Genomic DNA, 51,038 nt, shown 5'->3' on the forward strand with positions numbered 1-51,038 from the left:
GCGGCGCTGATGTCATTCAACTCGGGCACGAACTCCGCCGGGTTGGGCATCCGGGAGATGGAAGTGTTCGTCATGGCTGCTCTCCTTCGCTTCGGCCTGATCGGCGTCTTCACAGCTCTGACCCGCCGGCGCCCGCACATGTGACAGGAATCCGGAAAACTTCTCCAACGCACTCCGGACCGGGCGCCAAGTCGGTCGCTTCGGGGCGCTGCCGGGAGAGGGTCTGCGAAACCATCCGCTTGACCGGTCACCGGATTCAGTCGCGTCGAACTGGCTGTGTCGCCTTTCGCGGATGTCGTTTCGACGTGAGTTCGGGAGTGACCGACCGATGACTCTCATGATCAATCTCAGTGAGAACTGATGTCACTTGGGCTGACGGCAGCACGTTGGGCTGCTCCCAGCGGTGGGTGCGACGGCCCGGGTCTCTGGCGGAGCCCTTGATGTGGGCGGGCAGAGTCCAGTACTCCAGCTGCAGATCGTGATCTTGCTGGTAGTCGGGCAGCCGCACTTTGAGATCTTCGGCTCTGTGACTTCTCGTGCCTGACAGCCCAGCAGCGGATCTGCGGGGGCTACTGGGTGCTCGGAACGCGCAGGCCATCGAGAATGACGACTAGCGGCCGGTCGTTGGCAGCGTACCGGCAGGCTTGAGAGGCGCCGGCGAGCAGCGCGATGACCTCCCTGACTCCGATGTCCATGCGTACCGCCGCTGCCCGCTGCGCCTGCTGCAGTAGGGCGGCCACGGCTTCGGTCAGCTCTTCGGCGACCGGCGCGACGACCTCGTTCGGGTGAATGCCCAATTCGGCCAGTGCGTCCACGAGTTCGAGTTTGGTGGCCGAGCCACGGACGACGGCGGTGAAGAAGTCGAAGAAGGCCGCCCCTGCATCCGACGATGCGGCGTGTTCGCGGGCGTCGGCGGCGACCCGTGCAAGGCGCTCCGCGACAAGTGCCTGCAGCAACGCCTCCTTGCTCGGGAAATGCCGGAAGACGGTACCGACACCGACGCCGGCCGCGCGGGCGACCTCCTCGGTGGAGGCGGCCGTACCTCGGTCCGCGAAGACCCGCTCTGCCGCGGCCAGTACCCGTGCGCGGTTGCGCCGCGCGTCGGCGCGCAGGGGCCGGACGGTGGTCATCGGCCACTCCTTGCAACCGGAGTGATCAGTCCGTATCCTCTAATCGGAGTCACAAGTCCGATTCTAGGGTCAACACATTCCACGGCAACGGGATGGAGACTGGCATGTGGCAGGCGGTACTGCTCGCGTTCCTGGCCGGCATGCTGGCTGCCAACGCGTATCCTCACTTCGCCAAGGGCATCGCGGCGGAACGGTTCCCGACCGTGTTCGGCTCCTCCCCGGTGGTCAACGTGCTCGCTGGCTGGTCGGGCCTGGCGCTTGCCGGGCTAAGTCTTTGGGGCGCGCATCCAGGCCGGCATCCCGGCTGGGCGCTGCTCGGCATAGCCATCGGTGCATTGCCGATGGGCCTGTTCCACGCCACCGGCCATACGATTGGCGCTCGCGACTGAACTCACCCCACCCACCAGGTCGGAACGAACTCTTCGACGAAACCGTTGCCGGGTAAGTGATCGGGCGACGTGTCGCGGCCGAGCATGGGGCGGCCACCGGCTGTCAGGTGCAGAGACGGGTACGGCCGCCGTTGATCATCGTGAGTTTTGTGGACGAACGACAAGACGGTGGTCGCAGGTCACAGCATAGATCCCGGCCGCTGGCGGGAAGCGTTCCTGGGTGGCCATGGGCCGGATCGCGGGACGGTTTGTGCGGGTCGAACCCCGGCTGCGGGCAGGGCGGTTGGTGCTGGGCCTGCTGTCCGACCTCCCGCGCAAAGACTGCTGGACGATCGCGGAGTGGGCCGGGGAAGCGACTCCGCACGGCATGCAGCACCCTCTGTGTCGGGCTCCTGGGACGCCGACGCGGTCCGCGACGATGTGCGCGAGACATCGTCGAACACCTCCACGACGAGGCCGCGGTGCTGGTTGTCGACGAGACCGGCGACCTGAAGAAGGGCACCCACACCGTCGGAGCCCAGCGCCAGTACACCGGCACGGCCGGGCGGATCGAGAACTCCCAGGTCGCCGTCTATCTCATTTACGCGGGGGCCGCACGGACACGCGGCGGTCGACCGGGAGCCGTACATCCCGCGCTCCTGGACATGTGACCCGGCCCGCTGCCAAGCCGCGGGACTCGGCGAGGACACCGCCTTCGCAACCAAGCCGGAACTGGCCCGCAGGATGATCGAACGGTTCCTGGACGCCGGACACCACGTGGGCTGGGTCGCCGGGGACGAGGCCTGCGGTGGCAACCCGAAGCTGCGAGCCGCCTTGGAGGAACGTGGCCTGGGTCATGTGCTCGCGGTGGCCTACTCAGCCGAAGTGACCACCAGCGCCGGCACGTTCCGCGTCGATGCCGTGGCGAAGAAGGTGCCCAAGCGGGCCTGGCAGAAGCTCTCAGCCGGACGTGGCGCGAAGGGACAGCGGTTCTACGACTGGGCAGTCATCGACCTGGCCGAGGCGGCGCCGGGCCACCACCACGTGCTGATCCGCCGCAACCGCACCACCGGTGAACTCGCCTACTACCGCTGCTACTCACCCGAACCGGTTTCTAGCGCTGGTAGTACCAATTCTCCAACAGGGCTGCTCTCGGTGTCAGTCCTTGGCAGTAGCGTTCGCACGGCATCTGTCACCCACTCAATTCCGCACCGGAGATGCTATGGCTGACGCCTACTCGCCCATTCCCGAACTGAACCTGCTCAAGGAGTTCTCCGACGGACCTGGAGAGAGCTACTTCTCGGAGGGATTCGAGTTCTACGAGTACGACCGACCCGACGCCGGCTTGGTGGAGTGGCTGTGCCTTGAGGGGCGGGAAGAGGAGGTACGAGGCCACCTCGACCGACTCACCCCCTTCGCGCAGGCCACCGGTTCGGGTTCGTTCTACGCCCTGTGGCACTGCGACAACCGCACCGACTTCGCCACACTTCCTGTCATCCGCTTCGGCGACGAAGGTGATCTCGACATCATCGAGGGCCTGCAGAACCTGTTCCGGCTGCTCGCCATCGACGACGAGTCGTTCATCTCCTGGGACGAGGAGCGCGAGGCGGACCCCGACGAGGAGCACACCCCTGGGCACGAGGCGTACGTGGCTTGGATGAAGGAGACGTTCGGCCTGACCCTGCCCACCGAAGCAGACGAGATCCTGAGGTCGGGCGGCAAGAAGTACGGCGTCCGGTTCATCGACTGGCTGGAGGAGTTCGGGTCCCAGGAACTCGACTTCGGCTCGTGGCGCAAAGAACTCAGCGGCTCCTGACCGTCAATATGCCATGCCGGGCGCGCCTGCGCCCGGCACCCTGCCAGTTCGCGGGGCTCCGGCGCCTTCCAGGGCTCTACGCGCTGCAGCCTCATCGCTTTGACTCCGATGGAGCGTCATGACGTCCTCCCCGTTTCCGGAACCCGATCCCCAGCCCCCGCTCTCCCGCTCCGCGCCGGGCCGGGCCGCAGCGCAGCTCAGACGCCAGGTACGTTTCCCCAGCAGCAGAACCACCCCCAATTCTTATCTTTCAGGGGCAATCTGGTGCGGTCACCAGCGCCTCTGGCTATGTGGGTGAGCAGCGACAGCGCCTGTTGGTCGGCGGGGACAGCACCCTGTGAAACTTCACCGCCACCTCGCACGGATTCGCCGGAACATGTGCGCTTTGGAGACGGATTCGTTGGAGGCGATCGCGACGCTGTTGCGTTCTTCGCGCTCGGTCAGGACCTGGAAGAGGTCAAATCAAGCCGGGGAGGCTGGCTTGTCGGTGCTCGGACCTAGTATGCGGAGCATGACGCGATATGTGGACGAGGATCTGCACGGTGCGGAGTTCCGCGAGTGCGATCTGACTGGGGCACGCCTGATCGGCGTCGTCATGCAGGATGCTGTGATCGACGGGCTCATCACCAACCTTGTGGTGAACGGTGTCGAGGTCACCGAGTACGTCGAGGCAGAGCTCGACCGGCGGCATCCGGTGCGGGTGCTGATCCGCTCCGAGGACCCTGCCGATCTGCGCGAGGCATCGCGTCAGCTCCATGCCGGCTGGACCGCCACGATCGAGCGAATCCGCCGTACACCCGGCATCGAGCGCCGCAGCGTGAACGACGAGTGGTCGGCGGTGCAGACGATGCGCCACCTGGTCTTCGTCCACGACTCGTGGTTCCGCCGCTGCTGCCTGGGCTCGACGGAGCTGTTCACGCCGACGGGCATCGGGACGACCGTCGAGCCCTACCGTGGAGCGCACGGGCTTGACCTCTCGCTCGATCCGGCCCTCGAAGAGATCGTGAGCGTGCGTGACGCACAGGCCGCCGAGCTCGAGGCCTGGCTCGACAAGGTCACCGCTGTGCAACTCGCAGCTCGAGCACCGGTGCCCGACGACGATGTCTGGCCGCCGTACGCCCGGGGCCGCTTGGTGCGGCAGTGCCTCGGCACGGTGCTCAACGAGACCTTCGAGCACCACAGCTTCTGCGTCCGCGACCTCGACCTGATCGAGGCACAGGACGCTGAGTAGGGCCGGCGACCGACTCAGCATCTTGCGGATGCGGGCATCGCTGACCGTCTGCGCGGTGCCGAGCTGCTGAGCCCAGAGCTGGACGCGGTACTTCTCGAGCACTCGGCGGGCCTGACCTAGGTGCCGGCCGGGCGGGCGTCGGGAAAGCGGCGAGCTGGTGGAGGTGCGCCGCCTGGAGGTCGGCGATCGCTGACGCCACAAGGCTGACCGCCGCGTACTGCGCCACTCTCGGGCCGCATCGGCCGCGCGGGACCGGGCATGACCCGGGACGGGCCACCGATCTCGCGGTGATGCTCGCCGACGGCGGTGAGGCGATCGCGAATCCGGCCGTGCTGCGGGACCAGGGTGAGGTGTTCGACCCGGCCGCCTCCACGCCCACGGCGTGGCGGTTGCTCGCTGACACCGATGAGGCGGCAATTGCCTCACTGCGAGCGGGCCGCGCCTGCGAGCCGTGCGAGGCGCGACGCCCTCAGGTCTGCGCACCGAACGGGTTACCGCCGGGCCGCGCGGCGACGTACGAGCAAGACCGTACCCGCACCGGCGGCTACCACCGCGGCCGCAGCGCCCGCGAGGGGCAGCGCAGGACCGGAACCGGTGGCGGCGAGGTGCCCGCCATTGGTGGAGGCGCTCCCCGAGGATCCGGTGGCCGAGGAGTTGCCGGTGGTCGCGGATCCCCCCGTCGTCCCGCCTCCGCCGGTGGAACCCGAACCTCCCGCCGACCCGCCCCCGCCCGCCGAACCACTGCCATCGACGTCGAGCAGGATGTCGGCCTTGTCGTTCGCCTTGTTCACGTCGTACGGGCGGGATTCGGCAGTGAGGGCCGCCGAGCCCTTGGCCCCCGCCACCGCCTTGCCGATCTTCAACTTGAAGGAGTAGGTGTTCACCTGGCCCTCCTCCACCCAGCCCTGTGCGATGTAGCAGTCGTAGGTTCCGGCTGCCGACTTCTTGCAGTTTGGTGCCTTGACCGCGGTCGTACCCGAGGGAATCTTGATCAGGATTCGGGTCGGTACCGGAGGGCCCGGTTCCACCAGCACCCAGGCGGGGCCGGCGTTGGTGAACTTCACTTGCAGGTCGATCGTGTCTCCGACCCGGCCCTTCAGCCGCGCTCCCGACACCTGGAAGTCGGCCGTGTTCGCCGCGTTCACCCGCACCCGGGTCTCGGCATAGTCGGGGCTCCCCGAGCTATTGCCGGTGAGAACGGAGCCGGGCCGCTCCACCAGCTTCGCCGCGGGAGCGGTTCCGCGCACGGGCCGGTGGGCGCCTTCGTCGGGGCCGAAATCATAGTCCCCGACGGCGACTTCGAGATCGTCGTACAGCGCCCGGTCGAGAGCCTTGAGGGTCAGCTTCTCGGGCGCGTAGACGACACCCGGCTCTACGGCCTGGTCGAACTCGCAGGTCATCTGGGATCTGGCCGGCAACTCGTCGTAGGAGTTGATGTCCCACCGCACGCAGTTCGAGGGCACGTCGGCGTAATCCAACCCCTTGGTGACGGTGTACCGCAGCCAGACCTTCTCCAGCGCCTGGGTGCCCTTATTGCCGAAGGTGACCGGCGCCTCGAAGGTGCTCCCCGGCTGCACTCCGCTGATCGGCGCGATGGTCCCCAGCACCAGCCCGGCCCCGGAACCATCGGCCACGGCGCAGGGAGCGGTGCTCAACGTGATCAGTGCGCCGGCGCCGATAGCTCCGACGGCCCTGCGAAGTGTACGGAAGCTGTGATCGGAGCGGAGCATGTAATACCTCTGGGTGAAGTGACGAAGAGGATGGTGAGCCGGGGAAGGCAAGTTCCGTCCATCAGACACACGACGACGTCGAACAGTTGTACCGGCGTCCGTCGCGATCGGCCGCAGGGTTGCCGAGTTGCCGACGTCGCCGGCGACTCCAGCCGCGCACACGACGACGTACAGGAACGGCTTCTTGGCCTGCTGGTCGGGCTGGTCGCTCACGCGGGGACCCCCAGTTGACGGCTGAAGTGATGCAGTGCGGGCTGCGTACGGCGACGGTCGCGGGCGGCCATGTCCGCGAGCAGTTCCCGGACAGCGGGGCGGCGGATGTCCTGGGCCGCGCAGCTCTCAGCGATGCGCAGTGCCTGGTAGCCGTCGGCGAGGCGGCCCTGCTGGTTGCAGGCGCGGGCGGCCTCGCCCCCACAGGGCGGCGCGGCGCTGGGGGACGGGGATGTGGCGGCGCATGAGGGGGCGGGCGGTCTTCAGGGCAATGCCGGCGTCCCCGAAGGAGACCGCCGCGCTGACCTGATGGAGGGCAACGTTGGTGGGGCTGAAGCTCACCAGCCGGACACGGATCGCTCTCACACAAGTGCTGTCGGCCGTGGCCGACCTGGTCCAGGGTGCAGCGCACGTGGCTTCTCGTCATCTCACGCTTCCCTCGCGCGATAGCGTCCCCCGTGAGGTCAACGGAGAGGAAGCACGCAGCATGCCGCAGCCCACGGACAGCACCCGCTCTCAAGCCCCGCGCGGGCTCATCCTGGACTTTGCCGGGGTACTGACCGCCGACCCTCGTTCCGTGCACCGGACGTGGTGCGAGTCGGAGGGGCTCCAGCCCGAGGCATGGCGAGCCACGCTCAACGACAACCCGGAGGGCCGACGGCTGTACGCGGCCCTGGAGGTAGGGCAGATCAGCCAAGCCGTATGGAACGAGGGCACCGCTGCTCTGCTCGGTGCGCACGTGGACCCGGAGAACTTGATGGGGCGCGCTTGGTCCGGGGTGCCCACTGCGCAGCGTATGACTGCGCTCGCGCGGGCAGCCAGGGATGCGGGATACCGGCTGGCGCTCCTGTCGAACAGCTTTGGCCTGGACCCGTTCAATCCGTACGAGCACGCGGGCATCTGGGACTTGTTCGACGTGCACGTCATTTCAGAGGTCGTCGGGGTAGCGAAGCCGGACCCGGCGATCTACCAGCTGGCGCTGGATCGCCTCGGCCTTCTCGGGCAGGAATGTGTTTTCGTCGACGACCATCCGGTGAACCTTCCACCTGCCGAGGCCCTGGGTATTTCCACTGTCCTCGCGACTCAAGAGGCAGACACCGTTGCCGAGTTGGAGCGTCTTCTCGGGGTGAGCGCGGTCCTGGCCGCGTAAGGGGCTAATTTCAGCCATTCGGACAACTCCCTGCGTGTCGGGGAGTGTTGGCGGCCGTTGTCCGGTGGGTACCGTCCGGGTCTGGCCGGTTCGGGGTTTGGGGAGGGGCTGTCATGCAATGGTCGGAGTACACCACCGCGGAGCGGCTCAAGACTCTCCGTAGTGGCATGACCCAGGAGCAGTTGGCCGAAGCCGCCGCCGTGTCTGTCGGCGTCGTCCGGAAGCTGGAACGCGGCGGCACCGCGTCCCTGCCTTCCTTGCTGTCGATCGCCTCGGCTCTTGGAACCGACATCGCCGTACTCCTGGGCCAGCAGGCACCTCGGCGCTCCATGGACCGCGACGAGCGTGGCGCCCTGCGTACCCTGTCCGCCGCCACCCACGATGCAGCCATCGGCATCCCGACCGACACCGAGCCCGGCACCGTCGAAGAGCTCCGCCACGTCGTCCGCCACGCCGACACCGCCTACTGGGAAGGCCGGTACACCGAACTCGGCGCGCTTCTCGGAGCCTTGCTGCCCGAGGCCCGCGCCCGTCACGACGCTGCCGGCGCCGGCGAGAAGGAGGCCGCAGCCGGCGTCCTGGCCGATGTCTTCCAGACCGCCGGCATGGCCGCGAACGTCTGGGGGTCGCGCGACCTCGCCTACGCCGCGCTCACCTACGGCCGTCAGATCGCCGTTCAGGCCGGGGACGACCTGCGTGATGCCCACCTCGCTGCAACCACCGCGTGGGTCAACCTCCGTGACGGGCGGACCGCGCAGGGGTTCAAGCTCGCCGCTGCCCAGGCCGACCGGATCGAACCGAAGATGTCGGAGCACGATCCCGACCGACTCTCGGTGTTCGGACAGTTGGTCATCAACGCCGCCGTGGCCGCCTCACGCGGCGGCGCCTCCGCCGACACCGCGCGCGAATACCTCTCCCAGGCCCATGCGGTCGGCGCCCGCCTCGGTGCCGAACACGCCCGCGGCCGGCATGCCCAGCCCTACGGGCCTCTCTACGCCGCCACACAGGCCATGAGCATCGCCGTCGCCCTCGGCGACACCGGAGGAGCGCTGCGCCTCATGGACACCATCCGGCTGGACGACACCGTTCCCCGCGCCACCAGAGCCCGCTACGGCCTCGACGTCGCCCTGACCCACGTGGAGTGCCGCCGGTGGGAGCAGGCCGCCGACACCATCGAAGCCGTCTGCGCCATGGCGCCGGGATGGGTGCAGCACCAGATGCTGCCCGGAGTGATCATCTCCCGCCTGGCCGGCGTTTCCGTCAGCCGTCTGCGCGGACTCGCCCACGCCGCGGGTGTCCCGCTCGGCCTGCGCTGACTGCCACGAGCCGTAGCAGTCGGACGGCCGCCACCCGCATGGCTACCACGCTCCGTGGCGCTACTCACCGGTCCCAGCAGACGGCCCAGCACGGGGCGTGGCAGCACCCGGCACCACGAACTCGCACCATCGCCACGGGCCGTGCCTGTCCCACACGGGCCCCCGACAGCAGGCTTGGGTCATGCCGAACACTCCGCCCGGCGGCCTCGGACACGTCCCGGTCGCCGTCTACGCCTGCGCCACCGGAACGTCAGCCGTCTGCGCGGCCGAACTACGCGCACGCCACTACGCTGACGCCCGCCATTGGCACGTGGCCGGAGCATGGACCGACGACGACCCGGCCGCGGCCCTGGACACCCGACCGGGCTGGTCGGCCATAACAAGTGCTCTGTCCACCGGCCTGATCCGCGGCATCGTCGTCGCGGGCGCCTCCCATGTCGCCGCCGACGCCGCCCACTTCGCCGCCCTCGGCGTTCTCATCCGCGATCGAGGAGGCTTCTTCCTCACGGAAGCGGCGCCCGGGCCCCGGCACCGCACCCCAGGCCAGCACGAACGTCGCCGTGCCCTCCTCGACGCGGCTGTCGGTTGGTCGCCGCGGGACCACTTCGCACCAGGGATCGCCCCGTGAACGGCCGCCACAGGACTCCTGAGACGCTCGGTGACCCGGTCGGACGCTTACTGGCTGGGGTCTGGCTCGTTGGCCACGTAACGGCCGTATTCACCCTCGGAGCCTTGATCACTGACAACCCGGCCCATGCCACGGCTAAGAAGCCGACAGCGGCTCAGCCTGACCTCGATCTGCAGCAGGAAGAGCACGACCTGTAGACCACGCCGCCTCGTGGGCCCACGAGGCCGCGTCTTTCCCCATGGCCGACCACATCGCCGGGTCGTCGGCCCCGCGCGGCAGCCTCACTGCGGCCAGACCTAGCGGTCGTCGACCGGGTCCCCTCGTCCCTCATCACCGGCGGCCTCCCCGTACCGCCCCGCGGCTAAGCACCTCTGGACACGTCGAGCAGCCGCGGGGCCCACCACTCTACGACCGGAAGGCGGACCCGCCGTGTACGCGTTCGGCCTCTGCATCGACCGGCACTACCTCACCCCCGGCCTCGCCATGATCACTGGCCTGGCGGACAGCCTCACCCCCAACGCCCGCAGGACTGCTGCGCTGCGCGTCCTCACTCTCGACCTCGCTCCGGACCACGCGCTGCTCCTCTCCGATCTCGCCAAGCGGGCCGGCTTCGGCTCCTTCGACCTCGCCCACCGCGCCCCGTTGCGCGTCTCGCGGATGGCCGACGCCTCGTACATCACCGTCACCACCTACCTGCGGTTCGAGTTCACGGCGGCGTTCGTCCGACGCCCGTATCTGATCTACGTGGACGCCGACACCCTCGTTCGCGGCGACCTGACCACGCCGCTCAACGCCCTCAACCCCGGTGAACTCAGCGCTGTACCCGACGAGTTCAACCCGGCCGTCGGTGAATGCCCGGCCCTGCCCGGCGCCGCGGAACGCTGGCCGCACCTCAAGGGGCGCCCCTACTACAACGCCGGTCTGCTGTGGGCCCACACCACCGACCTCCCCGCCATCCGGCGCGGCGTCGTACATGCCCTGATCCGGCAGCGTCGGCACATCCTCCACAACGACCAGGACGCCCTGAACCTGTGGCTCCTGCGCGCAGGCCGCGTCCGCCCGGTCGACGCCGGCTACAACCGATTCGAAGTCCACCGCTACCTCGAACGCGGCAACTGGGTGCGCCGCGTTGTCACCCGCCCCCTGCGCCCCGATCCGGCCGCAGCCCTCGTCCACTTCGTGGGCCCGGAGAAGCCGTGGCAGACGGCCTGCCCGCCCACGGACGACGTCCGGGAGTACCGCGCCCTCCTGCGGCGCGCCCTGCGACACACCCGCGCACTGGGCGCCGCCCACCCCGAACCCGTGGGGCTTCGATGAGCACGCCCCCTCCGATGGTCTCCCGCGCCTGCGCCACGCTTCTCGGCACGCCTGCCCGGACTGCAGAGCGCCTCAAGACAGGTTCCCGCACCGCCGTATACCGGGCCCGCCTTCGCGACGGCCGGAGCGTGATCGTGAAGCTGTACGCGCCCACCGCCCGCCGCAATGCGCTCACCGAAGCGACAGCGATCCGCGCGGCTGCGGCGGCCGTGCCCGTCCCGGAGATGCTCGGCAGTGGCACCGCCTCGGATGAAGACGCCACCGCGCTCATCCTCTCCGACCTCGGCTCCTGCACCCTGGGCACCGCCGTACGTGCCGGCCGTATCCCCCGCTCTCAGGCGCTCCAGGACCTTGGCGGGCTCCTCGGCCGCCTGCACCGGGCGCCCGTCATGCGGTCGGTGCCACGACGGCCGTTCATCGACGCCGTCTCCGCACTGACCGGCCGCTGCCCGTCCGAACTGCTCGATCGGATCGCCCCCGCGCTCGCTCTCATCGCCGACACGGCACCGACGGTGTGGTGCCACGGGGACCTCCACTTCGACAACGTCGTCCTTTCCGGCTCCCAGGACACGCGCCATCTGGTCGATTTCACCGACGCCGGCCCCGGTCGGCGGGAGTCGGACGTCGCCCATGCCCTCGTCATGACCGCCGCCCACACACCGTGCGACCGCGAAGCGCTCACCAGCCGATACTCCCTCGCCCTGGACAACGCCCGCCTGTCGGCATGGGTGGTCTTGATCACTGTCCGCTGCTGGGCCTATGCCGCCCCCGGTGAGGACCAAGCGCTGTGGTCGCGCCGCCTGGCCGACGTCACCCACCAGACACCCCACCTGTTCCGCACACAACGCACAGAGAGGACTTCCTGATGACCGGCCCAGGACTGGCAGTTGTCATCCCTGCCCACAACGAAGCCGCCTACCTGCCCCACTACCTTCCCACCGTTCTCGCCTCCCTCTCCCGATGGGAGGAGACGAGCGGTCAGCAGGGGGAGGTGATCGTGGTCGACAACGCCTCCACCGACGCCACCGCCGACATGGCTGCCTCCTTCGGCGCCCGCGTCATCAGCGAAAGCGTCCGCAGCATCGGCCGGGTCCGCAACAGCGGCGCAGCCGCTACCGGAAGTCAGCGGCTGTTCTTCACGGACGCCGACGTCGCCCTGCCCGTGGAAGCGGTCACCGCCGCGGCAGCGGCGATGGACGCAGGGGCGGTCGGCGGCGCCATCCCGCCCCTCTACACCCCTAAGAGGCTCGGGGCGCGACTGCTGTGCGCGTACTGGGACCACTACCGCACCGCCCACGGCGGCGCGCAGGGTGTCGCCCAGTTCGTCACCGCCGCGGCCTTCGAGGAGGTGGGCGGGTATCGCGACGACCTGTTCATGAGCGAGGACGTCGACTTCTTCACCCGCCTGACGGCCCATGGGCGTGCCACCGCCGCCCCAGTCGCGATCCTGGACGAGTTGCGCGTACGCCCCTCCACCCGCCGCTACGACCAGTGGTCCAGCCTCCGGATGCTGTGGTGGCAGAACCCCGTGACCGCCCGAATGCGGCTCGGCTCCGCGCGCATGTGGCGCCACTGGTACGAGAGCACCGTCCGATGAGCCAGGAGCCTCACATGACCGTGGCCCTGCCAGTGCCGGACGCGGAAGGGATCTACACCTTCCCCGACGACCTCCTCCGCGCCCACCAGGAGTGGACCGACCACCTCGTCGAACGCCACCGCTCCCACGACCATCACGTCATCGAGCTGATGGCCCCGCACGACGGCCGCCCCTACTTCATCGAGCGGCGCCACCCGTCCGGCCGCCCCGTCCTCGCCATCGAACCGCACCACGACGACTTCGCGCTGTCGGCCTCCGGAACCTTCCTCGCCCACCCCCGCCGGCTCACTGTGGCCACGGTGTTCACCCGCTCCACCAGCGTCCACCCGGCCTTGGAGGACGCCTACACCACCGAGGCCGCCGTGTCCGACCTGCGCAACCGGGAAGGCGCCGCCGCACTCGCTCCGCTCGGCGCCAATCGGGTCCTCCTCGGCCACAAGGACGCCGACCCGCCGTACCGGCCCTACAGCCCAGACCGTCTGGAACAGATCACCGACGAACTCCGCGAGGTCGTCGACGCCCATCCCGACGCCGAACTCCTCGCCCCGGCCGCCGTCACCCGGCACCCCGACCACCTCCTCGTGCACGAGGCCGCGGTCCGCCTCGGATGCCGGTGGTTCTGGGAAGACCTTGCGTTCTGGTCCACCTACGCGCTCGCCGGATGCGACCAGCACCTCTTCCGCGCCCGCACCGGCCCGACCATGGCCACCGAACTGGTCGACATCACCGACGTGATCCTCGACAAGACCACCGTCCTGCGGATGCACGGCTCCCAGATGCACCCCGCCCGGAAGATGTACCGGCCTATCCGGCACGCCTGGGCCACCGCCACCGGCCTCCCGGCCGGCACCGGAACCTACACGGAACGCTTCTACCGGACGGAGTCCCCGTGAAGATCATCGCCCTCGAAGGGCCCTCGTACGCGGGGAAGTCCACCGCGATACAGCACCTGCGCAACTGCGGCATCGAGGGACGGGCATACGTGTCCGGCTGCTACGTCAGGCACATCGCGCACCGCGACGACATCCCCCCGGCCCGCACCGACTCCGCAGCCGCACAACTCGCCGCATTCGAGAAGTTCATGGCCATCGAAAACGCCCGGGTCCGTGCGGCACTCGCCAGCGCCAAGCCCGCAGCAATCCTCGACCGCTCCGTCGACACCCTCCTTGCCCACGGCCACGCCCTCGACGCCCTGTTCGGTTACGACGTCCACCACCAGCTCCGCGACCGACTCCAGGAGCTCCCGTTCCTCCGCCCCCACCACACCCTCTACCTCGACGTACCCGCCGAAGTACTGACCCTGCGCCGCAAAACGGCCGGGCATACGGCAGCAGAGTCCGACTACTTCCTCCACGATCCAGAGTTCCTCGCCCATGCCCGGGACTACTTCGTCTCACGAGCGCAATCGCCGGTCTCGCGGGAGGTGACCGTCATCCCCGCCGACACCGGTCCGGCCGACGTCGCCCATGCGGTGGAGGCCCTCGTCACGTTCTGGACGAGGTGACCGGCCGATGCCCACAGCCCTCTTCGCGTGGCGGCGCACCCCACCCCCGCTCTTCATCGGCGGGGCCGAGGTCAGCCAGCAACTCCTCGCCGAGGAACTCGCCGCAGCCGGCTGGCAGACCGTCTATCTCGGCTCCCACCAAGCGCCCTGGGACCAAGCCACACAGCTGCCACAGCTACGGGCCTTCCTCGACGCCCACCACACCCACCATGCGGCGACGCAGGGCGAACTGCGCTACCGATGGAACGGGGTGGACTGCATCGCCGTACCGCAGCAACGGACTGCGTCCGCCCTCGACAGCTTGCTGTCGAAGCTGCGGCCCGACGTCGTATTCACGTCACAGGAGGGCGCGGCGGACCTTGCCGCCCAAGCCCGGCCCGCCGCACTCGTCGCGGGCATCTTGCACTCCGTATCAAAGACCGGGCTTGGAGTCCTCGCCGGCCAGCCGCACTACGGCCTGGCCGTCTCCGAATTCGTCCGCCGCCGGGCACCGCAGACCGACGGAACCCGTCTCGCCGTCCTCCACCCGCCCTTCGCACCACCCCCGCCGAGCCACCACGTGCCGCGCACCACGTCGGTGCTCATGGTCAACCCGATCCCCGCCAAGGGCTCTGACCTCCTGCACCAGCTCATCCGCGTCATGCCGGAACAGCATTTCACCCTGGTCGAAGGCTGGTGGAACACCGCCGACCAGTTCGCCGCATACCCCAACGTGACCTTCGTCCCGCGGGTCTATGACATGAACCCCTTCTACCGAAGTCACCGCCTTCTGCTGGTGCCGTCCACGGTGGAGGACGCGTTCCCCCGGGTCATCATCGAAGCCGCGCTGCACGGGACCGTGACCATTGGCACCGACCGGGGCGGCATACCCGAAGCCATCGGCAACGCCGGAATCGTCCTGCCTCACACGGCAGAGACCCAGGCGTGGGCGGACGCGATCCGCACCACCGACCACGAGACTCTCGGAGGGCAAGCACGACGGCAGGCGGCACGTCTTGCCTGGCCGCGTCTGCCGGACCTCCAGACCCTCGGGATCTACCCTGTGGTGAACGCGTCCTCAACCTGATCGAGCCGGTCGGTCCACCAGTGCAGCAGCGCCTCGTCAGCGGCGAACAGCTCATCGCAGGAGTAGTCACCGCGGTCGTAGTGGAATTCCAGCTGCCAGAAGTCCGTCATCCGCTTCCACCACAGCCTGCGGGCACCGTCCACGAGCGCGGTGACGTCCAACAGCATCACGGTCCGGTAGCCGCGGACGAACGCCGAGACACGGGCAAGGTCGAACACCCCGTCCACCCCGAACTGCACCTGCGCCGTCCGCACGACCTCTTCCGCGTACGGCCGCACACCGACCCGGTCCCAGTCCAGGACGGCGACCAGCTCCTCGCCCTCCCACAGCAAGTTCCGGTACTGGAAGTCACCGTGTGTCCACCCATGGGCACCCGCGGGGGTCCCGTGCTGCGGACGGAGATGAGCGTGCTTGGTGATCAGTGCCCGACGGTGATCGAGAGCAGCGGAAACCGCCGCGTCGAAGGCGCTGCCGATCCCTCTGGCGACTACAGCCTCGGACAGCCGGTGGGACTTCTCCACGGCCCTCTCCGGCAGCGTGACATCCGCCGAAACCGTATCGGGCACGGCAGGCAGCAGACCCCTATCGCAGACCCGGTCCAGGCTCAGGTGCAGGCGCCCCAGGTGGGCGCCCAGCGAGGCCGTCTCAGTCAGGCTGAGGTCGATGCCGCGGACGTGAGCACCTGCGGCCCACGGGAACAGACACCAGACGCTGCCCTCAACCTCAGCGACCAGGGAACCTGTGGTGGTCGTGACCGGAGCGCTGACCGGGATGCTGTCTTCACCGAGTGCGCCCAGGATGCCGAGGTTGCGGCTCAACCGGTCAAGGGAGACGTCGGTGACCCGCTTGAGGGCGAACGCCCCGGCCGGAGTGTCCACCTTCCAGTTCACGTTCATCAGCCCGTCGGCGAGGTGGCGGGGTTCCCGCACCTCTCCGACGCCGAAGGCGTCGGCCAACTCGGCGAGAACGCTGCCGGGGATGGCGGTCCGGTCGGCCACGGTCGCGTCAGTCACCCGGGGGACGATACGCGAGCGCGGCACACCCAGCCATGAGGATCACGCACATCATCCCAAGGTCTGCCACCGGGTGAAGTAGCCGCACCTCGCCGATCCCTGCCGTCGGCGACAGCTTCCGTTTCCGCGCGTCGTGGCCATTGCAGTCCGCGCGTCTCCAGCTCACCGGCCTGCCCGGCGACAGCGGCACTGGCGCACATGGCAGCGCGCACCCCCGACGTCGGCGCGCCGAGCTGCTTGGTGAAGGCGGCGTCCGGCGGGCCGACGACGCTGACGGCCAGACCAGCTCCGCGGTCGCGGCGTTCGCGGTCGTCGCCACCGTGGCGCCCAGGTGTTTGGCGAGTTGGATGACCGTCGACCCGAGGCCTCCGGCACGGGTACGGCAAGGACGGCGCCCGCGCCGCAGAGTACCCGAGCCCACCGTCGCAGACCGTGACGTCCTGGTCAGGGTGAGCGCCGCCAGCATCAACCCGCTGGACAAGATGGTCCGCAACGGGGAGTTCAAGCAACTCCTCAAGTACAAGCGCCCGTTCGTACTCGGTCACGACCTGGCCGGCGTCGTAACGCGGGTCGGCTCCGCCGTACGCGGCCTCGAAGTCGGCGACGAGGTCTACGGCCGCCCGCGCGACCTGCGGATCGGAGGCTTCGCCGAGTTCATCGCGATCGACCAGGACGATGTAGCGCCCAAGCCGTCCTCGCTCTCGCCGCAGGAGGCAGCCGCGGTGCCGCTGGTGGCCCTGGCCGCCTGGCAGATCCTTGTCGACCATGGCGCGTGAAGCCGGGCCACCTTCACGTCGGCCGACTCTCTGCGCGGTGGTCCGGTGGTCGGTGTGATTCTTGGGGCCTCGGCTTGCCCACCGGTTCCCGCTGGACACAGAATGTCCGGGACACCGCCATAGCGATGTCCCGGCCGGGCTCCGTGCTGCCCGACCCGTTCCGGGTCGGCCGCCTGGATGGACGGCAGCGTGGTGCTGCTGTCCCACACGCTGATCTGGACGGCGCCCTCAACGATCTCCAGGTCCAGCAGGCACGGGCCAGGCGCGTATTTCCGCGCGTTGGTGACCAGCTCGCTCACGACCAGCTGCGCCATGCCCATCGCCCGCTCCGACACCGGCAGCCTGTGCACGGCCTGCACCGTGGCGAGGAAGTCGCGGGCCACGGCACGGGCCTCGGCGAACTCCGCACTGCCCTGGACGCGGCACCGGCCCTGATCGACGGTCGGCAAGCGGGTCCTGGCCCTCATTTTGGGCAGCAGCATCCATGGAACCGCCTCACGTCCGAAGCGCCGAGCGGTGCCCACCCCGCATACCCCCGGAAAACCACAGCACGCGCCGGCACACGAGGTCACGGCGGCGCGTAAACCTACGGGCCGTGTCTCCGCGGCGTCGAAGTGGGCCGACCGCATCAGATGCCTGTGCAACGACGCCGGCCGTGCCCTTCTCAGTGGTGGCGCGGGCGAGGCAGCAAGGCGAACGCGCTCTCCGCGATCGAGGTCAGACGGTCGGGGCTGTGGCCGTACGCGCCTACGACATCGCTCCCGCGGATGACGGTCAGCAGAAGGAACGCAAGGTCGTCGGGATCCGCGTCGGGGTCGATGTCGCCGTTGCGCTGCGCCGCTCGCACACACTCGGCCACCGCCGTCCTGACCACGGAGAAGCAGTCGTTGGCCAGGCGTTTCACCTCGGCGTCGGAGGCGCCGACCTCCAGGGCCATCTTGGCGGCGAAGCAGGCCGCCGCCGCCCGGTCAGAGGCGGGGGGTACGTCGGGGGCGAGTGGCACTCCGTGGACGGCGCGGAGCAAGTATGCGTGCAGTCGTTCCAGGGCGCCCTCGTCCGGTCCGGCGAGCATCTTCGGCGGACCCTGCCCCAGCCGGGCGAAGTAGCCGGTCATCGCCTGCAGCAGCACGCCGTGCTTGCCGTCGAACGCGCCATAGAGGCTGCCGCGGCCCAGGCCGGTGGCGGCGCTGATGTCGTCGACGCTCGTGCCGTTGTAGCCCGAGGCGCGGAACTGCCGCTCGGCGGCATGGAGGACGTGGTCGCGGTCAAAGCTTCGTGGTCTCGCCATACACCGAAGGTAAAGCCGACCCACCCTTCTTGACAAGTCAGTACAGAACCGCCTAGGTTCCTGACTGTTCAGTACATAACTGTCCTGAGCTTGCCGGACAGGCTTGGTCCGGGCTTGCAGGACCGGTGCGGACCGTGTCGAGTCGAGCACAGGCGACCCCGCACTGGGCCCGACGAAGTCATGGCCACAACCGAAGGAACCACCATGCAGACAGCTTCCCCAGTGGCGCTCGTGACGGGCGCCTCCTCCGGGATCGGGCGGGCGGCGGCGCTCGCTCTCGTGGGCGCCGGCTTCGCGGTGGTCGGCACGAGCCGCAACGCGGCGAACGCCAGGCCGCTCGCCGGGGTGACGTTCCTCGATCTCGACGTGGCCTGCGACGAGTCGGTCCGCTCCCTGGTCGGGGAGGTGATCGATCGGTTCGGCCGGATCGACGTCCTGGTCAACAACGCAGGCGTGGGCGCGGTCGGCGCCGGCGAGGAGAGCTCGATCGACCAGGCCAAGAAGGTCTTCGACATCAACGTCTTCGGCCTGATGCGGATGACAAACGCAGTGCTGCCCCACATGCGCGCCCAGGGCAGTGGCCGCGTGGTCAACGTCGCCTCGATGCAAGGTCGGGTCCCAGGGCCCTTCATGGCCGTCTACGCCGCCACCAAGCATGCGGTCGAGGGCTACGCCGAGTCCGTCGACCACGAGCTTCGCGAGCACGGCGTGCGGATGCTGCTGGTCGAGCCGGCCTACACAAGCACGAGTTTCGAGGCGAGCAGCCTGGCACCCGACTCGCCCCTGCCGGTCTACGCCGCACAGCGGGAGATCGCCCGAGACGTGCTGGCCACGGCCCTGCGCACCGCCGACCACCCGGACGTTGTCGCGAAGGTGATCGTCGCGGCCGCCACCGATTCCAAGCCCAAGCTCCGGTACCCCGCCGGCCCGATGGCCAGACGCGTCAGCCTCCTGCGCCGGATCATGCCCTCGCGCGCCTTCGACAGTCAGATCCGCAAGCTCAACCGGCTGGCCGGCTGACCCCGCAGTACACCCGGCGCCTGAGGAGTCGCACATGTCCAAAACCAGAGACACCGAAGACGGCATCGGCATCTGTCGTCCGGCCGCTCTTGGAAAAGGCTGACACACATGGAGTTCGAACACGTCACCTTCGACCTGCCACACGGCACCTTTCACGCGCTGCAGGGTGGTGATCCCGATGGTCGACCGACGCTCGTCCTGCACGGCTTCCCGGACCATCCGCCGACCGCGGAGCCCTTCCTCGCCGAGCTGGGCCGCCGCGGCCGTCACGTCCTCGCACCCTGGCTTCGCGGTTACGCGCCGTCCCCGACCGCGGGGCCGTTCGACTTCGCATCCCTCACCGGCGACGTGCTCGCGCTGATCGACCGCTGGTCTCCCGGGCGAGCCGTGGAGTTGGTCGGCCACGACTGGGGCGCCCTGCTCACCTACAATGCCGTCGTCACCGCGCCGGAGCGGATCGAACGCGCGGTCACGCTCGCAGTCCCCCACCCAGTCACGATGCTGAGCCGGCCGCGCCTGGCTCAGCTACGCCGGATCTGGTACATGGGGCTCTTTCAACTGCCGGGAAGCGGCTGGCTGGCCTCCGCCCGCGATCTCGCCTTCATCGACCGCCTCTGGAGTCAGTGGTCGCCCAGCCTCTCGCTCGATCCAGCTCTGCAGGCGGAGCTGCACGAGCACCTGCGGGTGAGCATGCCCGCGCCTCTGAAGTACTACCGGGCGATGCTGAGACCCGCCATGATCGGGGCGACGCGCCGCCTGTCTCAGCCGATCACGGTGCCCCTGCTGCAGCTCTACGGTGCCGACGACGGCTGCTTCCTCCCCCCGCAGGTCGACGACCGGCATCGGTTCGCCGCCCCGCACGCGATGGAGGTCGTCCCCGACGTCGGTCACTTCCTGCACATCGAGGCCCCCGAGGCGATCGCGGAACGGATCGCGGCATGGGCCGAGTAGCGGATCACTCGACCCTCGCGGCGAGACCACCGGGATGGGCGGCGCGGGGCCGACCGGCAGGCCGAGGTCGACCGGCTGCCGGCCCTCGGCGCGCGGACATCGGCCAGAAAGAGCAGTCCTGGACCACCCTGGTGGACCCGGAGGGCAACGAGTTCTGCGTGCTCGACTCGCGGCGGAGCTGACCGGAGCGAAGCAGGGCGACGAACATACGATGACTCAAAGGCGGCGCGGCACCGAGCCGGCGCCGACCGGTGATCCGATCACTCGGGGTGGGAGACGTATGGCACAGACCGCGGACGCTGCGCGGACCGTCATCATGACCGTGGACGACGACCCCGGGGTGTCCCGGGCCGTCGCCCGTGACCTGCGACGGCGCTACAGCGAGTCGTACCGGATCGTGCGCGCCGAGTCCGGCGAGTCCGCCCTTGACGCGCTGCGGGAGCTGAAGCTGCGCGGCGATCTGGTCGCGGTGATCCTGGCCGACTACCGCATGCCCCAGATGAACGGCATCGAATTCCTCGAACACGCCATGGACGTCTACCCGGGCGCCCGCCGCGTGCTGCTGACCGCGTACGCGGACACCAACGCGGCGATCGACGCGATCAACGTCGTCGACCTCGACCACTACCTCCTCAAGCCCTGGGACCCGCCGGAGGAGAAGCTCTACCCGGTGCTCGACGACCTGCTGGAGGCGTGGCGGTCCAGTGACTTCCGGCCGGTGCCGAGCACCAAGGTCGTCGGTCACCGGTGGTCGGCCCGCTCGTCGGACGTGCGGGAGTTCCTGGCCCGCAACCAGGTGCCGTACCGCTGGTACTCCACCGAGGAACCCGAGGGGCAGCGGCTGCTCGCAGCCTGCGAGCAGGACGGGCAGCGGCTGCCGGTGGTGATCACGGCGGACGGTACGGCGCTCGTCGAGCCGGAGGTGCCCGAACTGGCCGCGCACGTGGGGCTGGCGACGACACCCACGGCCGACTTCTACGACCTGGTCGTCATCGGCGGCGGGCCGGCCGGGCTGGGCGCGGCCGTGTACGGGGCCTCAGAGGGCTTGCGTACGGTGCTGGTGGAGCGGTCGGCGACCGGCGGGCAGGCCGGGCAGAGTTCGCGGATCGAGAACTATCTGGGCTTCCCGGACGGGGTGTCCGGCGGCCAGCTCACCGACCGGGCGCGACGCCAGGCCACGAAGTTCGGCGCCGAGATCCTCTCCGCGCGGGAGGTGACCGGTCTGGAGAGCAGCGGGGCGGCGCGGCTCGTACGGTTCGCGGACGGGTCGCAGATCGCGGCGCACAGCGTGATCCTGGCGACCGGTGTGTCGTACCGGCAGCTGGAGGCGCCGGGTGCCGACGAGCTGTCGGGCCGCGGGGTGTTCTACGGGTCCGCGCTCACCGAGGCCGCCGCCTGCCAGGGCCACGACGTGTACATCGTCGGCGGCGCCAACTCGGCCGGGCAGGCGGCGATGTACCTGTCCAGGGGCGCCAAGTCGGTCACCCTGCTGGTGCGCGGAGCGGACCTCACCGCGTCGATGTCGCACTATCTGATCCAGCAGATCGCCGAGTCGCCGAACATCTTTGTACGGGCCCACACGGTCGTCGAGGCCGCGCACGGCGACGGCCACCTGGACCAGCTGACGCTGCGCGACACGACGAGCGGGAACACCGAACTGGTCGACGCGCAGTGGCTGTTCGTGTTCATCGGCGCGGCCCCGCTGACTGACTGGCTGGAGGGTACGGTGTCGCGGGACGAGCGCGGGTTCATCCTCGCCGGGCCCGATCTGACCGCCGACGGGCGGCCACCGGCGGACTGGGAGCTGGACCGGCCGCCGTACCACCTGGAGACCAACATCCCCGGCGTGTTCGTCGCCGGGGACGCGCGCGCGGAGTCCGCCAAGCGGGTCGCGTCCGCCGTCGGAGAGGGAGCCATGGCAGTGATGCTCGTACACCGATATCTGGAGCAGTCGTGAGCGGGCGGCTGATGCCGTGCAGCGCGGCGGAGATCAGCTCGCTGTTCCTCTTCGAGAAGCTCAGCTCCGAGCAGCTCGGCAGGCTGTGCAGCGAGGGACGGGTCGAACTGTTCGACCCCGGGCCGGTGTTCACCGAAGGGGAACCGGCGACCGACTTCTACGTGATGATCGAGGGCACCGTCGTCATGTCGCGCCGGGTGGGCGACGACGACATCGAGGTGAGCCGCACGTCCCAGCCAGGGGTGTACGCGGGGGCTGTGATGGCGTACCTCGGGGACGGAAAACCGCAGCGGTACATCAACTCGTTGCGGGTGTCGGAGCCGACGCGGTTCTTCGTCCTGCCCGCCGAATCGTTCGCGAACTTCATCCACGAGTGGTTTCCGATGGCGGTCCATCTCCTGGAGGGGCTCACCCTCGGTTCGCAGACCTTCCAGCGGGCCGTCGGGCAGCGCGAACGCCTGCTGGCGCTGGGCTCGTTGTCCGCGGGTCTCACCCATGAGCTCAACAACCCGGCCGCGGCCGCCGTACGCGCCACCTCGTCGCTCAGGGACCGGGTCGCGCACATGCGCAACAAGCTCGGCCTCATCGCCTCGGGCGACTATCACCACGACGTCCTGAAGGCCCTGGTCGACCTCCAGGAGCGTACGGCCGAGCGGGTCTCCAAGGCGCCGGCACTGAGCCCGCTCGAAGCGTCCGACCGAGAGGACGAACTCGCCGACTGGCTGGATGACCACGGTGTCCAGAACGGCTGGCAGATCGCGCCGACCTTCGTGCAGGGCGGTCTCGACGTCGACTGGCTGGAGCAGATCGCGGCGGCCGTCGACGACCAGGAGATCCTGCAGAGCGCCATCGGGTGGCTCAACTACACGGTCGAGACCGAGCTGTTGATGTCCGAGATCGAGGACTCCACCACCCGTATCTCGCACCTCGTCGACGCCGCCAAGCAGTACTCGCAGCTGGACCGCGCCCCCTACCAGGTCGCCGATGTGCACGAACTCCTCGACAGCACGCTGCTGATGCTGTCGGGCAAGATCGGTCCACAGGTCAAGGTCGTGAAGGAGTACGACCGTTCGGTGCCGAGGATTCCGGCCTATCCGGCCGAACTGAACCAGGTATGGACCAACCTGATCGACAACGCCGTCTCCGCCATCAAGGGCGCGGGCGACGAAGGGACGTTGACCGTACGCACCGCTCTGGTGCACGACCGGCTGCTGGTGGAATTCCGCGACACGGGCCCGGGAGTGCCGGCCGAGATCCGCGGCCGGATCTTCGACCCGTTCTTCACCACCAAGCCGGTGGGCGAGGGCACCGGGCTGGGGCTCGACATCTCCTGGCGGATCGTCGTCAACAAGCACCACGGTGACCTGAAAGTCGAGTCCGTACCCGGCGACACCCGCTTCCAGGTGCTGCTCCCCCTCACCGCCACCGACCCCGACACCGAGCCCGACACCGTCCCCGACCCGGCCCAGGAGCCCTCATGACCAAGGACACCGGAATCGACCCCGGCGTCCCGCCCAGCGGTGCCGGATGCGTCGAGTGCGACGCCGACGGCGGCTGGTGGTTCCATCTGCGGCGCTGCGCCCAGTGCGGTCACATCGGCTGCTGCGACGACTCACCCGCCAAGCACGCCACCGGCCACTTCCGGGACACCGGCCATCCGGTGATCCGCAGTTACGAGCCGGGCGAGGCCTGGTTCTGGAACTTCGAGACGTCCGAGCTGTACGACTCCGGTCCGGCCCTGGCTCCCCCGGCCGCCCACCCTGCCGACCAGCCCACGCCGGGACCGGCGGGGCGCGTGCCGGCGAACTGGGCGGACACGCTGCGCTGAGCCTGGCCGGCCAGGGCTGTCAGTGGTGGATGTCAGGATTCATCGGTCCCGCATAACCTGTTCGGCACTCCACTCATCGGCCGCTCGCGATGCCCCTGCTGCAGCTCTACGGTGCCGACATCGGTTCGCCGTCCCGCACGCGCTGGAGGTCGTCCCCGGCGTCGGTCACTTCCTGCGCATCGAGGCCCCCGAGGCGATCGCGGAACGGATCGCGGCATGGGCCGAGTAGCGGATCACTCGACCCTCGCGGCGAGAGCATCGGGATGGGTGGCGCGGGGCGGACTCTGACATGGCGTTGTTGCGGACGGCGGGATGGGGCGGATCTCCGCCCGGTGACCAGCGATGCAACCGTCAACCCGGTCGGTCAGAACCGGCAGGTGAACGTTGCTCGTCGATGAGGGCGACCATCAGCCGTTGCGGGGGGCGATCTCCCCGACGAAGTAGGTTGTGGCCGCCTTCAGGATTGCCACATCCCGCCGTCAATCTCGGCCTGGGCGCCCCCAGCGCCACAACGAACTTCTGTTTACCCCGACCTACTTTGACACCGTCAGCACCGCCGCGCTGCGGTATTTGGTCGGGTACTCGGCACGGTGTTACACACCAGCCGGACGGCTCGGGCCCTCAGCTCGGGATCCAACTTCTTCGGCATGACATGCGTCCTTCCAACTCAGAAAGATGCGGCATCAAGCCGGCCCCTACCTGGTGCACGCTGAGTGTCGATCAGAGCGTGGCACTGCGGTCTTCTGCTGTTCGCCTCGGCGAGGACTTCACCGGCATCTACGGGCCCGAAACCATCGAGCGGTTCGGGCTGCTGCTCGCGGCATGTCACCGAATGGGCGTCGTGGCGGTGGGTGAGGTACGTGAACGTCGCCTTCGCGGCCCCCACCCTGATAGGTGCCTTGATGCTGCTGGCCAAGCCCGTGATCACCAAGAAGCCCAAACTTGACATTCCGGGCATCTTCGTGGCGAGCGAGGGTCGACCTGTCGTACTTGACAACTCAGTACAGAACCGCCTAGGTTTCTGACTGTTCAGTACACAACGGTCTCGAGCTCACCGAACAGGCTGCGTGCACGCCTGGCGCGATTGAGGGCAACCCATGCCTTTGAACTCCTCCGCGCCGCCCGGCGTTGCGATGCCAAACCGGGGCCGGACTCTCCACAACAGCCCAAGACGGTCGCCGACCACTTCCTGGGCTTTCTGAACAGCCGACCCCCTCTAACCACCCAGAACTCGAAGGGTTGACCGAACCATGACTGACAAGGAAAGGCAGGAGACCATGGCTGTCACGACTCCTCCGTACGCGAGCGACGCGCTGGCCGAGGGGACCGTCGACGCGGTGGTGATCGGCGGGGGCGCCGCTGGGCTGAACGGTGCACTGATCCTCGCCCGCTCCCGCCGCTCGGTCGTCGTGATCGACAGCGGCTCCCCTCGCAACGCACCCGCGGAGGCCGTGCATGGCCTCATCGCCCTGGACGGCACCCCGCCGACCGAGATCCTTCGACCGGGCCGGGAGCAGGTGCGCCAGTACGGCGGACGCGTCGTCCACGGCGAGGTGGTCTCGGCCGAGTCCGCCGCCCCGTCGGCGGACGGGGACCTGCGGTTCACCGTCACCCTGGCCGACGGCCGCAGCATCACCGCCCGCCGCATCCTGGTGGCCACCGGCCTGAAGGATGTGCTGCCGGAGGTGCCCGGGCTCGCCGAGCACTGGGGACACAGTGTGGTGCACTGCCCGTACTGCCACGGCTGGGAGGTGCGCGATGAGCCCATCGGCATCCTCGCCACCGGCCCCGCCGCCATCGGCCCCGCGTTGTTGTTCCGTCAGCTGACCGAGGACCTGACCTACTTCACCCACGGCACCGACCTGGACGAGGACAGCCGCGCCCGCTTCGCCGCCCGCGGCATCCGCGTCATCGACACCCCGGTCATCGAGGTCGTCAACGACGAGAACGGTGCCCTCGCCGGGGTGCGCCTGGCCGACGGGCAGGTCGTGGCCCGCCGCGTCCTCGGGGTCGTCCCGCAGATGCAGGCCCGCACCCAGGGCCTGGAAGGCCTGAACCTGCCGGTGCAGGACCTGCCGACGGGCCGCACTTTCGCCTCCGGCATCGCCGGCACCACCGAGGTGCCGGGTGTATGGGTGGCCGGCAACGTCACCGATCCGGTCGCCCAGGTCGGGGCCTCCGCAGCGGCCGGCGCACTCGCCGGCATCGAGATCAACAAGATGCTGGCCATCGCGGACACCGACGCGGCCCTCCAGGCGGGATCGCCGAGGTAAGCCCCAAAGCGGCCACGCGATTCCATGCCGGACGGCTTTCAGCCATGCCCACCAAGCAGGCAGCAGGAGCGTCGCGCCGAGGTCAACGCCACCCTCCTCGACTTCCTCGCCCGCCTCGACGACTTCACATCCTCGGCTTCCTGAACGGCCGACCCACCCCCACCAGATGGAGGACAAAACAATGTCGGAGCGCAATCCCGTTCTGATCACCGGCGCCGGCGGCCAAGTCGGTGGCGTAAGCCGGGTGATGATCGACATGCTGCTCGAACAGGGCCACCCGGTGCGCGCGTTCGTACGACGGGACGACGAACGCGCGCAGTCGCTGCGCGAGGCCGGGGTCGAGGTCTTCGTCGGCGACCTGCTCAAACTCGCGGACGTGGCCGCCGCGCTGAAGGGTGTCCGGCGCATCTACTTCAGCATGACCCCGCAGCCGTACTACGCCGACGCCCTCACCTTGATGGCCGCGGCGGCGCGAGCCCAGGGCGACATCGAGGCCTTCGTGCACCTGTCCAACTACGAGCAGTCGTACATGACGCTCGAGAAGATGACCACACCGGATGAGGAGCGGCGTTCTTGGCTCGGCGGACTGGTCACGGACTGGTCACCGCAGCAGCGGGCGCACTGGGTCTGCGAGCAGGTGCTGGACTGGTCCGGCATCCCGACCGTCAACGTGCGCGCGACCCTGTTCGCCGAGAACCCCCATCTGACCTGGATGCAAGCGGGCCCGCTGAGCAACGGTGAACTGCGCCTGCCCTTCGGCAACCAGCGGCTCGCGCCCATCGCCGTTCACGACCTGGCAGAGGTGTGCGTGAAGATGCTGGTCGACCCCGCACCGCACATCTCGAAGTCCTACGAGCTCACCGGTCCGGAGCTGAAGGACATGTACGGGTTCGCTGAGGACTACGCAGCCGTGCTGGGACGCCAGGTCGTCTACATCCCTGAGGAAGTGGAGGCCTGGAACGAGGCCTTCCTTGACGAGACCCTCCTGCAAGAGTCCCTGGGCGACCCGGCTGTGGCCCGGCATGTGGCGGCGCACCTGAGGATCCAGACCAGGCTGATCGCCGGCGGGCGGTACGACGTCCTCTCCGACCAACTGGAAACCCTGCTCGGGCACCCACCGCGGACCATGCGGTGGGCGCTGCAGAACAACACTCGCCTGCGCGAACTGGCGGTCGCCCCGAGCCAGTGAGCACTCCGGCGCAAAAACATGACCCCACACGATGGGGCAACCAAGTGATTCCGCTCGCCCGCCCCGTCCCTCTCAGGAGCTACTGATGTCCTTCCTTGCGAACACCCCCGTGGAGAAGATGCCCGGGCCTTACGCGCGGCGCTGGTGGGCGCTGCTCGTGCTGTGTCTGAGCCTGCTGATCACGGTGATGGCGAACACGTCGCTGATCGTCGCCGCCCCCGACATGACCGCCGAGCTGGGCCTGAGCAGCAGTGATCTGCAGTGGGTCGTCGACGGCTACACCGTTCCGTACGCGGCGCTGATGCTGGTGCTGGGCTCGATCGGCGACAAGTACAGCCGGCGCGGTGCGCTGGTGCTGGGTCTGCTGATCTTCGCCGGTGGTTCGGTGATGGGGAGCATGGTCGACGAGACCTCGCTGGTCATCGTGGCCCGCGCGATCATGGGTTTCGGTGCCGCGGTCGTGATGCCGGCCACGCTGTCCCTGGTGGTCGCGACCTTCCCCCGGAGCGAGCGGACCAAGGCCATCACCGCCTGGGCCGCGACCTCCGGGGTGGCGGTGGCCGTCGGCCCACTGGTCTCCGGCTGGCTGCTTGAGGACCACGCCTGGGGCTCGACCTTCCTGATCAACGTGCCGATCGCCGTCGTCGCCGTGTTCGGCGCGCTCGCCCTGGTACCGCCGTCCAAGGCGGAGGGCATGGGCCGGATCGACTACGTCGGTGGTCTGCTGTCGATCGTCACCGTCGGCTCCCTGATCTACGCCGCCATCGAGGGCCCGCACTTCGGCTGGGGCGCCGGCCCCGTCACCGCCGCCGTGGTCGCCGCTGCCGGTCTGATCGCCTTCGTCGCCTGGGAGCTGCGGCACCCGCACCCGATGCTGAACGTCCGAATGTTCGCGCAGCGGCCCTTCAGCGGCTCGATGCTCGCGGTGATGTTCTTCTTCTTCGGCATGTTCGCCGTGCTCTACTACTCGACGCAGTTCCTGCAGTTCGTCCTCGGCTACGGCGCCCTGGACACGGGCCTACGGCTGCTGCCGCTGGGCGGCGCGGTGTTCCTCGGGTCCGCGCTCACCGGGTTGTTCACTCCGAAGCTGGGGGTGAGGGTGATGGTCGTGACCGGCATGGCCATCGGCACGGCGGGCATGTTCCTGCTCACCCAGATCGACAAGGGGTCGACGTACGGGGACTTCCTGGCGCCGCTGATGATGCTGGGCCTCGCGCTCGGACTGAGCATCTCCCCGGCTACCGACACGATCATGGGCTCCTTCCCCGAGTCCGAGCTGGGCGTCGGCGGTGGTGTCAACGACACCGCGCTGGAGCTGGGCGGGGCGCTGGGCATCGCGGTGCTGGGCTCGCTGCTGGGCACGGCCTACCGGGACGAGCTGACCGACCTGGTGGGCAACCGGCTCCCGGGCCAGGCGATGGAGATCGCCAAGGACTCGGTCGGCGGTGGCCTGGCCGTCGCGCAGCAGGTCGCGCAGGATCCCTCCGCCGGGCCCCAGCAGGCCCAGGCCGCCGTGGACGCCGTCCACCAGGCCTTCGCCCACGGCGTCGCCCAGACCAGCCTCATCGGCGGGATCATCATGGCCGCCGGAACACTGATCGTCCTCGCGGTCCTGCCGGGCCGGCGCGGCTTCGCGAAGCAGAGCGCCGAGCCGGGGGCCGGGACGACGGCGAGCGAGGCGGCGACTGTGCGGGAGCACACCGGGTCCACCCGCTAGATCGCCGGCGGGGCGTCCACTGGAGCGCCGGGGACGCGTCCGCCGGGTCGCCGGTCACCGCCTTCGCCGGATCGCCCGCCAGGCGCGTCGGGCAGGAGCCCCCGGCGGCGCGAGACGCGCAGGGCGCGGGCGTGGTCCACGGTCCACAGCCACACGGATCCTCTGCCGGAACACCTCACCGTCCTCGGCCTCCGGGCCGCCCCGGGGCTCTCCTCCGGGGCGGCCCGGAGGCCAAGGGCCGTGAGGTGACAGCAGCGGTCGCGCAGACGCCGCCCTGCGACGACGGTCATGCTCGATGCGACCGTCGTGAACATCGCGCTGCCCAAGGCACAGCAAGAAGCGGCGCGATCGGGCTGCTGCTCGGCGGCATGCTCACCGAATGGGCGTCGTGGCGCTGCGTGATGTACGTGAACGTCGTCTTCGCGGCCCCCGCCCTGATCGGTGCATTGCTGCTGCTGGCCAAGCCCGTGATCACCAAGAAGCCCGGCCTCAGTTCACGGACCCGCCGCCTGATACGGCGACCTGGTCTCCGCCGGCAGCCACGGACTGCTGTCGGCGGCGCAGACCGAAGACCTGCGGAAGGCAGCGGGGAGACGTCGGGCGTACCGTTCTAATGGAGGCAGCCATGAGGGATCCTTGGGAAGTTCTGACCGCGGGGTCACCTGACGCGGACCGATCAGTTCTGCTCCTGCCGGGCGGTGCCTGCGCAGCACGGTCGTTCAACCTCGTTATGGCTGATCCTGCACTTGCCGGTGCCCGCTTGGTGGCTACGACCATGCCAGGTAATGCTGGCGCACCACCGTCCAAAGACGTGTCCATCCCCGCCCTGGCCCGCCAAGCCGGCGAGCTCGCCAAGACACACGATTGCGACGTGGTCGTTGGCTTCTCACTCGGGGCGACGGTGGCCCTGGACATGGTGCGGTCGGGCCAGTTCCACGGCCCCGTCGTGTTGCTCGGGATCAGCCTGACCACGGCGGACGAGGCCCGATTCTTCCGCACCGTCGTGCGGGCCTCACAAAAGATCGGCAAATGGCCAATGGCCCTGCTGATCCAGCTGATGCCGCTTATGGCGAGATCCGCCAAGACCGATCCGGCACACAAGAAGGAGCTGATCGAGGACCTCAAGAGGAACCGGGCCGCCGATACCGTCCCCCTGTGCGGCGAGTATCTCGACTACGTCGCCGCGGATCGTGACCCAGCAGCCGACCTCGCCGCATTGAACAACCCGGCGTGGGTGGTCCACGCCGAGAAGGGCGACGGCGGCCTCACCGACGCCGAGCGGGCAACACTCGAGGCCGCCCCCAACGTGACGTTGGTGACCCTTCCCGGTTCAGTCTTCTTCCTACCGGACGAGGCTCCGCAGCAGATCGCAGAGGTCATCTCAGCCGCTCTCGCGCAGGCGGCGTGAGGCATGCGGCGTACTCCTCGAAGCCCAGGTTGCCGATGCTCAGGTTGGCGTGGACGTCGTGAACCCCCGCGGGGACGGCGCGGAACTCACGGCCGAACTCGGTCAGTTGCTCGCAGTCCTCGTCATCCACGCACTCCTCTCGCGTCAGCGTGGTGACCTCCGGCAACGCGTGGCTCTCAGCTTGCATGGTTGTCCGGTCGGCCAGGAAGACAACGGCCAGGTTCTCGTCGGCGCAGACCGCATTCAGCGCCTCGTCAATGGTCGCTCCTGCCCAGGCCGGGTCGTCCATGAAATGGACGCGTGCCTCGTACTGTCTGTCTCCCCAGGGCTCCGTCAGCGCCGCCGTCACGTCCTGCCATGCCATGCCTGGTCATCGTGGTAGTCGGTCCTGACGACCAGGACGTCGAACTCATCACGGCCGATGACGGCGGGCACCGCTCTGAGAATCCCTCTCCGCGATGACGATCGGTGAGCCGTGCCCGACTGTCGCACGAGCCGATTCGAGGGAGCGCCATCAACAGCGACCCTGAGGCGGGCGCAGGCAGCACCAGTGTGGAGACCCGGATCAGAAGGCCATGCGCGCGGCCTGGTTGCCGCTGGTGCGGCAGGACGAGCAGACCTTCAAGGTGATGATCAAGGGCTGGCACAGCTGGCGGCTCGCCCGGAATCTACTCCCTCGTGTACGTCGAGGATGATCTCGTCATGATGGAAGGCCGGCGCTTGCCGTGAATCGACGCCATCATCGTCTCTTCGCGATGGGGTCCAGCCGGGATCCATGTCGCGATATAGCGTTAGTCTTCTCTCGCGCCGCTGCCTGCGTCGCGGAGACGTTCGACACGACCAGGACGGAAGTATGCCGGGAGAGATCTCGCCCACCGGGAAGCGCTTCAGCCCCGACTCGTCACCCGAGCTGAGGGCATCTCATGCGGACCGGGACCGGATCGTGGACGTGCTGCGCATCGCGGCGGGGGACGGCCTGCTGACCGCGGACGAGTTGGACGAACGCCTGGAAGCCGCGCTGTCGGCACGCACCGTCAGGGAGCTCACCGCACTGACCGCTGACCTGCCGGCCGTGTCCGCTTCGACCGGCACCGCTGTAGCGGAGGTCAAGGACGTACTCCGCATCGAGGGCATTCACAGTGGTGCGGTCAGACGCGAGGGGCGCTGGGTGGTGCCGCGGAGACTGGAGCTGGCCACGGCGTGGTGTGAGGTGACGCTCGACTTCACTCAGGCAGTGATCACGCAGGACACCTTACGGATCGACATGAACATGGCCGGCAAGAAGCTGACGCTGATCACCAAGCCGGGCATCGAGGTCGATACCGGTGCCCTGAGCCTCGTACACAGCAAGATCAAGATTCGTCAGGCTCCAGACCCCGGGACGCCTATCACGCTGCGCGTGGAGCTGGTCGGCACGACGACCCACGGCCACGTCGTGGTGCGGCGCGCACGGCGGACGTTCGGACAGTGGCTGCTGCGCCAGCCTGCCTCCCCACCTGCAGGCGATTGACTCCATCAGTGGGAACTGGTGGCGGTGGCCGGGGCGGTTTGAGCGAGGCTCCCTGCGATCACAGGGAGCCGTCACGGCCTGAGGGTGTGTTCGATTTCAGACCACGAGCCGCGGTACATCCCCGCCGTGATACGTCGGGCATGACGCTCCGTCATGTCCCGAGGGGGCGGGCTGAACCGGACCGTCGACGTCGACGTCCAGGGCATGAACCACGACGAACTCGCCTGGCAGGAAGTGCTGTTCAAGGGCTTCGAAGTACTGGTCACCGCGGCGGTACACGGCGCGTGCGGGATGGGGATGCGCCTCAGCGTCCACGGTGATTCGTCGACGCTTATGCGGCCCCCGCCGGCCAGCTCGGCGATCCGGCCGGCGGACGGGTCAGTCCCACTGCTCGTCCGCGAGGGAGCTGACGGGCTGCGGCTTGCCGATGACGGCCAGGGCGATGAAGAAGTTGATCTGGCCGATCGCGATGGTCAGGGTGGCCAGCGCCTTGTTGTCGTAATGCTTCGCCACCTCGGCGTACAACTCATCGGACACCCGCTCCTTGCCGTGCGGGGCGGGCTGGAGGGTGGCCTCCGTCAAGGCGAGCGCGGCGCGCTCGGCATCGGTGAAGTAGGGGGCGTCCTGCCAGGAGGAGACTGCGGTGATGCGCTCCTCGGACTCCCCCGCCTTGCGCAGGAAGCCGGTGTTCAGGACCGTCAGGTAGGTGTTGCCGACGATCTGCCCGGCACGCAGGTGGACCAGGTTCATCGTGGTGCGCGGCACCGAGCGGTTGCCCGTGGCCCGGAAAAGAGCGGCGCTGATGTCATTCAACTCGGGCACGAACTCCGCCGGGTTGGGCATCCGGGAGATGGAAGTGTTCGTCATGGCTGCTCTCCTTCGCTTCGGCCTGGTCGGCGTCTTCACAGCTCTGACCCGCCGGCGCCCGCACATGTGACAGGAATCCGGAAAACTTCTCCGGCGCTCTCTGGACCGAGCGCCGACAGCCCTGTCCTCCCCGGGCGCCCGGACCAAGTCCGGGATGGGGCGGGCGTCTGGGCCGCGGCGCTCGTTGTCGTCGGTGTACGGCGTGACGACCTCGACCGAGGGGGCACAGAAGGGAACTGATGCCAGCGCGCGCCCGCCCTGTGGTCGGGAGCTGTCTGCTGGTTTGGGGGCGCAGCCCCCAAGAGGGGCAAGTGCCTATGGGGTGCCGCGGACTGTCCGCGGGCCCGCTACTTCCGCTCCCAAATCAGTGACCCGGCGCCGGAGTTCACGGTCCGCGGTGATGACCAGGACGGGGCGGCCGCCGGACTCGGCGACGAGATCCACGATGGTGTCGTCGCCGCTGCCGGGCGCCGAGGCCACGCGTACACCAGGCACGGACTCCACTCCCTTGGCCGCGCCCTCCACCACGAGCACGACCTCCACATCCCCATCCTCGGCTCGCCCGGGAATCCCGTCCCGGGCAAGCCGGTCACGCAGTCGCTCCGCGGCCCCACGCCGATCCCGCCACCACCCATCCGGTACGGACCCGACGACATTGGCGGCGTCGACGATCACGAGCAGAGGCGGGTGCGCAGGCAAGGCCATACGCCAAGCCTCGCACGAAGTGGCGTCTCAGCGGCTGAAGTGCTCACCGAAGTGAGTGGCACCCGACGGCCGGAGAGGACGCCGATGTTGAAGCTGGTGCTTCCCACGCCGGTGACACCGGAGGCGGTGGTCGGCAACCGCCGGACTCGCCCCTTCCCACCGTCCTCGCCGATCCCGCCGACCAGGACCTCGCCCGCCCCACCTGCGGCCACATGCACGGCTGTTCCGAAGTGATCCTTCGCCTCCGACGTGCTCGGCACGCTCCAGGTGTTCTGGGTGATGACCTGGGCACCCGTGGTGGTGACACCGTTCGGGCCGCCGCGCAGCACGGTGACCGCACCTGCCCCTTGGGGTACCCGGCGTCCTTCGTCACGGTGTCGCGGAACTCGATGCGTGCGGGGGGCGCCCGTGCGGTCGAACGGGCCGTAGTAGACGGCCAGACCCCAGGTGCCGTCCGCATGGGCGGGCGCCACCACGTCCGCGGTTCCGTCGCCGTCGACATCACCAGCGTCCGCGAGGGAGTTGTACAGCCACGGCGAGGTCGCGGTTCCCTCTCCGCCCTCGTCCGCGGGTAGCCGACCGCCGCCGCTCAGTCCGTTGGCGCCGCCCCACACGAGCGACCAGTGGGAGAGGTCGCGGACCGCTCAGACGCTCTTCGCCCGGCGCGCGGTGATCGTGTTCACAGCGGCCGCCGCCCGGGTGAGGCGCTCGTCAATGGCGTGTGCCGCAGTGGTGGACGGGGTCGGCCATCATCCGGAGGTGGTCCGGTGCGCGGCAATCATCGCCCGCCGCGCCCTAGCCGCCGGCAGGGGACCAGAAGGGTGCGGGCAACGCCTCGACCTCGATGGCGGCTTGACGCAGATCGGCGGCAACCGGTCCCAGCGCGGCGTAGACCGGGTCGCCGCCGGCAGCCAGGTGGTCGATGACGTCGGCGTTGGTCCGGGCCCGTGCGGCCACCACGTTCCCGAAGGCCGACCGGTCGCCGTCGTAGCCGTAGGCGTCGAGCAGCAGGTGCAGACGTCGGCGCCGGTCCTCGAACGCGGTGAATCCAGTCCGCTCGGCCAACCGGCGGGCATGCAACGGCACCCAGGTCAAGGCCATGAACGCCAGATCGAACTCGCGCGACGAAGGCCCAGCTGTGTCCCAGTCGAAGAACCCGACCAGCTCACCCGCGGACCACACCGCGTTCCACGGTGCGGCGTCATGGTGCCCGATGACCAGTCCAGGCCGCCAGGTCTGCCCGGCAAGCCAACGCACGCCCGGTGGCGGCACAAAGGCTTCCGTCGCATCGTGCAGCCGACGGGCCCACCTGCCCACACTCACCAACGCGGCATCCGAGTACACCCACACAGGCCAGGGAAGATCCTCACCCACGGTCTCGCCCACCAGATGGGTCAAGACCTCACGCCCTTGCCCGTCCATCCCCAACACCCGGGGCGCGCCATCGAATTCCACGGTCTCCAGATGACGCAGCACCGCATGCACGGCAGGCGTCCAGGGTTGTACAGGCCGATGGACCTCATCACCGATACGCACCGCCCCTACCGTCCGGCCACCCGGCAGTCGCTGCTCCTCCATGATCTCGTTGTACCGCACGCTGCCCCGCGGCGCATACACAATTGTTTCGGCCACCACCCGCTGCCCGCCGCCTCAGTCCTGCCAGGATTTCACCCGATCCGGGTGGTGTGGGAAGTCAGGGAACTGCGGCCAGAATCGTTGCAGTTCACGCCCGTCCAGTCGCAGAATTCTCGGCTGGCAGAGTTGGTCGTCCAGCGGCGCCCGGCCCCGCCGACGGTCGTGGCTGGTGCTGTGGCCGCTATGGTTCGCGGACGGTGTCCTCGTCGGCCTGCACCAGCTTCGCGATTAACGGCACACGGTTTCCCGCCCGCCGAGGCCAGCGGCATCATCGCGCGCCGGTACCGTACCGAACTGGTGCTTCCCGACGCACTATCTGCCGCAGCTTCTGCCCCTCCTGGTCGGTCAACCTGCGCACGCGAACAGGTTCTGCCACCACACCCCCAGCGGTTGGGACGGACGTCACCGCACATCCAACCGTCTCGGCAGCTGCCCCCGCCGAGCGTTCCCTGTCAAGGCACTACTTGTCGCGCAGGCTCTCGACTTCGGCGGCCAGCACGGCCATGTCGCGCACGTGCGTGTAGTACCTGGTCGCGTACTCGTCGTCGATCGCCGGGAGGACCTTGCCGAACACCGCAACCAGCCGCGCCAGCCATGCGCGGTGCGGTTCAGTGAGCGTGCCCTCGAGGACGCCCGCCGCGCAGCCGTAGGCGTCCGCGTCGAGCATCACCATGTCCTGGCCCTCGATGTCCAGGCCACGGAAGCCAGGCGGGAATGGCATGGCCATGTGCTCGGCCGTCATCTGCGAGAGCGCGCGCAACTTCTCTTCGAACATGTCGGCCATCCTGCCAGGGGCGCGCCGGGGTAGAGGTGCGCCTGCCCAACCCGGTGAACGTACGCGCTCACAGGGCTAGCTGCCTGAGGGGTGCGATGCGGGACGGGTGTACAGGTGTGCGTGCCGTACCCCGGCCTTGCATAGTTCGTCTGCCACGATGCGCAGCGCGGTGCGGGCCATGTGGGGAAACATCCCGCCCTTGCAGTCCATCCACACGCGGGGGACCGTGTCGTCGACGGCGACGAAGTTGGGGCTGTAGAGGTCGGTGTCGGCCAAGCCATCCTCGGCCTCCTCCGGCGGGAGCTCACGGCCGTCCTCGAGCACGCATCCCAGGCGGCGTTCTGCGGCGGTGAGCGCCGCGACCGCACGGGCCGGGTCGTTCGACTGGACGGCGATCTCCCAGTGCTGTTGAAACATATCGCCGTTGCCCCCCAGGATACGTAGCGCGCCCGGGTCTACCGTGATGCCGCCCGGCTCGCTCTCCGAGACCACAGCCCGACTCATCCAGAATGCACTCTGGTCGGTTTCCAGGCATGCCTCGGCCACGTGCCAGAGCATCTGCGGGCCGGAACCGCCGACCGCTTCCTCGAAAAGGCTGCGTGCGCGTTCCCCGTCCCCCGAGTCCAGGGCCTGGCAGCCGCGTGTGAAAGCGATCTCGGCAGCGTGATCGACAGATGGCAGGCGGGAGTCATTGGTATCCACAGCCGATACCTACCCCAGTTCTGGCATGCGGTCACTGAGCTGCCGAATCAACCGGCAGCGCCGACGCAGACCCGGCCGGTCGAACTCGCCCGGCACATGGTCAAGATCACCTGTCAGAGGACATTCGAGGCCGGAAGAACAAGAACTTCCAAGCTGAAGGGTGGGGGTGTCACCGGTGTTGCCGCTGTCGCCCCTGCCTCGTCAGTTGTTCCGGCAGCCGTCCAGGGCGCGCAGCGCCTCGGCCGCCGCCTGGCGTACGGACTCGAATGGGTCCGAGTCCAGGGCGGTGAGCCGGTCGCGCAGCCGCTCCTCGCCTGGGGGGAGCGTGCCCGTCTCCTCCACCCAGTGGGCGATCCCCTCTGCGGCGGCCTGGCGTACCGACGTATCCACGTCGTCCAAGTGCCGTACGAAGAGCGGCAGATCGTGCGGGGTGCCGGCGTCCGTCGCATTGTGCGGGTCCAGGAGCGACAGCGCGGCGGCCCGGACAAGGGGGGAGGTGGTCTGGTCCGCCAGTTCCCGCAGACCCGGAAGGGCTTCCGCCAGGCCCACGAGGACCCTCTCTGCCACCCAGACCAGGGTGGTGGCGACGCCGAGACGGGCCACCAGCGCCCGGGCGACCGCCGCGCGTTCCCACGGCCGGAACCCGGTGTCCGCCATGGCGTCCAGGCCGCGCAGCGCACCGTCGTACACCTCGGGCGCGGCATGGTCCAGAAGGGGCAGCAGCAGCCACACGGCGTCCCATCTCCCCATATCGCCGTAGGCCCTTGCTGCTGCAGCAAGCGTGCGGGCGGCTGTTGTCGGGTCGGTGAGAACAGCCCGCAGGAGCCTCGTGGCGGCCTTGCCGCCGACGGACCCCAGAGCAGCGGCGGCCGACGGCCCTGCCCGCTCGTCGCTCAGCCAGCGCGAGGCCGGACCCAGCAGCCGTTCGTCACCCGATCGCTCGAGCTGGAACAGCAGTTGCCTCGCCATCTCCGGGTCCCGATCCGTTTCCAGGGCAGCGAACAGCGCATCCTGCGTCTCTGGGCGATCCACCTGCGACAGTCGAAAAGCCACAGCGCAGCGCACCTCGGTAGAAGGGTCATCGGTCAGAACCCTCAGCAGCGACGGCAGCAGCCGGTCGGCGTGCTGGTCCGGCAGCATCCACAGGGCTGGCACGCGGGCGGCATCCGCCCCCCACTGGGCCGTACGGACCAGCTCCGCCTCGACATCCGGGTCCTTCTTGAACATAAAAACCATGGCCCGCGCCCGACCCCAGACGCCGCATGCCGGATCACCCAGCAGCCGGACGAGCGCGGGAACGTCACCGGGTACGCCCAGCTCCCGCAACGCCTCCAAGGCGTTGATCCGCAGGTGGTAGTCCGGATCGCCGAGCAGTCGCCCATAGGCGTCCACGACCTCGCGATCGCGCAACCCGAGCCGGATGGACGCCAGAGAGGCCTGCCTGCGCACCCACGGATCGTCGTCATCCATCAGCGCAGGCAGGGTCTGCGCCCCGGCCGCCAAGACCCCCAGCCTGCCCAGCCCCACCGCCGCGCCTTCCCGCACCTCGGGCGCGGGGTCGGCGGCTGCCCGGACGAGCACTGCGGCGTGTTCGGTGTCGCCGAGTTTGCCGAGCCCCTTCGCCGCTGCTGCCCGTCGCCAGGTATCGCCCGTCTCCAACTCCCTCAGGAAGAAGGCAACCTGATGTTCCGTCGTCATGTGCACCCCGGGAAGTAAGACTGCCGAACCGACAGGAGGTTGCGCCGACGGACGCCTGGAGGTGGCGGGCGAGCGGCACCCTGGCCCGCATCCACGCCGGGCTGTATGAGCGGGTCCGCTCTCACCCGTTCCCCTGATGGAGGGCAGCGCCTGTTCCTGCGCGGCCGGCGACGACAACCCGAACTGACCCATCGCACCCGGTCACACGCATTCACGCCTCGGCGAATCAGCGTTGGGGCCTGAGCCTTCGAGTACGAGTTGACTTCCTCCCCCTCGTGAACGAGGGGGATTGAGTTCATCGAGAACCTCCCGTTGTGAAGTCGCCGCCGACGCCGCGCAGGCGCCTCGTCCGGGCAAGCGTCGGCGTGGTCCAGCTGCCCTTCCAGCGAGTCGCACTCCCCGCCGATTGGCTTCACGCATCAGTGGTGGCCCCGTTTAGGAACTTGGGTTCCATAGGTCGTTGCAACACCTGTCCTGAGGGATTTTGCGATGACCAAGCCGCGTCGGAACCACCTACACCCGGACTCACTGGAACAGGCCGCTGTTGGCCACGACCCGCCGGATCGCGGAGTCGGGGCGGATGCCGCGACATCTCGCCAACGGTCTCGCCCGGTTCTGGCGGGATGCCCTAGCCGAGGGCCGGCCCGAACTGCGCGCTCGATCATCGATCAGGACATCGCCCACCGCGCGACGGCCATCGCCACCCATGGCGTCGGCCGGGCGCTCGAAGCGCTCCACCCCGAGATGGCCTGGGCAGGCGACGCGGACCGTCGCCAAGTCGTGGGCCGGCGAAACCGATGTCACCGGCCGGGACCTGGTCCTTGCCCCCGGCGTGCTCAACTGGCCCGACGTCATCATCCAGGTCGACACCCCCGGGCAGTTCGTCCTCTACTACCCCGCACAGCGGATCGGAGCCGGCCGGGATCGCAGGTCCGGAGGGATCGCGCAAGTGGTCGGCAACGCCCGAGCGGACCTGCTGGCGGAGCTCGAAACCGCCCGGTTCACCGCGGAACTCGCCGCCCGGATCGGATGCACCCCGGGCACCGTCTCCTACCACCTCAGCGCACTGCACCGCGCACGTCTCGTCACCAAGGTCAGAGACGGGCGCTACGTGTTGTACCAGCGGACCGCACATGCGGCAGGTCTGCTGGAAGAAGCCCGCGGCTAACATCCGCACCTGGTCGGCCTGGGCCTACGTCGCATTCGTCCTGGACGTGTACTCCCGGATGATCGTCGGATGGCAGCTCGCCACACGGGCGCCTGCCGCCGGGCGTATTCCCCCCGGCCCTTGGTCGTGATGCGGTCCACTGCGCCGGTCCGGCGGAGATTTCGTGAAAGGCCGGAGAGTGCGCCCGCGGCGAGCAGAGCATTCTCAACGCGACCTGTCATGCATCGGATGATCAGTCACTACACTGCCACGAGGTCACGAGGCGACACGGCGAGCAGCCGAGTCGAAAGTTGGGAGAAGGTATGGCTACGGGGGGATGGGGGCCGGGCCCCGGGCAGGCTGGCGGCAACGGACCGGGAGGCCCAGGCTGGGGCGCGCCGTACGGTCCACCGCAGGGCAACCCCTACGGCCCTCCGCCACCGAACCCAGGCCCGTACCCGAACCCGTACCCCTATGGCCCGCAGCCCACGCCGAGCCCTGCCGCCCGGCGCCCTCGCGGCTGCCTGTGGTACCTCTCTCCTTTCTCGATCGCCCTCGTCATCCTGCGCTCCGCACACCGCGTCGCCACCAGGCTGTTCGCGAACGAGGGCGACGGCCGGATCGTGGACCGCACCGTCGACCGCGTCCAGCTGGCTCGCACTGTGCTCGGCGCCGCCGCTGCCATCGCCCTGGTCCTGGCCTACAGCGTGAACCCGGACGACTTGTCGGACGCGGCGTACGGCAGCGCCGCCAACATGTTCATTGCCCCGTTCCTGCTGATGGTCGCCGGGCCCCTGGTCATTCTGGGTTTCATCTACTACGCGCCCCCGCATCTGCGGCCGCATCTGCGCTCCCGGTTGCGCGCCCCGCTGAAGGCGGTCGGCTGGTATGTGCTGACGCTGCTCGCCATCGCCTCGGTCCTGTACGTGCTTGCCTTGAGCCCGTTGGAGAAGACCGACGACTTGAACTGGCTGAACTGTGTGAAGGCCGCGGCGGCGATGGCCGTGATCTTCTGGGGCATTCCCTTCTTCGCCCTGGCGTCGCTGTACTCGGCCCGCACCGCCTTCAACACCGCCCACGTCCACCCGATGCTGCCGCCGGTGGTCACCACGGTGCTGGTGTGGGTCATCGGGATCTTCAACGCGATCGACGGCGGTCTGCCGCACGGCCCGCCGGTCGTCCAGTTCTGCTCCCTGCTCGGCGGGCCACTGTCGGTGACCGCCGTGTCGCTGTGGGAGCTGCACCGGATGAAGACTCGATACGGCGTCACCCTTCGGACCTGATCCGAGGCGGTCGGCGTGAGCTTGCACGTGCGCCTGTCTTCAGCCGTGACGCGGACCGATTCCGGCGAGTGCCTTCAGGGCTGGCCTGGGTCCGTGCCGCTACCGGTAGTTCGTTGAATCCGGCGGTGGTGTGAGTCGACGGCGAGGCGGGTTGGTCGTAGGCCGGTGGCAGACGTCAACTGCCTGACTGGGGGCCGAAGATGACTGCTCGCCGTCCGTGTGCGGGCCAGTGTTCGTTGGCAGTGCCGACCTGGGCGGGGCTGACGCGGATTTCATCGCCAGTGGGGGCATTCGCTGTCCGGGTGCCGCGGTGGGACGTGCAGTCGCCACGAGCTCAGATGACTGAGCTGGTTCTCAGACAGGCGCCTTCTCGCAGGCTGTGGGGCCACGGACTCCCCGCCGGTGCCACACGCAACCGTCGGCCGTCTGCACCGTCATGCGCTCAGCCCCACGTATTTCCCCAGGTCTGTGATCACGCAATTTCCCACCTGCTGCCCTGCGCAGACTTGGCCGACAAGTTGACATCGCATCAGGTGATCGAGAGAAGGATCTTGCCTTGGCCTGAGCCCGTCTCCAGGAGCTGGTGTGCCTTCGCCGCCTCGGCCAGAGGCAGGGTCTGCGTCACCCCGGACCGAATCCGCCCGGCCGCGAGCAGTCGGAGGGCTTCGGCGAGATACTCACCGATCCGCTCGGGAGCCCGACGGGCGAGGTCGCCGATGTTGAACCCGGCGATGGTCCGGTTGCCCTTCCACAAGTCCCATACCGAGGCCGTCCATTGCTCGTGCCGACCGAGGTCTCCATAAGCCACCACGCGGCCGAACGGCGCCAGCAGGGTCAGACTCTGTTCCCGGATCGGCCCGCCGACGGGGTCGAGCACCACGTCCACGCCCCGGCCACCGGTCACCTCGGCCAGCTGCTCCGCGAAGCCGTCGCGCAGGAACACTTCGTCGTAACCGAGCTCGGCGGCGTACGGAATCTTCTCCGCCGAGCCGACCGTGCCGTACACCCGGCCGGCGCCCAACTGCCGGGCCAGCTGTGCAGCCGCGGAGCCCACACCCCCCACCGCGGAGTGAATCAGCACGTCTTCCCCCGCCCGCAGCCGTCCGGCGTCCTTGAGGATCCCAAAGGCCGTCGGATAGACGCAGGGCAGCCCCGCCGCCTGGGCCAGGTCGGCCTCTCCCGCTTCGGTGCGCAGGGACCTGACGAACCGGATGTCCGTTGCCACCACCTCGGCGTAGCCGCCGAAGGCCGGCAGGTATGCCGCAACCGGCTCGCCGATCTCCAGCCCGCTCGCCCCCGCACCGAGCGCGACGACCACCCCCGCGACTTCCAGGCCGGGGATGTCCACTCCTCCTGGTCCGTCCGGGGCGCCGAACTCGCCCCGGCGGTGCTGGATCTCGGCGAAATTGACGCCCGCGAAGGCCACCCGCACAGCGACCTGGCCAGGAGCCGGCACCGGCTCGGGCCGCTCCAACTCCTCCAGCACCTCGACGCCTCCGTTGATCCGGAACCCGACTGCCCGCATCCGATGCTCCCCTCATGGTCACGGCCCTTTCCGGTGCCGGCCGTACGGGAGGAGCAACCGGGACGGCGATCTTGGTATTCCGCGCAGCACAAGCCGCCATCCGCGACCGCCGTCCCCATGGGAACCGTGACCGCGCGGGTGGGGAATTCCGTGACCGTGATCATGCGGATCGTGCGGAATTGCGTGAACGCTGACACGCTCCCCCGCTTCGCGCTGACCCAAGGCAAGCTCCCCACCTTCACCACCCGATCCTGGACCCGGGCGCCACGCGCGGGCGAGAGGTTCGCTTACGCCTGCTTCGTGCGGCATCAGCCCTGAGTTCGCGCCGGCCCGCACCCTCCGAGGAAAGGGGCCTGCCCGCGGCGACTCGGGGCCTGAGGAACATCCATGTCTGATCGTGCGCCAAGTGGTCGGCTCCGGAGGTCCTTCGGGGGTTGAATGTGGCCCCGCTGTCTCGACCGGCGTGCTGTTGACCTTCACCTTTGGGGAAGCCGCACAGTGGTTGTGACCGGGCGCCGCGCCCGGAACGAGGGAGCCGTCCATGAGCTTGGTCAGCATCGGTGAGTTCTCGCGGCTGTCACGTCTGTCGCCCAAGGCGCTGCGCCTTTACGACGAACTCGGGCTGCTGCTGCCTGCCCACGTCGACCCGCATACCGGCTACCGCCGTTATGCGGCCACGCAACTGGAGCAGGCCCGCCTGGTGGCCTCGCTGCGCCGGCTCGGCGTCCCGCTGGCCCAGATCAGGGACATCCTGGCCCTGGAGCCGGCGACGGCCGCGGAGGAGATCCGCACCTACTGGGCTGCGGCCGAAGCTGAGCACGCCGCCCAGCGAGTACTGATCGGCCACCTCGTTGACCGCCTTCAGGGAAAGAAGTCCGCCATGTACGAGGTCGGCGTCCGCGACATCCCAGAGCGCAGCCTGCTCAGCCTGATCCGCAGAGTGCACCAGGACCAACTGGAACAGGTGATCCGGGAGCTGTTCATCCACCGGTTGCGGGGCGGTGGCGTCTCACGCATCGAAGGGATCGCCGGCGCGCCGTTCACGATTTACCACGGGGAGGTGAGCGGGGACAGCGACGGTCCGGTCGAGTGTTGCTGGCCCGTTCCTGACGACCAGGCGGACGAGATCGCGGCGAGGTTCCCCGACCTCACGCTCCGCACCGAGTCCGCGCACCAAGAGGCATTCGTCCGCCAGGAGGGGCCCGGACGGTGGGGCAGCGGGACCCAGGTCGAGATTGCCATCGAGGCCCTGTTCGCCTGGGCTTCAGAGCAACAACGCCAGCCGTCCGGGGGTGTGCGCAGCGTGTTGATCCCAAATCCTGCGAGCAGGGGAGCCGGGCCGGACTGCGAGTTCGCCGTGACACTGCGCTGAACCGGGACGCGAAGCGACAGCGCCCACGACGAAGTCATCGAGGGCCCACCGCGATACGCGCATCGAAGGCCTGCCAAGGCGCCGGCCCGCCGCGGCATGGCGCGGCCTCACCTGCCCGTGTCTACCCCGGAAGGATCGGCGGCCCGCCTTCCATGAGTGTGCGCCTCGCCGTGCCCGTGGTGCTGACTGTCACGGAGCGCCACCGTCTGAAGAAGATGGCCTACGGCCACAAAACTCCCCATCAGGCCCAGTAACGCGCCACGGACGTGCTGTTGGCGGCGCGCGGCCGCAGCAACGCCCGGATAGCTGTCGAGGCCCGTCTGCACGTGGACACCGTGCGGACTTGGCGTGACCGGTTCGACGTGGGCCGGCTGCCGGCCCTGGCCGACCACAAACGCTCAGGACGGCCATCGCGCTTCACGCCGGTGAACCAGGTGGAGATCTACCTCTCCGTCGTCCAGCGCAAGGCCGTCTCGCCCAACGACTTCCCCGACCTTGCCCAGGTCGGGGAGCGGATCCGAGCGTTCGAAGACCGCTACAACACCGCTGCACAGCCGTTCCAGTGCAAGTTTCTCTTGGTGGATGGGCGCCGGGCATCATGGTCGCCGGTAGGGGCCACTGTGCGAGAGGACGAGTGCGGCAGATGTCTGGAGGCGTATCGGCGGCTTTGACGGAGCTGTGGCAGCAGCATTGGCCCCACTGTCCTCCGGTTGGGTAAAAGCTCCGCGACCCGTACCGAAATCTCTGGGTGCGCTTCCACAGCCTGCCCGAGTCGAAGCGATACGCACAGGACGAGAGCGAGTACGCCGTCGTCCTGGAGCAGTACAACACGGTTCTTGATGAGTTGTTCGCTGGTGGGGACGTGTACGTGATCACACCGGTCTGGGCGGCGGAAACCGAGGTTCCGCCGTTCCAGACTGATGCTGGCCACTGGCAGAGCCTGCTGGTGGAGGACGATCCTGCCCCAGAGTTCCGCACCTACTGCCACCTCTTCGTCGCCCGCCGACCCTGGCGACACGGCCGCCTTGACGAGCTACTTCGTGACATCGCTGACGACAAGGTGGCGGGAGTCCCCGTCACCGACACTCAGATGCGTCGCATCCACCACCCCTACGACGGCGGAGCCGACGTCTTCCTCACTACGTCCGAGGAACGCGATCAGACGCGCGACAGGCATGTCGACTGGCTTTCCAACCATCTGTCAGGTCTCTGACGCATCGGGATGACCTCCCTGCCCACGTTGCCGGATTCAGGTAGTCAGCCGACGGAAGCAGATGCGCAGTGCCGCTGTGCCGACGAAGGCGAGGAAGTGCTCGGCCTTGCGCTCGTAACGGCGGTGGAGCCGACGGCAGCCGGCCAGCCAGGACACGGTCCTCTCCGACTACCCACCGGTGGCGGCCGAGCCACTGCGAGGACTCGACACCCTTGCGCCCACCCCCCAGACCTCCGCGCCCAGCACACCGACCAACCGCCCCACCCCGCAACCCAGCCAGCAGGGGGCCGGATCCGCGACACCCCAACCCAGCGCACCCGCACCGGCGCCGAGCGAACCATCCGGAGCCCATGCTCCCTCTCCCGCCACGTCGGCCTCGGCCGCCCGGCGGCAAGAGGATGCAGCGCACGGGAGGGCGGCTCGGGCTGGCGGGCGGTCGTGGCCCGCTCGCCCATACTCAGCCGGCCCGGCCGGCCGGCCGCAGCGGGCATCCGGTGCCGGTGCGTGCATCGAGTTCGGCGCGCAGAGCGGCAAGTTGCGTCATGCGCGCATCGATGATCTTGATCTTCTCCTCGAAAAGCGCGGACAACGCCTCAGCAGTGTCGGGTGCGTCGCGCAGTTCCTCGCCGGTCTGCGCGATCTCGGCCAGCGTGAAGCCGAGGGTCTGTGCGGTGCGGACATACAGCAGCCAGGGCACTGTCTCCGGCGGGAAGTCGCGATATCCGTTGGCGAGCCGTTGACCTGTGACGAGGCCGATCTTCTCGTAGAAACGGATGGTGTCCCTGGTCAGTCCCGCTTGTGCGGCCAGCTCCCCGATACGCACGGCTCTCCCCCGAACTGCGGACTTGACCTTGGACATTACTCCACTGTTTACCGTCGTGGCGTCCATGCAGGAGACCAGCAGGAGCCTCGCCGTGATCCGTCTTTCCGCCCCTTCCCATCCCGCGTATCTGCGCGCCGTACGCACGAGTGCCTGGTACGACCTCGTGGTCACAGCCGGATTCGCCACGCCGTGGACGTACACGTTGGTGCACGAAGTGCTGTCGAAGCTCGGTGACGCGCTCGGGCTGGACGCGCTGCCCGCCCTCGACCCGATGGAGATCCTTTACGCGAACCTGATGGGTTCGGTGGTGGTCGTCTGGGCGCTCCTGCGGATCGTCAAACCGCTGCCGGTGCATGGACTGTTCGACGGCGTCGCGCGCACGCTGTTCGCCACATGGCAGGCGTACGCGCTGGCCCACGGCGCCCCGCGCTGGCTATGGCTGTTTTTCGTTGTCGAGGTGGCGTTCGGTGTGGTCCAGCTCGTGCCGTGGGGGCGGGCTCGGTGCACCGGCCCTGGCTCCCCTGCCGGACCGGCCGCCGGACAGCCGCTCGACGTCGCGGACCGGTAATGCCCAGACGGTCCTCTTGGCCGAACACCCATCTGTCGGGGCTTCATGACTCCAGCGGAGAAACTGCCCTACCGGCACGCCGAGTTGGAAAAGGACCACTCGCGAACGCCGATGGAGCCCTCCCCGGCGAGCCGGCCAATCCGGGCCGGTGTCACGGGGCCGGGGACGGGCCCTCAAGGGCACCGAAGAGCGTGCCGCGGCTGCCGTTGAGGCTGACCCCGCCGATCACGGTGGCGGCGAAGACCTGGAAGATCCAGCCGCTGCCCTGGTCGGCGGAGATGGAACCGTAGTGGCCGGTGAAGAGGATGGCGGCGAAGGCGGCGAGCACGCCTCCCAGGATGAGGACGACCCACACCAGCCGGGTCGACGCGGATGCCAGCAGTCCGCGCGGCCTCGCTGTTGCCGCCTACGGCGTAGAGCGCACGGCCGTGCCGGAACCAGGCCAGGGCGCTACCGCCGATCGCGAACAAGGTGACGCAGATCCACACGGGGCCGGAAGGCCGAGCCAGGGGGTGCTGCCCAGGTATGTGAAGGCGCTTGGTGCGTCCACGGCCCTGTCTCAAGCCACTAGAGGGCCACGAGCTGCCATTCCTGGTTGGTTCCGCCCGCGCTGGGCCACTGGATGATCGAGGCGCCGTCCGCGGTGGAGGCGTCCTTGACGTCGGCGCACCAGCCGTTGCCAACGTTGACGATCCGGTAGTAGCCGGTGGAGGCGGGCACCAGCTGCCACCACTGGTTGCGGCTGGCGGTGTCGGTCCACTGGTCCAGGGCGGCGCCCTGGGCGGAGCCGCCCGGGCTGTCCATAACCTTGCCGCTCTTGACGTTGGCCAGCCGGTAGGAGCCGTCGCTGTTCGGCAACAGTTTCCACTGCTGGTTGGTGCCGGTGTTCTGTGGCCACTGGATGAGGGAGCCGCCGTCGGCGGTGGAGCCTCCGCTGACGTCGAGCACCTTGCCGCTCTTGTGGTTCACCAGCCGGTAGGTACCGAGGTCGGCGGAGAAGGGGCGGTCGTAGATTTCCAGGTTGCGGACGGAGGCCCAGACGCCTGTGGGCAGTCCGGTCACTGTCACACGCACATAGCGCACCTGGGCACTGAACAGGACGGCCTGCACCTGGCTGGTGCTGGTGGTGCCGGTGCGGTCGGCCAGCATGGTCCAGGTGGCGTTGTCCGTGGAGCCTTCGATCTTGTACTTGTAGTTCGTGGCGTCGAACTCCCAGGCGATCCGTGCGCCGGTGACCGCTTTGGCCGACCCCAGGTCCACTGTCAGCCAGGCCCCGGTGTTCGCGTTGTTGGCGCACCAGCGCGTCGCGGTGGAGCCGTCGACCGCCTTCGCCGCGGTGTTGCCCTGGGAGGACTCCTGGCTGCTCGCCGTCACAGTGTGGCCCGCGCCGATGTCGGCCGGCTGCACGGTCCGGTCCAGGGTGACACCGACGATGCTGTCTTCTGGGTTGCGGGTGCGGTTGATGCCGGTGATCGTCACCGTGCCGTCCGAGCCGACGGTGTACGGCAGGTCGGTGCCGGCCGCGACGTCGAACACGCGGGTGACCTGAGCGTCCCCGATCGGCTGGGCGGTGAAGCTGGTGCCGCTGTAGCCGGGCAGCAGGTGGACGTAGAAGGTGCTGTCCTTGTAGGTGTAGCCGTACTGGCCGTCCAGCGGGTTCCACGGGCCGCCGCGGGTGGCGTAGATCGCCTGGCCGTAGGTGGTCATGAAGGAGCCGATCTGGCGCAGCAGGCTCGCCTGGCCGGCGGGCACGGTGCCGTGCCGGTCCGGGCCGATGTTGACCATGGCCGTCATGTTCCGGATCCAGCAGTTGACCAGGAGGTTCATGGCGGTGCTGTAACTCATGACCTTGCCGTCGGAGTTGTAGCCCCAGGTGGTGCCGACGGTGAAGACCTTCTCGGTGACCTTGCCGGTACGGATGGCCCCGCTCGGCACGGAGGGGCCCTCCTCGCTGGCGTAGTCGCCCATCCAGCCGGAGCGCGAGGTGGCGACGATGTTGGGCTGGTGCGCGCGCACCATGCCCATCAGGCCCAGCGGCTTGCCGCTGCTGTCGGTCTCGCCGTAAGTGGCGTCCACCGGCCACTGGTTGGCGGTGTCCCGCAACTGGCCGGGCTCCCAGAAGAAGGCGGCGTCGGCGTCGCTGCCCTGCTCCGCGATCCAGCCGCCGTCCCACCACAGGTCGTCGATGACGCCGTACTGGGTGACGAGTTCCTTGATGGACTCGTACACCTCGGTCTTCATGATCCGCGCGTTCTCCTTGTGCGCGGGGTCGGTGGTGTAACCCCACGGGTTGGTCGCGCAGTTGGTGCCGTACACGTCGTAGTAACCGGGGTAGCGCCAGTCGATGGGCGAGTAGTAGAGACCTACCTTCAGCCCTGCCGCCCGGGTGGCCGCGACGTAGTCCTTGACGAAGTCGCGGCTGAGGGGCGCCTGCCCGGAGCTCCAGCTGTGGGGGTGGTTCAACGGCCACAGGGCGAAGCCATCGTGGTGGCGGGTCGTCAGCACGGTGTACCTGGCCCCGAAATCCTTGGCCAACTGCGCCCAGGCGGTGGGGTCGTAGGCGTCCGCGGTGAACTGGCTACTCGTCGCGTCGGTGACGTACTTCTGGTAATCGGCCGGGGTGATGGGTGCGTTGCGCATCCACCACTCGCCCTTGGCCGGCCCTGAGAAGACACCCCAGTGGATGAACATGCCCAGCTTGGCGTCCTGAAGCCACTGGACCTTGTCGTCGGGCTGCTGCTCGACACCCATGTCTGTCTTGGGGATGCGCAGCGGTACCAGGGGCAGCGACTGGGAGGCGGAGGTGGCGGCATGCGCGGAGGCGGCGAGGGTCGGGGTGACGACGGTGGCAACGGTCATGGCCGCCATACCCATGAGCACTCTTCGTCGAGTGAGCGATTCTGACAAGGGGTTCTCTCCTGACTGTCCACAGGACAGTTCGGACCGTGCTGCGGCTCAGCATTCAGACCGAACAGATGGAGTGAGTCATCCGATGAATGTCGAGGGCGCCGGGGAACCACACGAGAGACTGACGCCGCGCCGGATGACGCTGAATGTATTAAGGACCCCACTTCCAGACTTCGTCTAGTGGTTGGAGGAACTTTACTGGAGGTAGCGGTCCGCTTGAGCAACCCGTAACAGGGATTCACGAACATCGGAGTTGTAGCTCTTGACGGGAGCGTGTTCCGCTCCTAACGTCCGGCAACGGGACCGCACACAACCAAACAAGCAACTCAAAATCGTCGTTGAGGAACCCGATGCTCCGACGCACCGTCACGCTCATACTGGCCGCCACGATGAGCGTGTTCGCCCTCCTGGTCACCGGATCACCCGCTCAGGCTGCCCCGGTCACCGTGACCAACGCCACCCAGTTCACCGACACCACCGGCGCCGTAGTGCAGGCCCACGGTGGCGGAGTGATCGAGGTCGGCTCCTACTACTACTGGTTCGGCGAGAACCGCAACCCCGACAACACCTTCAAAGCCGTCTCGATCTACCGCTCGACCGACCTCAGGACCTGGGAGTTCCGCAACAACGTCCTGACGCAGAGCAGCGATCCCGAGCTGGCGGTCGCCAACATCGAGCGCCCCAAGGTCATCTACAACAGCACGACCGGCAAGTACGTGATGTGGATGCACAAGGAGAACGGCACCGACTACACCCAGGCCCGCGCCGCCGTCGCCGTGTCCGACACCGTCGACGGCGCCTACACCTACAAGGGCAGCTTCCGGCCGCCCACCGGCACCACGTCCCGCGACATGACGCTGTTCAAGGACGACGACGGCACCGCCTATCAGATCACCTCCGCCAACAACAACGCCGACCTGCAGATCTTCAGACTGAGCGCCGACTACACCTCCTACGACAGCCTGGCCGCCAACCCCTGGCCGGGCACGTTCCGCGAGGCTCCCGCGCTGTTCAAGCGCAACGGCGTCTACTTCATGCTCACCTCCGCCAACAGCGGCTGGAAGCCCAACCAGCAGAGGTACGCGACCGCCACGAGCATCACGGGTCCCTGGACCGCCATGACCGACGTCGGTGACGACACCGCCTACGGATCACAGACCACGTTCGTGCTGCCCGTCCAGGGCACTCAGGGCACCTCGTACCTGTACATGGGCGACCGCTGGGGCAACTCCATGGGCGGCACGGTCAACGACTCCCAGTACGTTTGGCTCCCCCTGACCTTCCCCACCAAGACCACGATGGACCTGCCGTGGTACCCGCAGATCGCCATCGACACCGACGCCGGCACGATCACCGGCGTGGGCGGCGGTCCCTACAACAACCTGGTCGCCCGGCACAGCGGCAAGTGCCTCGACGTCTCCGACAACTCGGCCGCCGACGGCGCGATCGCCATCCAGTACACCTGCACCGGCGGCCTCAACCAGCAGTGGCGGCTCCAGGACGTCGGTGGCGGCTACGTGCGCGTCCTCGCGCAGCACAGCGGCAAGTGCCTGGACGTCGCGGGCGCCTCCACGGCCGACGGTGCCTTCGTGAACCAGTACCACTGCACCACCGGCACCAACCAGCAGTGGATGTTCGAGGACCAGGGCAACGGCTACTACCGGCTGGTGGCCCGGCACAGCGGCAAGTGTCTGGACGTGGCGAACGCGTCCACCGCCGGCGGCGCCCGGCTCGTCCAGTGGCCTTGCGGAACCGGCACCGACGTCCTGGAGCCGCCACTGCTGGTTGAGGCCGCCGGTGCAGGTGTACTGGATGGCGATCGCGC

47 protein-coding genes and 7 pseudogenes are annotated in these 51,038 nt (G+C 68.7%); 34 read left to right on the top strand and 20 right to left on the bottom strand.

The features are described from left to right. Window positions 1-569 precede the first annotated feature (569 nt). The gene (locus tag ACN6LB_RS35770) at window positions 570-1,130 is read right to left on the bottom strand and encodes a TetR/AcrR family transcriptional regulator (protein WP_445029475.1); all 561 of its coding nucleotides are present in this window, start codon (window positions 1,128-1,130) and stop codon (window positions 570-572) included. A 104-nt stretch (window positions 1,131-1,234) separates the two neighbouring features. Here ACN6LB_RS35770 and ACN6LB_RS35775 point away from each other — a divergent pair, with 104 nt between their 5' ends. The 4 genes and pseudogenes from ACN6LB_RS35775 to ACN6LB_RS35790 all read left to right on the top strand — a co-directional run bounded on the left by ACN6LB_RS35775 (window position 1,235) and on the right by ACN6LB_RS35790 (window position 4,545). After that, on the top strand, window positions 1,235-1,519 hold the full coding sequence (locus ACN6LB_RS35775; protein WP_445029476.1) for a hypothetical protein: 285 nt from the start codon (window positions 1,235-1,237) through the stop codon (window positions 1,517-1,519). 226 nt (window positions 1,520-1,745) lie between these two features. After that, window positions 1,746-2,753: pseudogene (locus ACN6LB_RS35780) on the top strand (IS701 family transposase); the annotation flags it as partial. A 3-nt stretch (window positions 2,754-2,756) separates the two neighbouring features. Continuing rightward, window positions 2,757-3,314, top strand: a complete 558-nt coding sequence (locus ACN6LB_RS35785; RefSeq protein WP_445029518.1) for a hypothetical protein — start codon at window positions 2,757-2,759, stop codon at window positions 3,312-3,314. A 487-nt stretch (window positions 3,315-3,801) separates the two neighbouring features. Next, complete coding sequence (locus ACN6LB_RS35790) at window positions 3,802-4,545, top strand: DinB family protein (RefSeq protein ID WP_445029519.1); 744 nt, start codon at window positions 3,802-3,804, stop codon at window positions 4,543-4,545. A 24-nt stretch (window positions 4,546-4,569) separates the two neighbouring features. Here the strand turns inward: ACN6LB_RS35790 and ACN6LB_RS35795 are convergent. From ACN6LB_RS35795 to ACN6LB_RS35805, 3 genes and pseudogenes are all read right to left on the bottom strand, one after another. Further along, a pseudogene (locus ACN6LB_RS35795) lies at window positions 4,570-5,028 on the bottom strand (DUF3418 domain-containing protein); the annotation flags it as partial. A gap of 8 nt (window positions 5,029-5,036) precedes the next feature. Beyond that, window positions 5,037-6,200, bottom strand: coding sequence for a hypothetical protein (locus tag ACN6LB_RS35800; protein ID WP_445029477.1), 1,164 nt, complete (start codon window positions 6,198-6,200; stop codon window positions 5,037-5,039). A 284-nt stretch (window positions 6,201-6,484) separates the two neighbouring features. After that, window positions 6,485-6,824 (bottom strand): annotated as a pseudogene (locus ACN6LB_RS35805) (helix-turn-helix domain-containing protein); the annotation flags it as partial. Between the two features lie 148 nt (window positions 6,825-6,972). Here ACN6LB_RS35805 and ACN6LB_RS35810 point away from each other — a divergent pair. From ACN6LB_RS35810 to ACN6LB_RS35850, 9 genes are all read left to right on the top strand, one after another. Continuing rightward, window positions 6,973-7,635, top strand: coding sequence for an HAD family hydrolase (locus tag ACN6LB_RS35810; RefSeq protein WP_445029478.1), 663 nt, complete (start codon window positions 6,973-6,975; stop codon window positions 7,633-7,635). Window positions 7,636-7,748: 113 nt separating this feature from the next. Then, window positions 7,749-8,951 (top strand): helix-turn-helix domain-containing protein, encoded by a 1,203-nt coding sequence (locus tag ACN6LB_RS35815; RefSeq protein ID WP_445029479.1) that lies wholly within the window; start codon window positions 7,749-7,751, stop codon window positions 8,949-8,951. A 181-nt stretch (window positions 8,952-9,132) separates the two neighbouring features. Continuing rightward, entirely contained in the window at window positions 9,133-9,579 is a 447-nt protein-coding gene (locus ACN6LB_RS35820; protein WP_445029480.1) for a hypothetical protein, read from the top strand. A gap of 429 nt (window positions 9,580-10,008) precedes the next feature. Then, window positions 10,009-10,896, top strand: a complete 888-nt coding sequence (locus tag ACN6LB_RS35825) for a glycosyltransferase family 8 protein (RefSeq protein WP_445029481.1) — start codon at window positions 10,009-10,011, stop codon at window positions 10,894-10,896. Beyond that, the gene (locus ACN6LB_RS35830) at window positions 10,893-11,762 is read left to right on the top strand and encodes a phosphotransferase (RefSeq protein ID WP_445029482.1); all 870 of its coding nucleotides are present in this window, start codon (window positions 10,893-10,895) and stop codon (window positions 11,760-11,762) included. The genes ACN6LB_RS35825 and ACN6LB_RS35830 overlap by 4 nt, the downstream gene beginning before the upstream one ends. Beyond that, a complete protein-coding gene (locus tag ACN6LB_RS35835) occupies window positions 11,762-12,493 on the top strand; it encodes a glycosyltransferase (RefSeq protein WP_445029483.1) in 732 nt (243 codons plus the stop codon). Before ACN6LB_RS35830 ends, ACN6LB_RS35835 begins: the two co-directional genes overlap by 1 nt. Window positions 12,494-12,507: 14 nt before the next feature. Further along, on the top strand, window positions 12,508-13,386 hold the full coding sequence (locus tag ACN6LB_RS35840) for a PIG-L deacetylase family protein (RefSeq protein ID WP_445029484.1): 879 nt from the start codon (window positions 12,508-12,510) through the stop codon (window positions 13,384-13,386). Continuing rightward, the gene (locus tag ACN6LB_RS35845; protein WP_445029485.1) at window positions 13,383-13,997 is read left to right on the top strand and encodes a hypothetical protein; all 615 of its coding nucleotides are present in this window, start codon (window positions 13,383-13,385) and stop codon (window positions 13,995-13,997) included. Before ACN6LB_RS35840 ends, ACN6LB_RS35845 begins: the two co-directional genes overlap by 4 nt. Window positions 13,998-14,004: 7 nt before the next feature. After that, the gene (locus ACN6LB_RS35850; protein WP_445029486.1) at window positions 14,005-15,063 is read left to right on the top strand and encodes a glycosyltransferase; all 1,059 of its coding nucleotides are present in this window, start codon (window positions 14,005-14,007) and stop codon (window positions 15,061-15,063) included. Here ACN6LB_RS35850 and ACN6LB_RS35855 read toward each other — a convergent pair. Continuing rightward, the gene (locus tag ACN6LB_RS35855; protein ID WP_445029487.1) at window positions 15,033-16,076 is read right to left on the bottom strand and encodes a phosphotransferase; all 1,044 of its coding nucleotides are present in this window, start codon (window positions 16,074-16,076) and stop codon (window positions 15,033-15,035) included. The two genes, ACN6LB_RS35850 and ACN6LB_RS35855, sit on opposite strands and share 31 nt — an antisense overlap. Window positions 16,077-16,454: 378 nt before the next feature. Between ACN6LB_RS35855 and ACN6LB_RS35860 the strand changes: the two are divergent. Both ACN6LB_RS35860 and ACN6LB_RS35865 read left to right on the top strand, forming a co-directional pair. Then, a pseudogene (locus tag ACN6LB_RS35860) lies at window positions 16,455-16,864 on the top strand (alcohol dehydrogenase catalytic domain-containing protein); the annotation flags it as partial. Window positions 16,865-17,029: 165 nt separating this feature from the next. Then, complete coding sequence (locus ACN6LB_RS35865) at window positions 17,030-17,287, top strand: hypothetical protein (protein WP_445029523.1); 258 nt, start codon at window positions 17,030-17,032, stop codon at window positions 17,285-17,287. Between the two features lie 229 nt (window positions 17,288-17,516). Here ACN6LB_RS35865 and ACN6LB_RS35870 read toward each other — a convergent pair whose 3' ends face one another. Then, window positions 17,517-18,140, bottom strand: a complete 624-nt coding sequence (locus tag ACN6LB_RS35870) for a TetR/AcrR family transcriptional regulator (protein WP_445029488.1) — start codon at window positions 18,138-18,140, stop codon at window positions 17,517-17,519. Window positions 18,141-18,344: 204 nt separating this feature from the next. On the opposite strand from ACN6LB_RS35870, the gene ACN6LB_RS35875 reads away from it, so the two are divergent. From ACN6LB_RS35875 to ACN6LB_RS35925, 11 genes are all read left to right on the top strand, one after another. Beyond that, a complete protein-coding gene (locus ACN6LB_RS35875; RefSeq protein ID WP_445029489.1) occupies window positions 18,345-19,160 on the top strand; it encodes an oxidoreductase in 816 nt (271 codons plus the stop codon). Window positions 19,161-19,268: 108 nt separating this feature from the next. Continuing rightward, complete coding sequence (locus ACN6LB_RS35880) at window positions 19,269-20,111, top strand: alpha/beta fold hydrolase (RefSeq protein ID WP_445029490.1); 843 nt, start codon at window positions 19,269-19,271, stop codon at window positions 20,109-20,111. A gap of 280 nt (window positions 20,112-20,391) precedes the next feature. Next, on the top strand, window positions 20,392-22,068 hold the full coding sequence (locus ACN6LB_RS35885; protein ID WP_445029491.1) for an FAD-dependent oxidoreductase: 1,677 nt from the start codon (window positions 20,392-20,394) through the stop codon (window positions 22,066-22,068). An 11-nt stretch (window positions 22,069-22,079) separates the two neighbouring features. Then, the gene (locus tag ACN6LB_RS35890) at window positions 22,080-23,549 is read left to right on the top strand and encodes an ATP-binding protein (RefSeq protein WP_445029520.1); all 1,470 of its coding nucleotides are present in this window, start codon (window positions 22,080-22,082) and stop codon (window positions 23,547-23,549) included. Further along, complete coding sequence (locus ACN6LB_RS35895) at window positions 23,546-23,896, top strand: UBP-type zinc finger domain-containing protein (RefSeq protein WP_445029492.1); 351 nt, start codon at window positions 23,546-23,548, stop codon at window positions 23,894-23,896. The genes ACN6LB_RS35890 and ACN6LB_RS35895 overlap by 4 nt, the downstream gene beginning before the upstream one ends. Window positions 23,897-24,756: 860 nt before the next feature. Further along, window positions 24,757-24,921: a hypothetical protein gene (locus tag ACN6LB_RS35900; protein ID WP_445029493.1), complete on the top strand. Its 165-nt coding sequence runs from the start codon at window positions 24,757-24,759 to the stop codon at window positions 24,919-24,921. Window positions 24,922-25,173: 252 nt separating this feature from the next. After that, window positions 25,174-26,169, top strand: coding sequence for an NAD(P)/FAD-dependent oxidoreductase (locus ACN6LB_RS35905; RefSeq protein ID WP_445029521.1), 996 nt, complete (start codon window positions 25,174-25,176; stop codon window positions 26,167-26,169). Between the two features lie 181 nt (window positions 26,170-26,350). Continuing rightward, window positions 26,351-27,358 carry an NmrA family NAD(P)-binding protein gene (locus ACN6LB_RS35910; protein WP_445029494.1) on the top strand — a complete coding sequence of 336 codons (1,008 nt, stop codon included), beginning with the start codon at window positions 26,351-26,353 and terminating at the stop codon, window positions 27,356-27,358. 85 nt (window positions 27,359-27,443) lie between these two features. Then, on the top strand, window positions 27,444-29,075 hold the full coding sequence (locus tag ACN6LB_RS35915) for an MFS transporter (protein WP_445029495.1): 1,632 nt from the start codon (window positions 27,444-27,446) through the stop codon (window positions 29,073-29,075). Between the two features lie 245 nt (window positions 29,076-29,320). Beyond that, window positions 29,321-29,689, top strand: coding sequence for a hypothetical protein (locus tag ACN6LB_RS35920; protein WP_445029496.1), 369 nt, complete (start codon window positions 29,321-29,323; stop codon window positions 29,687-29,689). Between the two features lie 11 nt (window positions 29,690-29,700). Next, window positions 29,701-30,483, top strand: coding sequence for an alpha/beta fold hydrolase (locus tag ACN6LB_RS35925; protein ID WP_445029497.1), 783 nt, complete (start codon window positions 29,701-29,703; stop codon window positions 30,481-30,483). Here the strand turns inward: ACN6LB_RS35925 and ACN6LB_RS35930 are convergent. Further along, complete coding sequence (locus tag ACN6LB_RS35930) at window positions 30,452-30,847, bottom strand: DUF6924 domain-containing protein (RefSeq protein ID WP_445029498.1); 396 nt, start codon at window positions 30,845-30,847, stop codon at window positions 30,452-30,454. The genes ACN6LB_RS35925 and ACN6LB_RS35930 overlap by 32 nt on opposite strands. 489 nt (window positions 30,848-31,336) lie before the next feature. Between ACN6LB_RS35930 and ACN6LB_RS35935 the strand changes: the two genes are divergently transcribed. Beyond that, complete coding sequence (locus ACN6LB_RS35935; RefSeq protein ID WP_445029499.1) at window positions 31,337-31,993, top strand: DUF1707 SHOCT-like domain-containing protein; 657 nt, start codon at window positions 31,337-31,339, stop codon at window positions 31,991-31,993. Window positions 31,994-32,371: 378 nt separating this feature from the next. Here the strand turns inward: ACN6LB_RS35935 and ACN6LB_RS35940 are convergent, their stop codons facing one another. The 8 genes and pseudogenes from ACN6LB_RS35940 to ACN6LB_RS35975 form a co-directional block, all read right to left on the bottom strand. Then, complete coding sequence (locus tag ACN6LB_RS35940) at window positions 32,372-32,860, bottom strand: carboxymuconolactone decarboxylase family protein (RefSeq protein WP_445029500.1); 489 nt, start codon at window positions 32,858-32,860, stop codon at window positions 32,372-32,374. A gap of 315 nt (window positions 32,861-33,175) precedes the next feature. Next, a complete protein-coding gene (locus ACN6LB_RS35945; RefSeq protein ID WP_445029501.1) occupies window positions 33,176-33,565 on the bottom strand; it encodes an NTP pyrophosphohydrolase in 390 nt (129 codons plus the stop codon). Next, entirely contained in the window at window positions 33,532-34,179 is a 648-nt protein-coding gene (locus tag ACN6LB_RS35950; protein WP_445029502.1) for a hypothetical protein, read from the bottom strand. Before ACN6LB_RS35950 ends, ACN6LB_RS35945 begins: the two co-directional genes overlap by 34 nt. Window positions 34,180-34,360: 181 nt before the next feature. Next, on the bottom strand, window positions 34,361-35,143 hold the full coding sequence (locus ACN6LB_RS35955; protein ID WP_445029503.1) for a phosphotransferase: 783 nt from the start codon (window positions 35,141-35,143) through the stop codon (window positions 34,361-34,363). Window positions 35,144-35,387: 244 nt separating this feature from the next. Then, window positions 35,388-35,576 (bottom strand): annotated as a pseudogene (locus ACN6LB_RS35960) (IS630 family transposase); the annotation flags it as partial. An 84-nt stretch (window positions 35,577-35,660) separates the two neighbouring features. Continuing rightward, window positions 35,661-35,975 carry a hypothetical protein gene (locus ACN6LB_RS35965; protein ID WP_445029504.1) on the bottom strand — a complete coding sequence of 105 codons (315 nt, stop codon included), beginning with the start codon at window positions 35,973-35,975 and terminating at the stop codon, window positions 35,661-35,663. Between the two features lie 75 nt (window positions 35,976-36,050). Then, window positions 36,051-36,677 (bottom strand): hypothetical protein, encoded by a 627-nt coding sequence (locus ACN6LB_RS35970; RefSeq protein ID WP_445029506.1) that lies wholly within the window; start codon window positions 36,675-36,677, stop codon window positions 36,051-36,053. Window positions 36,678-36,878: 201 nt separating this feature from the next. Further along, entirely contained in the window at window positions 36,879-38,375 is a 1,497-nt protein-coding gene (locus ACN6LB_RS35975; protein WP_445029507.1) for a HEAT repeat domain-containing protein, read from the bottom strand. Window positions 38,376-39,081: 706 nt separating this feature from the next. Here ACN6LB_RS35975 and ACN6LB_RS35980 point away from each other — a divergent pair. Then, window positions 39,082-39,543: a helix-turn-helix domain-containing protein gene (locus tag ACN6LB_RS35980; protein WP_445029509.1), complete on the top strand. Its 462-nt coding sequence runs from the start codon at window positions 39,082-39,084 to the stop codon at window positions 39,541-39,543. 302 nt (window positions 39,544-39,845) lie between these two features. Next, on the top strand, window positions 39,846-40,805 hold the full coding sequence (locus ACN6LB_RS35985) for a hypothetical protein (protein ID WP_445029510.1): 960 nt from the start codon (window positions 39,846-39,848) through the stop codon (window positions 40,803-40,805). A gap of 529 nt (window positions 40,806-41,334) precedes the next feature. On the opposite strand, the gene ACN6LB_RS35990 is transcribed toward ACN6LB_RS35985, so the two are convergent. Beyond that, window positions 41,335-42,330, bottom strand: a complete 996-nt coding sequence (locus ACN6LB_RS35990) for a quinone oxidoreductase family protein (RefSeq protein ID WP_445029511.1) — start codon at window positions 42,328-42,330, stop codon at window positions 41,335-41,337. Between the two features lie 541 nt (window positions 42,331-42,871). Between ACN6LB_RS35990 and ACN6LB_RS35995 the strand changes: the two genes are divergently transcribed. The 3 genes from ACN6LB_RS35995 (at window position 42,872) to ACN6LB_RS36005 (ending at window position 44,915) form a co-directional block, all read left to right on the top strand. Continuing rightward, window positions 42,872-43,702 carry a MerR family transcriptional regulator gene (locus tag ACN6LB_RS35995; RefSeq protein WP_445029512.1) on the top strand — a complete coding sequence of 277 codons (831 nt, stop codon included), beginning with the start codon at window positions 42,872-42,874 and terminating at the stop codon, window positions 43,700-43,702. A gap of 266 nt (window positions 43,703-43,968) precedes the next feature. After that, window positions 43,969-44,373, top strand: a complete 405-nt coding sequence (locus ACN6LB_RS36000) for a helix-turn-helix domain-containing protein (RefSeq protein ID WP_445029513.1) — start codon at window positions 43,969-43,971, stop codon at window positions 44,371-44,373. A 77-nt stretch (window positions 44,374-44,450) separates the two neighbouring features. Beyond that, the gene (locus ACN6LB_RS36005) at window positions 44,451-44,915 is read left to right on the top strand and encodes a DUF3885 domain-containing protein (RefSeq protein ID WP_445029514.1); all 465 of its coding nucleotides are present in this window, start codon (window positions 44,451-44,453) and stop codon (window positions 44,913-44,915) included. 36 nt (window positions 44,916-44,951) lie between these two features. Here the strand turns inward: ACN6LB_RS36005 and ACN6LB_RS36010 are convergent. Further along, window positions 44,952-45,132: pseudogene (locus ACN6LB_RS36010) on the bottom strand (transposase); the annotation flags it as partial. Window positions 45,133-45,372: 240 nt separating this feature from the next. Next, window positions 45,373-45,738, bottom strand: coding sequence for a MerR family transcriptional regulator (locus ACN6LB_RS36015; RefSeq protein ID WP_445029522.1), 366 nt, complete (start codon window positions 45,736-45,738; stop codon window positions 45,373-45,375). A 64-nt stretch (window positions 45,739-45,802) separates the two neighbouring features. Here ACN6LB_RS36015 and ACN6LB_RS36020 point away from each other — a divergent pair, with 64 nt between their 5' ends. Next, window positions 45,803-46,306: a hypothetical protein gene (locus ACN6LB_RS36020; RefSeq protein WP_445029515.1), complete on the top strand. Its 504-nt coding sequence runs from the start codon at window positions 45,803-45,805 to the stop codon at window positions 46,304-46,306. 169 nt (window positions 46,307-46,475) lie between these two features. Here ACN6LB_RS36020 and ACN6LB_RS36025 read toward each other — a convergent pair. Beyond that, window positions 46,476-46,853: pseudogene (locus ACN6LB_RS36025) on the bottom strand (ABC transporter permease); the annotation flags it as partial. A 20-nt stretch (window positions 46,854-46,873) separates the two neighbouring features. Continuing rightward, window positions 46,874-49,165, bottom strand: a complete 2,292-nt coding sequence (locus tag ACN6LB_RS36030) for an alpha-L-fucosidase (RefSeq protein ID WP_445029516.1) — start codon at window positions 49,163-49,165, stop codon at window positions 46,874-46,876. A 398-nt stretch (window positions 49,166-49,563) separates the two neighbouring features. Between ACN6LB_RS36030 and ACN6LB_RS36035 the strand changes: the two genes are divergently transcribed. After that, the coding region (locus tag ACN6LB_RS36035) for an RICIN domain-containing protein (RefSeq protein ID WP_445029517.1) at window positions 49,564-51,038 on the top strand (1,475 nt) is incomplete at its 3' end.

The organism is Streptomyces sp. SAS_270 (assembly GCF_052543295.1).

Coding starts and splice junctions, on each gene's coding strand:
- ACN6LB_RS35770 (WP_445029475.1), bottom strand. CDS start 1,130: ATGACCACCGTCCGGCCCCTGCGCGCCGACGCGCGGCGCAACCGCGCA.
- ACN6LB_RS35775 (WP_445029476.1), top strand. CDS start 1,235: ATGTGGCAGGCGGTACTGCTCGCGTTCCTGGCCGGCATGCTGGCTGCC.
- ACN6LB_RS35810 (WP_445029478.1), top strand. CDS start 6,973: ATGCCGCAGCCCACGGACAGCACCCGCTCTCAAGCCCCGCGCGGGCTC.
- ACN6LB_RS35815 (WP_445029479.1), top strand. CDS start 7,749: ATGCAATGGTCGGAGTACACCACCGCGGAGCGGCTCAAGACTCTCCGT.
- ACN6LB_RS35820 (WP_445029480.1), top strand. CDS start 9,133: ATGCCGAACACTCCGCCCGGCGGCCTCGGACACGTCCCGGTCGCCGTC.
- ACN6LB_RS35830 (WP_445029482.1), top strand. CDS start 10,893: ATGAGCACGCCCCCTCCGATGGTCTCCCGCGCCTGCGCCACGCTTCTC.
- ACN6LB_RS35835 (WP_445029483.1), top strand. CDS start 11,762: ATGACCGGCCCAGGACTGGCAGTTGTCATCCCTGCCCACAACGAAGCC.
- ACN6LB_RS35840 (WP_445029484.1), top strand. CDS start 12,508: ATGACCGTGGCCCTGCCAGTGCCGGACGCGGAAGGGATCTACACCTTC.
- ACN6LB_RS35850 (WP_445029486.1), top strand. CDS start 14,005: ATGCCCACAGCCCTCTTCGCGTGGCGGCGCACCCCACCCCCGCTCTTC.
- ACN6LB_RS35865 (WP_445029523.1), top strand. CDS start 17,030: ATGGACGGCAGCGTGGTGCTGCTGTCCCACACGCTGATCTGGACGGCG.
- ACN6LB_RS35870 (WP_445029488.1), bottom strand. CDS start 18,140: ATGGCGAGACCACGAAGCTTTGACCGCGACCACGTCCTCCATGCCGCC.
- ACN6LB_RS35875 (WP_445029489.1), top strand. CDS start 18,345: ATGCAGACAGCTTCCCCAGTGGCGCTCGTGACGGGCGCCTCCTCCGGG.
- ACN6LB_RS35880 (WP_445029490.1), top strand. CDS start 19,269: ATGGAGTTCGAACACGTCACCTTCGACCTGCCACACGGCACCTTTCAC.
- ACN6LB_RS35885 (WP_445029491.1), top strand. CDS start 20,392: ATGGCACAGACCGCGGACGCTGCGCGGACCGTCATCATGACCGTGGAC.
- ACN6LB_RS35890 (WP_445029520.1), top strand. CDS start 22,080: ATGCCGTGCAGCGCGGCGGAGATCAGCTCGCTGTTCCTCTTCGAGAAG.
- ACN6LB_RS35895 (WP_445029492.1), top strand. CDS start 23,546: ATGACCAAGGACACCGGAATCGACCCCGGCGTCCCGCCCAGCGGTGCC.
- ACN6LB_RS35905 (WP_445029521.1), top strand. CDS start 25,174: ATGGCTGTCACGACTCCTCCGTACGCGAGCGACGCGCTGGCCGAGGGG.
- ACN6LB_RS35910 (WP_445029494.1), top strand. CDS start 26,351: ATGTCGGAGCGCAATCCCGTTCTGATCACCGGCGCCGGCGGCCAAGTC.
- ACN6LB_RS35915 (WP_445029495.1), top strand. CDS start 27,444: ATGTCCTTCCTTGCGAACACCCCCGTGGAGAAGATGCCCGGGCCTTAC.
- ACN6LB_RS35925 (WP_445029497.1), top strand. CDS start 29,701: ATGAGGGATCCTTGGGAAGTTCTGACCGCGGGGTCACCTGACGCGGAC.
- ACN6LB_RS35930 (WP_445029498.1), bottom strand. CDS start 30,847: ATGGCATGGCAGGACGTGACGGCGGCGCTGACGGAGCCCTGGGGAGAC.
- ACN6LB_RS35935 (WP_445029499.1), top strand. CDS start 31,337: ATGCCGGGAGAGATCTCGCCCACCGGGAAGCGCTTCAGCCCCGACTCG.
- ACN6LB_RS35940 (WP_445029500.1), bottom strand. CDS start 32,860: ATGACGAACACTTCCATCTCCCGGATGCCCAACCCGGCGGAGTTCGTG.
- ACN6LB_RS35945 (WP_445029501.1), bottom strand. CDS start 33,565: ATGGCCTTGCCTGCGCACCCGCCTCTGCTCGTGATCGTCGACGCCGCC.
- ACN6LB_RS35955 (WP_445029503.1), bottom strand. CDS start 35,143: ATGGAGGAGCAGCGACTGCCGGGTGGCCGGACGGTAGGGGCGGTGCGT.
- ACN6LB_RS35965 (WP_445029504.1), bottom strand. CDS start 35,975: ATGTTCGAAGAGAAGTTGCGCGCGCTCTCGCAGATGACGGCCGAGCAC.
- ACN6LB_RS35975 (WP_445029507.1), bottom strand. CDS start 38,375: ATGACGACGGAACATCAGGTTGCCTTCTTCCTGAGGGAGTTGGAGACG.
- ACN6LB_RS35980 (WP_445029509.1), top strand. CDS start 39,082: ATGGCGTCGGCCGGGCGCTCGAAGCGCTCCACCCCGAGATGGCCTGGG.
- ACN6LB_RS35985 (WP_445029510.1), top strand. CDS start 39,846: ATGGCTACGGGGGGATGGGGGCCGGGCCCCGGGCAGGCTGGCGGCAAC.
- ACN6LB_RS35990 (WP_445029511.1), bottom strand. CDS start 42,330: ATGCGGGCAGTCGGGTTCCGGATCAACGGAGGCGTCGAGGTGCTGGAG.
- ACN6LB_RS35995 (WP_445029512.1), top strand. CDS start 42,872: ATGAGCTTGGTCAGCATCGGTGAGTTCTCGCGGCTGTCACGTCTGTCG.
- ACN6LB_RS36020 (WP_445029515.1), top strand. CDS start 45,803: ATGCAGGAGACCAGCAGGAGCCTCGCCGTGATCCGTCTTTCCGCCCCT.
- ACN6LB_RS36030 (WP_445029516.1), bottom strand. CDS start 49,165: ATGACCGTTGCCACCGTCGTCACCCCGACCCTCGCCGCCTCCGCGCAT.